Source organism: Bradyrhizobium sp. UFLA05-125 (genome assembly GCF_059803515.1).
This window is the reverse complement of sequence record NZ_JBANBJ010000002.1, coordinates 57178-114210: the sequence shown is the minus strand read 5'-3', so window position 1 is coordinate 114210 and position 57033 is coordinate 57178. Positions and strand designations below refer to the sequence as shown.

Here is a 57033-nt window from a genome sequence, read left to right as displayed (position 1 = left end):
ACGGCATCGGCGAGGAATATGGCTGAGCAGCTCTGCCCCTTACTTTTTCGCGGCTCGTGCGCCCGGAAGGCGGTCGCACTTGCTGCGATTTCAATGGTTTGCCGGGCATCCCGGTGACGCGAGCAGTCTTCTCAGATTGAGCTCAGCATAATGCTGGTCTCGGTATTCAAGATTCCATCGATCGTGCGCACCTTGCCCAACACACGATCGAAGTCGCTGAGCCCGGACGCGCGGATTTCCGCAATCAGATCCCAACCACCATTGGTGGTGTGAAGCGCGTGAAGTTCCGGAAGGCCGCGAAGCCGCTTGATCACCGCGGTCGTAGAGCGGCCCGCGACTTCGATCATCATGATCGCTCGGATCGTGTTTGAGTCGTAGTCCTGCCGGACCCGCAGGGTGAAGCCCAGCACCGCGCCGGATTCCAGAAGTCGGTCGAGCCGGCTCTGCACCGTGGCGCGCGACACGCCGAGAATGGTCGCAAGCTTCGAGATCGGAGCTCGTCCATCCTCCCGGAGGGCAGCGACCAAGCGATGGTCCAGATCATCAAGGATGTGCATTGTGCAAATTGCTGTTCATGATCCTACATAATGCGCAATATAGCATACAAAATTGCTATATATTCCCATTTTCTATGCAAATTGCAAAAATTTACACTGCTCCCAGCAAAAGGAGCAGAAGATGGTCCGATTCGTCGGGGTGGAGAACATGTTGCGGCTGGTGCGCTCAGTCGGCGTCGAGCCGTACCTGGTCGGTCTTTCGTCCTATATCGAAGAGGACTTCCGCCGCTGGACTGCCTTCGAGAAGACGCCGCGCCTGGCCAGCCATTCGCGCGACGGCGTCATCGAGCTGATGCCAACCAGCGACGGCAGTCTCTACGGTGTCAAATATGTCAATGGTCATCCCAAGAACACGCGGGCCGGACTTCAGACGGTGACGGCGTTCGGCTTCCTGTCTGATGTCGATACCGGCTATCCCCGATTGCTTGCCGAAATGACCATCACGACGGCACTACGAACGGCAGCCACCTCGGCGCTCGCCGCCAAATATCTCGCCCGTGCCGACTCCCGAACAATGGCCATTATCGGGCTGGGGGCGCAGTCAGAGTTTCAGGCACTGGCCTTCAAATCGTTGCTCGGCATGCGCCACCTTCGCGTCTACGACATCGAGGCCGCGGCAACGAGAAAGTTCATCGCCAATCTCGCATCTTTCGGCTTCGAAATTGAAGCCGCCCGAAGCGTGCACGACGCGGTCCGTGGCGCGGACATCATCACGACTGTGACCGCCGATAAACTCAGGGCCACCGTCCTCTCCGACAACATGGTTGGCAGCGGAATCCATATCAACGCGGTCGGGGGCGATTGTCCCGGAAAGACGGAACTGCAGCGAGAAATCCTGCTGCGCGGTGACGTCTTCGTCGAGTTTCCCGAGCAAACGCGAATAGAGGGCGAAATCCAGCAGATGGCCTCGGACTTTCCGGTCACCGAGCTATGGCGGGTGATCGCGGGCGACGTGCGCGGACGAAGCTCGCGCGAGCAGATCACCATTTTCGATTCGGTGGGATTTGCGACCGAGGATTTCTCCGCGCTACGCTTCCTGGACGACCTCGTCGACGGAACAGATTTTTATGACGACATCGATCTGCTCGCCGAACCGGTCGATCCACGCGATCTCTTCGGTTTGTTGTGCGAGCGAAGGGCGCCGATATACGCCAGCCTCGGAGTGCAGTAATGATGCAAAAGCCCTCCGCGCAGGCCCCCGCGAGCGTGGTCATGATCCGTCCACATCAATTCAGTCCGAATCCGGCAACGGCGGCTGACAACGCGTTCCAGGCCGGCGATACCGGGCGCGCACATGCAGCAACTGCCGCAGCCGCCTATCACGAGGTCACCAATGCCGCACAGCGGCTGGAATCCTCCGGGATAACTGTCCATCTGTTTGAGGATGAGGGCATCGCGAGCCCGGATTCCGTCTTCCCCAACAACTGGTTCTCAACTCATGCCGGCGGTCACGTTGCGCTCTATCCAATGTTCTCGCCGACCCGGCGCAACGAGCGACGACACGACATCATCGACATGCTCAAGCATCGCTACCGCGTCCAGGATGTGATCGACTATTCCGGCCTCGAGCAGGACGGCGTCTATCTTGAAGGGACCGGTGCCATGGTGCTCGATCACATCGAGCGTGTCGCCTATGCCGCGCGGTCGAACCGCACCAACGAAGTCGCGCTTGAACGCTTCTGCACCCACTTCAATTTTGAGCCGATGATATTCGACGCCGTTGATAAGGCCGGTCGAGCCATCTACCACACGAACGTATTGATGTGCATTGGGACCGACGTTTGCCTGATCGGGCTTGCCACCATTCGCGACACGGCGAGGCGCGCCGAGGTTGCGGAGAGGCTGGCGAACACGGGTCGCGTCGTCCTCGACCTCAGTCACGATCAACTCAACGAATTCGCGGGAAATGCGATCGAGCTCCAGAGCAAGACTGGCAGGATCCTGGCCCTCTCATCACGTGCCCTGAAGGCCCTGCGGAAGGACCAGATCGCCGCCCTTGAACGCCATATCACGCTGCTTCCGATCGACGTGCCGACGATCGAACTCGCCGGCGGCTCCGTGCGCTGCATGCTCGCTGGCATTCACCTCGCGACCCGGTAAGGTCCGAAGGCGTCCCCCCTCTTCACCTCCCCGTCTATGTATTGATCGGTCCGCACGATTTCCCGCAACCGCGGACGGCAACACCGTTGGCAGTCAGTTGAGCTCGCGGCGGAGTTGGTGCACATGGGACATCTCAATACGAACCGGCATATTGCCCGGGTCTCCGCAAGGCGGTATCGAACGGGTTGATCTTCTGTGCCAGTGCCTCGGCCTCGCGCCTGAGCACCTGGACCACAGTCGGCAAACGCTCCGAATTGAGCCGCTCGATTGTGCTGCCAATACTGATCGCGGCAAGCGGCTGTCGCTCGCGATCAAGGATCGCAACAGCAACACCGGCCATGCCCGGCAGAAGCCCGGTGCCGCGCGCGGCGTAACCGCTCTCCCGCACTCGCTCGATCTCATTGCGGAAGAACACCTCGTCGAACAGGCCGAAATTGAGAAGGCGCGGCAGGTTGAAACGTATCACCTCCTCACGCTCCGCCTCAGGCAGGTGAGCGAGGATGGCCATGCTGCCCTGCCCGACCCCAAGGATCACCTTGCCGCCGATATCGCCGGTGAAAGAGCGGATCGGCACCGGTCCTTCGCAGCGATCGAGGCAGACTGCATCATATCCGCTGCGCACCAGAAGAAAGACCGTATCGCCCAAGGCCGCCGACAGCCGCAATAGGGCCGGCCGGCAAACCTCGCGCAGATTGCCGGGGTTTCCGGCCCGGGCGGCAAGCGCAAAAAACTCGATGCTCAATCGATAATGCTTGCTGCGGGCATCCTGCACGACCAAGCCCTCGTCGATCAGCATGCGAAGCAATCTGTGCGCCGAGGCTGGCGTCAGTCCAGCCGTCTCGGCCGCATTCGTCAACCGCATCCCGTCGCTGCCGCACGCGGCCAGCGCACGCAGCAAGGCGACGGCGCGCGGCAGACTTCCGGAAGGACCAACGCTGGACGGATCATCCATCAGACGAAAATACTCTCTCTATTGTCGCCCTCGAATTATACATACCGGAACAGTCCGTCAGACCCTTGCATATATTGGAATATGGCATTGACATACCGCAGATCAAAGACCTGAATGGGTGAGTAGCGCCCTCGCTCTGGCAGTCCTGCTCCATGCGCGAACCGGTCTTGCGTGTCGAAGATCTTCGGACCGAATTCCGCATTCGTGCCGAATGGTATGCGGCCGTCGATGGCGTGTCCTTCGCGCTCGACCGCAACGAGACGCTGGCCCTGGTCGGCGAGTCCGGCTGCGGAAAATCGGTCACGGCCCTCTCTATAATGGGTCTCGTGCCGCAACCGCATGGTCGCGTGCCGGCGGGCCGCATCCTGCTCGACGGTGTCGATCTGCGAACTCTTGATGAGGCAAAGTTCGAGGCTCTGCGCGGCAATCGCATGGCGATGATCTTTCAGGAGCCGATGACGAGCCTCAATCCGGTGATGAGCATCGGGTCGCAGGTTGCCGAGGCGTTGCGCGTCCATCGCAGCCTGCCGCGGGCAGAGGCCGAGGCGAAGGCGCTCGCGGTTCTCGAAGAGGTGAAAATTCCGTCCGCCAAGCAGCGTTTCCACGATTATCCGCATCAGTTCTCGGGCGGCATGCGCCAGCGCGTGATGATCGCAATGGCGCTCGCGTGCGAGCCAACGCTGCTGCTCGCCGACGAACCGACAACCGCGCTTGACGTCACCATACAGGCACAGGTGCTCGGGTTGCTCGCCGATCTGAAGTCGCGGCACGGCATGGCCATGCTGTTCATCACCCATAATCTTGGCGTCGTTGCCCAGATCGCCGATCGCGTTGCGGTCATGTATGCGGGCCAGATTGTCGAAGAGGCGCCCGTGCGCGACATCTTCGCAATGCCCGCCCATCCCTATACGCGCGCGCTGTTCTCGGCGATTCCGCGCATGGATCGCGCGGAGCAGACGCTCGCCGCCATTCCAGGCCGCGTGCCGCCCCTCACCGACATGCCGAAGGGGTGCCGCTTCGCGCCGCGCTGCCCGTTGCGCCGCGAAGGCTGCGAGACGCCGCAAGTTCTGGCCGCCGCTGCCCCACGGCATCTCGCCCGGTGTCACATCGCAACCAACGCCTTTGCCAGGGAGCTTGCCCGTGCTTGAGGCGACCGGTCGTGTTGTGATGGTCTCCGGCGCTTCGCGCGGGATCGGCCGCGCCGTGGTGGAGCGCCTGGTCGCGGGCGGCCATCACGTCTCGGCCGGCGTGCGCGATACGCGCGGACTGGTCGGATCCGACCGGCTCATGCTGCAGCGCTACGACGCGGAGTCGCTGGCCTCGGCGGAAGCATGGGTTGCGGCGACGATCGAGCGCTTCGGGCGTCTCGACGGCCTCATCAACGCTGCTGGAATCAATCCGGACGCCAATCTGACTGATCCAGACGAAACGGCGCTCGACGCCATGATGCTGATCAACGTCAAGGCTCCGATGCGGCTCATGCGCCTCGCGCTGCCGCACCTCGCCAAGAGCGGCGAAGGACGCGTGATCAACGTCGCCTCGATGTCGGGCAAGCGCGTCCGCAATCCCAATGCCGGTTACGCCATGAGCAAGTTTGCGCTCATCGCGCTGACCCACGCCGTACGGCAATACGGCTGGGACCACGGCATCCGCGCGACTGCGATCTGCCCGAGCTTCGTTGCGACCGACATGACCGCGCATGTTACCAAATGGCCGCGCGAGAAAATGAGCGATCCGCGCGACATCGCCGAACTGATCGCGACGGTCCTGCGACTGCCCAATACCGCGACCATCGCCGAGCTGCTGGTCAATTGCCGGCTGGAGGACATGCTATGAGATTGCAACGCCTGGCGGAGACCGATCGGGCCGCGGTGTCATTCATGCTCGACGGCGCGCCTGTGGCCGCGCTCGAGGGTGACACCCTGCTCACGGCCATTCTCGCACAAGAAGGCTACCTGCGCGCCAGCGAATTCGGCGATGGTCTGCGTGCGGGCTTTTGCCTGATGGGGGCGTGCCAGGATTGTTGGGTGAACGTCGAGGGAGGCGGCCGCGTGCGCGCCTGCACTACCCCAATTGCCGAAGGCATGCGCGTATCCCGCAGGATGGTGCAGCCATGAGCATCGTCATCGTCGGCGCCGGTCCGGCCGGCACGCGCGCGGCAGAGGTTCTTGTCGGCGCAGGCCTGTGTCCAATCGTGATCGACGAAGCGCCGGAGAACGGCGGGCGCATCTATCAGCGCCAGCCCGCCGGGTTCCACCGCACCAAGCGTGCCCTCTACGGCTTCGAGGCTGCGAAGGCACAGGCCATACACGACACCTTCGACCAGTTGCGGTCCTCGATCGATTTTCGGCCACGAACACTCGCATGGAATTTGCGTTCCGGCGTGATCGACACGATCTGCGACGGAAAGGCGAGTGCTGTGCCGTTCGTGCAGACGGTCCTTTGCACTGGTGCGATGGATCGGGTGATCCCGCTCCCAGGTTGGACACTGCCGGGGGTATTCACCCTGGGGGGATCGCAGATTTCACTGAAGGCGCAGGGCTGCGCCATCGGCGCGCGCGTTGCCTTTCTCGGGACTGGGCCCCTGCTTTATCTCGTCGCCTATCAATATGCCCGGGCCGGCGCGCAAATTGCGGCCGTGCTCGACACGACACCGTTCGCCACGAAGGCGAGACAGGCGTTCGGGCTGATGCGCGGCGGCGCAACTTTTGCCAAAGGCCTTTACTACAGCGCCTGGTTGCGGGCGCACGACATCCCCGTCATCGAGGGCGCAACACCGCTCGCGATCGAGGGCGACGGTCGGGTCGAATCGGTGAGCTGGCGCGACGCGCACGGCGGCAAGCACGGGGCGCCAGTCGACGCCGTCGGACTCGGCTTTGGGCTGAAGCCGGAGGCGCAGCTTGCCGATCTCGCCGGCGTGCCGTTCGACTTCGATCCCGTGCAGCACAACTGGCAGCCTCGCAAGGACCGGAGCGGGCGAACACCCGTCGAAGGCGTGTTCCTTGCCGGCGACGGCAGCGGCATTCGCGGCGCCGATCTTGCCGAGGCGGCCGGTGCGCGAGCCGCCTGGGCCGTACTGGCGGCACGCGGTATGGCGGTCGATGCGCGCGCAGTCGCACGCCTCGATACGACGCTGGCAGAAGGTGAAACCTTCCGCGCCGCGTTGGAGCGCGCATTTCCATTTCCAGCAAAGCTTGCCGCAGCCATGGCCGACGATACGATCCTTTGCCGCTGCGAAGTGATCACGGCGGGCGAATTGCGCGCAGCCGCGAACGAAGCCCTCGCGACGCTTCCGCCGTCGGAAGTCAATCGGGCCAAGGCCCTCACCCGCGTCGGCATGGGACGCTGCCAGGGGCGCGTCTGCGGCGCGGCCGCGGCCGAGGTGCTGGCGGCCACGATGTCCTGCCCGGTTGAGCAGGTCGGCCGCCTGCGCGGACAGCCGCCCGTGAAGCCGATCCCCATTCTTCCCGCGGAGGCCGCATGAGCGCGACGTCCACCGACGTGTTGATCGTGGGCGGCGGCGGCGCCGGCTGCTCCACGGCCCTGCATCTTGCAAAGCGCGGCGTGCGCTGCATTCTGCTCGAACGCGGCCAGGTCGGCGGGCAAGCCAGCGGCGTCAATTACGGCGGCGTACGCCAGCAGGGCCGGCATCCGGCCGAATTGCCGCTCGCGCGCCGTTCTCGCGAAATCTGGGCACGGCTTCCGGAACTCATCGGCACCGACTGCGAGTTCGAGGTCACTGGTCATCTCAAGCTTGCGCGCAACCAGGCTGAGGAAGCCGAGCTCATCGCCTATCTCGACGTTGCCAAAGCCAACGGACTCCCATTGATCATGATCGGTGGCAACGCCATCCATCAGCAGTATCCTTGGCTCGGCCCCGATGTCGTGGCTGGCTCGTTCGCGCCCGACGACGGCGCCGCCAACCCCCGTCTGTTGAGCCCGGCTCTCGCACGGACCGCGCGCGATGCAGGTGCCGATATCCGTCAATTCACGTCGGTCAGCAAGCTGGCGCACGACGGCGCTCAGTTCATCGTGACGTCGGGCGAGCAAGAATTTCGTGCCCGGTATCTCGTCAACACAGCCGGTTATTGGGGAGGCGCGGTTGCCGCGGCATTCGGCGAGCAGGTTCCGGTTTCGCCGCTCAACCCGAACATGCTCGTGACCGAGCCCCTGCCCTACTTCATTGCACCCAATCTGGGCGTCGTCGGTGGCGACGTCTATCTCCGTCAGATCCGGCGGGGGAACGTGATCTTGGGCGGCGGTCGCGGACACTCCGATCCGGATGTTCCCTCGTCGCGACCATCCCCCGAGGCAAGCTCCGCGGTCATGGCAAAGGCACTGCAGCTCGTGCCGCAGCTCGCCGGCACACAAGTGATCCGCAGCTGGACCGGCATCGACGGCGAAACGCCGGACGATATTCCGGTCATCGGGCCGAGCCGCACGACGCCTGGCCTGTTTCATGCATTCGGATTCTCCGGTCACGGCTTCCAGCTTGGCCCGGCCATCGGAGCCATCATGAGTGAGCTGGTCCTCGACGGACACACGGATGTCCCGCTCGAGCCGTTCCGTATCGATCGTTTCGCAGAGTCCGGATTGTTCAACCACCAGGGACATAGACATGACGCCTCGCATTACGCTTAGCGCGGCACTTGCAGCCGCTATCTTCATTGCAGCGCCCGCTTCGGCGGCGCCGAAGAGCGATCTGAAAGTCGGCATGGCCGCACAGGACGTCGGCCAGCTCGATCCTCATCGTGCAGTCAGCACCATCGACCGCACCGTGGTTGCCTGGATGTACAACGGACTCGTACGCTTCAGGCCGGGAACCATGGACCCGACGCAGATCGAACCAGATCTCGCGGAGAAGTGGGACTCGAGTGCCGACAAGCTCGACTGGACTTTCCACCTTCGCCACGGCGTCAAGTTTCACGGCGACTTTGGCGAACTGACCGCCGATGACGTTGTGTTCAGTCTTAAGAGAGCCGGCGACGCCAAGACCTCGGCCTTCTCCGCCGACTTCGCCGCGTTCAAGACCATCGAAGCAACGGATCCCGATACGGTCCACATCGTCCTGGCGCGGCAGGTGCCGAGCCTGCTCGGGTTGCTCACCAATTACTCCGGCGGCTACATCGTCAGCCGCAAGGCGGTCGAGAAATATGGCGCGGACTTCACGCGCAATCCGGTCGGCACAGGCCCCTTCGCCTTCGTTTCCGACACCCCAAACCAGTCGCTCGAACTCGCGGCCTTCGACGGTTATTTCAGAGGCAAGCCGAAGCTCGAGCACGTGAGCTATCGCTACATTCCCTCCGATTCATCTCGCGACCTTGCCTTCCAGAACGGCGAGATTGACCTCATATATGGCAAACAGGATCAGGCCTGGATCAACCGCATCCGCACATTGCCGAACTCGATCGTCGACATCTTCGAGCCCGGCGAGCTCGCCAATCTCAATCTCAACATCACGGCGAAGCCCCTCGACGACATCCGCGTGCGGCAGGCGATCGCCTACGCCGTCAACCGGCCGGAACTCGTCAAGTGGCAGGGCACTGACACCGCACGGCCCGGCCAGAGTGTGATTCCGGCAGGCTATCTCGGATTCTCGAAGGATGTTGGTCTCGTCAATACCGACGTCGCAAAGGCCAAGGCGCTGCTCAAGGAGGCGGGCTATCCCGATGGCGTGACGATCAAGATCATCCACACGCAATTGCCGCAGATGCTGGGCAGCATGCAGGTCGTGCAGGCGCAGCTGCGCAAGGCCGGCATCAATCTCGACATCCAGGTCGTTGATCACGCCACCTTCCACCAACAGATCCGCAAGGATCTGAGTCCGATCGTCTACTACGCCGCGGCACGCTTCCCGGTGGCGGACATCTACCTCACCCAGTTCTTCCACTCGGCAAGCATCGTCGGAAAGCCGACGGCGGTCACCAATTTCAGCCACTGTGACGTGGCGGACAAGGAGATCGATGCCGCCAAGACCGAGACCGACACGGAGAAGCAGGTCGCACTCTGGGTGGAGGCCCAGAAGAAGATCGTTGCAGCGGTCTGCGCCGTTCCGCTGGCGGAGGCCTTGCAAATCTGGGCGCATCGCACCGACCTCGACTACGGCTACGAGTTGAAGGCGTCGCTGTCGCTCGGTCCGCTCTTGACCGAAGCCACGCACTTCAAGTGAGGTAAACGCGACCAAGCTAAGGGATCGCCCGGTGATTGGTTTCATCGTCCGAAGATTGCTGGCCTCGATACCGACGCTGCTCGCGGTATTGACGCTCGTCTTTCTTCTGGTGCGCGTGGTCCCCGGCGATCCGGCTATCGCCATCCTGGGCGATCGGGCCACCCCGGAAACGCTCGCGGCCTTGCGCGCCGAACTCGGCCTCGATCGCTGGATCGGCACGCAATATTTCGAATTCCTCGGTCACGCCTTGCGCGGCGACCTCGGCACCAGCATGGTCACACATCGCGCGGTCTGGACTGAGATTGCCGATGCTTTGCCGCACACCATCGTATTGACGCTGGCAGCCATGGCGATCGGCTGCCTGATCGGCATTCCCGCCGGCGTCTGGGCTGCCCTCCACCGCAACGACCCGATCGACGTACTCACGCGCCTGCTGTCATTGCTCGGGCTGTCTTTTCCCGTTTTTGTTTCGGGCATTTTTCTCCTGATCGTCTTCGCGCTGCAACTTCACCTGTTTCCAGTGATCGGCAATCCGCGGCCGGGCGACTGGATCGATGGCCTGCACAAGCTCGTCCTGCCCGCGACGACCCTCGGCATCGTCATGGCGGCCTATGTCATCCGCGTGACGCGCAGTTCGATGCTGCAGGTTCTCGGCGAGGATTACATCCGCACCGCGCGCGCGAAAGGCGTGCCACGGCGCGTCATCATCTGGCGCCACGGTTTGTCCAACGCCTTGATCCCGGTAGTCACCGTGGTCGGCCTCTATGTCGGCATCCTCATCGGCAATTCAGTGCTCACCGAAATCGTCTTCAATCGACCCGGCCTCGGCAAGGTGATCGTCAGTGCGCTGACCCAGCGCGACTACACCATGTTGCAGGGCATGATGGTGATCTATTGTTTCCTGATCGTGGTGGTGAACCTGATCACCGACATCAGCTATGGCCTCATCGATCCGAGGGTCAAGCAATGACCGATGTGGCCCTTTCTGCACCGCGTTCGCCCTGGCGTGTGATGGCCGGCCGCCTCTTGAGCGACCCTACGACACTCGCCGGCGTCGTTCTCTGTGCGATCGTCGTCATCGGCGCGCTGCTCGCGCCGTGGCTTGCTCCTCGCGATCCCCTCGAACAGAATATTCTCGATCGCCTGGCGGGACCCGGTTCCGACTATCTGCTCGGCGCCGACCAGTTCGGCCGTGACGTGCTGTCACGGCTGCTTTGGGGGGCCCGGGTATCGCTACTGGTGTCTTTTCTCTCCATCGTCGGCGCCATCGTCGTCGGCGGTGCGATCGGCATGATCAGCGGCTATATCGGCGGCCGTTTCGATCTCGTGACCATGCAGGTGATGGATGTTCTCCTGTCGTTTCCGAGCCTGATCCTCGGCATGATCATGGTGGCGCTGCTTGGGTCGAGCGTCACCAATCTCATCATTGCCATTGCGCTAACCGCGATAGCCCCGTTCGCGCGCATTGCGCGAGCCCCGGTCCTCGTGCTCAAGGAACGTGCCTTCATCGAGGCCGGCCGTGCCCTCGGCTTCTCGCACTTACGCATTCTGCTCGTGCATGTGCTGCCCAACATCGTCACCGATCTGTTGGTCATGGGCACGCTTTGGATGGCGACCGCAGTTCGCACCGAGGCCTCGCTGTCCTTTATCGGGCTCGGCGTCAAGCCGCCGACGCCGACCTGGGGCGGCATGATGCGGGACGGATTTGAGAACATTCTCGATTCGGCATGGCTGTGCATATGGCCGGGACTGGCCATTCTTGTCCTGGTGCTAGGACTGAACCTCGTAGGTGACGGCCTTTGCGACGTGACCGATCCGAAAGCGAACGCCCAATGACCGCGTCGCAAGCCCTGCTCGAGGTTCGCGACCTCGCCAAGCATTTCACGGTGACCAAGGGCTTTCCACGTCCGGTCACAACGAAAGTCCGCGCTGTCGACGGGGTCAGCTTCGCAGTTGCGCGTGGCGAGGCGTTCGGTCTCGTCGGCGAGTCCGGCTGCGGCAAGTCGACTGCGGCGCGCGCCGTGCTGCGCCTGATTCCGCCGGATGCCGGCCGCGTACGCTTCGCCGACATCGATGTGACCAGCGCCCATGGATCCATGCTGCAGCGGCTGCGCCGCCGCATGCAGATCGTGTTCCAGGACCCCTATTCGTCGCTCAATCCGCGACGCACGATCGGCGAGGCTCTGACCGAGCCACTTGGCGTGCACGGTCTTGCCCGCGGTCGCGCCGCGCGCGAACGCGCACTCGCATTGCTGGAGGAGGTTGGCCTGCCGCCGTCCGCCTATGACCGCCACCCCCACGAATTTTCCGGGGGGCAGCGTCAGCGGATCGGAATTGCTCGTGCGTTGTCCGTCGAACCCGAACTGATTGTTGCCGACGAGCCGGTCTCCGCACTCGACGTCTCCGTTCAGGCTCAGGTGCTGCTGCTGCTGAAGGACCTGCAGGCACGGCGCGACCTTACATTCGTGTTCGTCAGTCACGATCTTGGTGTCGTGCGGTGGTTCTGCTCGCGCGTCGCGGTGATGTATCTCGGGCGTATTGTGGAGGACGGTTCGGTGGCGCGCGTATTCGGCGCACCACGTCATCCCTACACCCGTATGCTGCGTGATGCTTCGCCAATCCCCGACCCGGGAATACGAGGCACGCTGCCACGTATCATCGGCGAAATTCCATCCGCCGCCAATCCGCCTGCAGGATGTCACTTTCATCCCCGTTGCCCTCGCGCGTCGGATGTATGCAGGACCGTGTATCCCGAATGGCGAGCTGATGGTGATGGGGGTGTCGCCTGTCATCACCCAGAGACCTGATGGTCGCGGCGGGTGCCTTAGCAAGAGGCTCGCAGCCCGTGCGCACGTTGCGGCGGCTTGCCCGACGCCGCAATCACTCGTCCAGAGCGTCGAGAAACTCCTCGACCTTTCTCAGCGCCCCCTCGCGATCCTTGCTTGTGTAGACAACGCGATCGCCGTCGCGTTGCAACGATCGCGCTCTGGACTTCCGGAGTCGTCCCGGCAGGAAAGTCGCGGCTACCGCCTCCCGTCCGACGTCCAATCTTACGATACCCCGTCGCCTGCAGTCGATCCTGAGCTTTGCAGCGGCAAAGAAATCGCGGGCTGCCGGCGGCAGTTTGCCGAAGCGACGTAGCGTTTCCTCCTCGAGATCCTCCAGTTCGTCCTCACTTCGGCACCTGGCAGCGCGAGCGTATATTTCCAGACGAACCGTCTCTGACTGTATGTAGCCCGGCGGCACCATGTCGACGACCGGAAGGTTTAGGTCAGGCACCCACAGATCGGCAGCCCTGTCGTCGGCCTTCTCCGAGGCCAATTTGAGAAGGTGGCTGTAGAGCACCGGTCCGAACACCTGCAAATGGCCGGACTGCCGCTCCGAAAGCAGGTCCCCTGCCCCTCTCAGGTCGAGATCGCGAGCGCTGATTGCAAAACCCGCTCCAGGTCTGCTGAACTCCTCGAGAACCGCCAACCGCTTCTCGGATCGCTCCGCGTCTGTATCGGTCAGCAAATGCGCAAACGCACGTATCCCGCCGCGCCCAACCCTTCCCCTGAGCTGATGGAGTTGCGCGAGACCAAACCTTTCAGGCCAACAGACCACGATCGTGTTGGCCCGCGGGATATCGAGACCGCTTTCGACAATGTTGGTTGCCAGCAAGACGTCCGCTGCGCCCTCGACGAAGCTCATCATCCGGTCGTCCATTTGGTCGGCGGACAGCTTGCCATGAAGGCAGACTATGCGGAGATCAGGAGCCATCGAATGTACCCGCGCCAGCATCGGATCCAGATCCTGGATACGCGGACAGATCAAGAAGCTTTGCCCATGGCGTCTCTGTTCGCGCAACAGCGCCGCGACAATTGCAGCGTCGGAAAGCGGAGCGATCTTCGTGACGACCGGAAGTCGGTGAACGGGCGGAGAGGCAATAACGCTGAGATCTCTGAAGCCTGCCAAACCTGCCGCGAGCGTCCGCGGGATCGGCGTGGCGCTCATCCAAAGGGTATGGACGCCCTTGGTCAGCGCTGAAAGCTTCGCCTTCTCCGCTGCGCCGAAATGCTGTTCCTCGTCGATAATAACCAAGCCAAGATCAGCGAACTTCACGTCCTTCGAGGTCAGAGCCTGCGTTCCGACCACGATTTTCAATCTTCCGCTCTTGAGATCTTCCTTCGCCGCCCTTGCCTCGGACGTTGACGCGCCGCGAGACAGGCTTCCGACCTCGATATCGAACGGAGCGAAACGCTTGCGGAAGGTCGCGACATGCTGTCTTGCCAAGACGGTCGTCGGCACAGCCATCGCCACCTGCTTCCCGGACAGCACAACGGCAGCCGCCGCCCGCAAAGCCACCTCGGTCTTGCCGAATCCGACGTCACCGCAAATCACTCGGTCCATAGGGTGACCTGAGGCAAGGTCATCCAGGACGTCCCGAATGGCCTTGGACTGGTCTACCGTCGTGAAATAGGGGAAACGCGCAACAAACCTCTCGTAGATCGAACCCGGTGGCACGAGTTTCGCAGCTCGCCGGCGGCGTCGCTGGCTGATGTGTTTTGCAAGCTGCTTGCCGGCAAGCTGAAGCTCTTGCTCCGCCTCGGTGCGCCGCGCCCACCACGTACTTCCGTCGGCCTTGTCCAGAGTCAACTCCCCGAGTTCCGACGCGTAGGGCCAGATCAGGGTCAGGTCGGCTGGCGGAACGAGAGCGGCATCATCTCCTGCGAATGCGAGCCTGATCATCTCACGCGACGATACACCCCCCGTTGCTACCGTCCGCAAGCCCTCGAGCAAAGCCAGACCTCGCTGCAGATGAACCACCACTGAGCCGACCTCCGGCACATCAGCGTGGTCGAAGGCAGCATTCCCGGCCCTGGTCATGGGCTGTGGATGATGGGCCCTGCTGCCGAGCACGTCGGACGCCGTCACGACGACAAGAGGTTTCCGGCCGGATTCGACAAATCCAGTATCGAAGTCGGCCAATAGTGCCGCGGCGCGATTGCATCCGGCCGTAGCCTCGCTCCAGTCGGAAAAGCGCTCTGCTTTGACCCCGCTCATCCGCTCCATGGTGCGCAGATCTTCATCTAGCGCTGCAACAAACATGAGCTGCGAACCAGCGCGTCGCGTCTCATCGACAAACGTTCGCAGAGCTTTCCTTGGCGAGGCGACCTTCGAAAAATCCGGCGTGGAAGTGAAGCGTGCCTTTTGGGGCAGCACGCGCATACGCCTGGTCGCCGCCTTCCAGTCGCGCCGCCCAAGATATTCGCGCTCCCGGTCCGTGCGACCGGCCGCCTCCTCGATCGTGCTCAACCAGCCGTCGGCGTGCGCGGGAACCATGGCATCCGAAATCCACTTGGCTCGCCCGCAGTAATCGAACAGATTGGAGCGTTTGCTGCGCTTATTCCCGTACGCAAGGCGCTCCGACATGGGATCGATGACGAGCTCCTTCGCATCGAATAGAACCTCTTGCTCTACCGGATTGAACGCCGAAATCCGGCGTATCACATGCCCGGAATGCTCCACGCGGAATGGACCAAGTGCCCCGGCGGGAAAAATCTCGAATGTCTTCCCGTGAAACAGCGCGCCGCCGGGGTAGTCCGCCTCGTCATCGAGGTCGTAGCCGAGTGCGTCAAACCGCGACTTGAGGTGATGTTCGGAGAAGCTGGTGCCCACCTTTAGACGCTCAATTAGGCGGGACCAACTCGCCGGCATTGGCAGGCGCTCCATCACAGCCTCTGCCGTGGACACCAGCAGGATCGGCTTCTCGGGCTTGGCAAGGCGCCTCAAGACCGAGCTGCGTCTACCTGCGATCTCGTGCGATGGCTCCAACTGCTCGAACGGCAGCGTATTCAACCGTGGGAAAACAAGCACGTCGCACGAGGGATTGAGTGCATGAATAATGGCACCCAATCGCTCGGCCCTATTCTCGTTCTCAGCGAGAAAGACGAGACCGTTGCGCCCAGACTTCCTCCATTGTGCCAGCAGATGGAGAGCCAGCATGCCAAGCGGCGACGAAGAAGAGATCGCAGTCCGCGGCGCAGGATTTTTTCGCTTCTTTGCGCGGCCGGCGACACGCGCTTTACTTGAACGACCCACGTTGATCCCGTCATTGATTCGCAATCAGCTTGGGCTGATGGCTACGAATTTTCGATCGATCCCATTGAAACGTTCGCCGATTGCCTGGCGCCCGCTCCGGGAGGCACGTTCTGTCACGTGCGCACATTTCCCCGATCGCCCGCCGAACACCGATGTCGACGGCAGGGTCCGAGAGAGCACACGTCGCGGGCAGAGGTTCCCTCAGATTTATCCGACGTTACGAACTGAACCCTGCATGACGATCTTTAGAGGACTCGTTCAGAAGGCCAGCAAGCCGCAGACCTTCCAAAATGCCTTCCAAACGCTGCTCCCGGATCAACGCAGCAAGCATCGAAACGGCGTCCCTCTGATGGACGGTGAAGTGAACGGCAGGCGCCCCCCCAGAAAGGAGATCCAAGAGAGTCGGCCCATCCGCTATGTGATGACGCAAAGTGGAAACAGTGTCCTCTGCAAGGTAGGCAGCCGGATCTCCACTCGATGGCGGATCAAAATCGAAGTCGGATTTCGCGCGTTCATTGATCGATTGTCGTATCAGCCAGCTTTGCTGTTTCGCCGCCATCGACAGCATAAAGACCGCATCGGCGAGCTTCTCCCGCGGCACGCTTCTCAATTGCACAATGCGCGCCTGGATGTCCTTGCCGGAACTATAGTCTCGGTCGTTTCGCTGCTGCACGGACTGGGCATCATGCGCGCGCGATCTTTTCTTCCGCCTTCGAAGCATTGTCGTAGTCTCCGGCGACGATATATCCCGGAGAAACAGTCAAATGGAAGCGCAAAAATGCACACCACGAAATTCGCAATCGTAAAGGCGCAGCTCTACATGCAAGTATCGGCACGGTTTGAGTGAGCGCAGCTCATCCCGAGCCCTGCAGCAGCCTGGCGCGGACATCGGCCTTCAACACCTTGCCAACCTTGGAACGCGGCAGGTCGCTCCAGACCTCGATCTGCTTCGGCGTCTTGACGCTGCCGATGCGGGCTTTGACAAAGGCGGTAACGGCGGCCGCATCGACACTTTGGCCCGGTCTCGGCTGAACCACTGCAACCACGCGCTCGCCCCATTTGGGATCTGGTAAACCGACGACGGCGCAGTCCTGGATAGTCTCGATCGCCCGCAGTGCGTTTTCGACCTCGACGGAATAGACGTTGAAGCCACCGGTGATGATCATGTCCTTGGCGCGATCGACGATATAGAGAAAGTTGTCGATATCGAGGTAGCCGACATCGCCAGTGTGATGCCAGCCATGGACCGAGGCCTCCGCGGTGGCCTCGGGGTTCTTGTAGTATCCGTCCATCACCAGCGACCCCCGCACCACGATCTCGCCGCGCTGCCCGCTTGGCAGGAGATTGCCGTCGCCATCCATGATGCCGACCTGGACGAGCGGGCTCACCCGGCCCGCAGACGGCAGCCGCTCGGTGGCGATCGAACCATCGGCATTGAAATGCTCGCCTGGCGCCATAGTCGAGATCATCATCGGCGCCTCGGTCTGCCCGAACAGCTGCGCCATCGGCCCGATGCGCTGCAGCGCTTCCACCAGCCGTGAGGCCGAGATCGGCGCCGCGCCGTACCAGAAGCACTGCAGGGAGCCGAGCTCGGCGCTGTCGAGCTGCGGATGATCGAGCAGCATGTAAATCACGGTCGGCGGCAAAAAGGTGTGGGTGACGCGATGACTCCCGATCAGCGCAAGGAATTCGCCGATATCGGGGTGATGCATGATGACGATCCGCCCGCCGAGCGTCATCACTGGGAAGCACAACACGCCTGCGGCATGCGTCAGCGGCGCCAGCGCGAGGTAGGTCGGACGCCCCTTGAACGGATAGCTCATCAATGTCAGCGCCGTCATCGCCTCGATGTTCCGACCCGACAGCATCACCCCCTTCGGTTTACCGGTCGTGCCGCCGGTGCCTGGCAACATGACGAGGTCGTCGACTACTTCGCGCTGAAAATATCCGACCTCATCAGACAGCCAGGCATCGAACGATGCGGCGAACGGCAATACAGCGTCGAGGCACACCATCGCCCGCAGCTTCGGCAGATTGGGGCGGATCTTCTCTACCATCCCGGCGAAGCTGGAATGAAACAACAGCAGGCTGCAGTCGAAGTCGTCGAGGATGATCTGGTTCTCCGCCGCCTCGTTGCGCGGATTGACCGGACACCAGACCGCGCCCGCGCGCGAAATGCCGAACACGCACGCAAACGCGATGGGATCGTTGCCCGACAGGATCGCGACCTTGTCGCCGGCAGCGATGCCGGTACGCACAAGGCTGCGCGCGATCCGGTAACTCAACCGCTGCACGTCTGCGTAGCTCAGATCGCGGCCGTCCATGGTCAGGCATGGCGCGTCCGCGCCCAGCGAGGCCCCCTTGTCGAGATAATTGATTAGCCGCATGGCCGCCTCCGCGCGAAGAGAGGCCGGCGCGGTCGATGCCGCGCCGGCCGAACCGTCAATTGTGGATGGTGAGGATCGGGTTCATCACCAGGCCGAAGCTACGCAGCTGGCCGAGCAGTTCGCGGTGACCGAACGCCTGGCAACCCGACGCGAAGCCAACCCTCTTCGGCGGGGTCTGCAGCAGCGAGAACGCCGCATAGGCCTGCAGCATTCCGGTCTGCTTGTAGTTGCAATTGCCGTGGATCACACAATGCGCGCGGCCAAGCGGCCCGGAAGCATAGACGGAATCAATTGAGGTGTTGATACGCGGATTCTCCCGAGGCGGCATTGCCGCCTGGATGGTCGCGGCGATGTCGGCAAGAGCCTTCTCCTGCTGATCAGGCGGCAGCGGTTTGATTTTCTCCTTGACCATCTGGGTGGTCTGAACCACCCCCTCCATGACGGGGCGCGCGAGTACGCCGCCGAGCACACGACAGTTCGAGACGCGCGGATCGTTCTTGAACCAGACCGGATGCGCGGTACCGCCCCACGGCACGGCAATGGCGGTTTCGTGCTGGCCCGGGACCACGACGTCGGCCCGAGCGGTGACGTCCCATTCGACAAACTTGTTTTGTTCGAGATAGTACCAGTTCGCCTTCAGGATCGTGAAGATCGTCTGGGTTGAGGCGTAGGTCGGGAGGCCCTTCCAGAACACCAGGATGTCGAGCGTATCGAGGCCAGGGTGTTCGAGACAAATGTTGGCGGCGATTTCACCGGTCGTATACATCTGCGCGATGTTCGGTGCGAGCAGCAGGTTTCTTGCCGCAAATTTATCGCCCCAGGTCTCCTGACACTTCAGTACCCAGTCCTGTTCACCGGTCGTATCGCTGTAGTGGCAGCCGGCATTGAGGCAGGCCTCGACGACTTCATTGCCGTATTTGATGAACGGGCCGACCATGTTACTCACTACCTTCGCGCCCCTGAACAGCTTCGTCAGCGCTTCGACGCTGTGCTCGACCCCGACGACCTCATAGTCAGCGGTCTCGATGCCAGGGATCTTCTCGACCACGGCCTTGACCTTCGCGGCATCGCGGCCGGCGGCGATGAAGGGAATGTTGTATTCCCGCAGATACTCACAGACCAGCCGCCCGGTGTAGCCGGACACGCCATAGACGACGACGGGGCGCTTCTCACTCATGTCGAATCCTCCTGATGCTTTCGCGTTTTGACTTGGATCGCAGTTCAGCCGGCCGAGACCTGGCCATGCGTCTCCGTTCCGAAGGGCGATTGCACCTCCCCGGCGACGTCGGTCAGGACGAAACGAGCGGCACTACATGCCCATGCCGCCGTCGACCGGCAGCCCGGCTCCCGTGATGAAGCGGGCCTCATTGGAGCAGAGGAATACGGCCGCGTCGGCGATGTCGCCGACCTCGCCGAGCCGGCCGAGCGGCGTCTGCTCGATGACCGAGGCAACGGCAGCGTTGGGATCCGGCGCGAGCCCGACCTTCACGATGTCGCCAGCGAGCTGCATGCCCATATCGGTCGGCACCAGGCCCGGATAAAGGCAATTGACTCTCACGCCGTAGCCAAGCTTGCCGGCCTCCATGGCCGCAACCCGCGTCATGCGGTCCACGGCTGACTTGGTGCCCGAGTACCCGGCGATAGCCGGAAAAGCTATGGTGGCGGCGACAGAAGCGATGTTGACGATCGCGCCACCTGCCCCGGCCGCGCCGCCCGGACGCATCGCGCGGAACGCGTGCTTCATGCCAAGCCCGACCCCGACGATGTTCACATCGCACATGCGACGCAGATCCTCGGCCCGTAGATCGATGACAAGCGACGTGATCTCGATGCCGGCATTGTTGATGAGGATGTCGTAGCCGCCGAGCGTGGAAACGGTGGTTGCTACCGCCCTTTCCCATTGCTGATCATCGGTGACGTCGAGCTTCACAAATCCGGTCTTCGTGCCTGATTTTGCGATCGTCCCGGCCGTGTCCTTGCCGACATCCTCGAGGATATCGGCGATCATGATTGCCGCGCCCGCATTTGCCAGAGCCTGTGCAATCGCCGCGCCGATCCCCCGCGCGCCTCCGGTCACCAGGGCTTTCTTGCCCACAAGTGTCTTCCCACTCATGACGTCTCCTCCGTTGCTCGTTTTGATTGAAGGCGGCGGATCGCCGCGCGGGTCTGGACGACGCTATCTCTGCCGCGCCAGTTCCCGGGGCAGCAGACAATCAATGAGGCGGCTCGCTTCCGCTTCTCCTCCGCTGTTGTCGTCTTCGACGTTCTTTTACGGTTGTCAAAACCGATTTTGACAAGTGTTTAATCGCACCTTGACGATTGTCAAGATAATCCTTGACGATTGTCAAAATTCTTGGTGCAGGTAGAGTCGACCGTGTCTGAAGGAGGCGAGAATCGTCTTCGCTTCCTGCGACGGCAGAGCAAGACGAGGAATGGACGTCGATGGCGCAGCAGGTGGCGAGTGCGAGGAAGCGCGTTTTGGACGCGACCGAGGCGCTCAAGGAGGAGAAGTTCAATGCGCGCCGGCTCGAACTCGCCGAAGCAGCACTAGAGACGCTGGGCGAGCTCGGCTACGCGCGCACCTCCTTGCGCGAAATCGCGCAGAATTCAGCGTTTACGCATGGGGTCTTTCACTACTACTTCCGTGACAAGACGGACCTGATCTGCTGCTGCGTCAGCCACTACAAGGCCAAGTGCGTGACCCGCTACGATCAGGTCACTGCCAGCGCGCAAACTCGCGAAGAGCTCATGGATGGTTTCCTTACCAAGCTCGCCGAAACCCTCCGCAAGGAGGCGCGCATGCACCGACTTTGGTACGATCTGCGCGCCCAGGCGCTGTTCGAGGACGCCTTCCGCAAGGACGTCGTCGAAATCGACAAGAGCCTCGAAAACATGATCTGGCGGATCGCCTCGCGCTACGCGGAGCTCGGCGGCAAGCGCCCGGCGGTGTCTGCCGGTGTGCTCTATGCGCTATTCGACGGCTTGTTTCAAAAAGCGCTGCTCGCTCATTTATCGAACGACGCCGGCGCAATTCCCGAACTGCTGGAAGAGGTTCGGCGGCTGCTGCCAACCATTTGCTGAACGGCTTTGACTTGAGGTGGCCTGCTGACGTTGCCTGCCTCGCTCGAAATGTAGCCGGAAGATCAGGTCCGACTGAAACTTGCTGCCGGATCGTTATGGAAGGTCAGCGGGCCAGGCTCTCCAGCCCGCTGCCGTCACGTACGAACTACTTGGCGATGCAGGTATCGACAGTCTTGGCTGTGCAGACGTCGAGGCCGGTATAGGTCGGATCCTTAGGCGGAGCCTTACCTTCCTTGACGTCCTTCAGCGCAAACATGGTCTTGTAGCCCATCTCGAACGGACGCTGTCCGACCTGTCCGAGCGACAGGCCCTCCTTCATCTGGTCGATCTGAACCGGCAGCGTGTCGGCAACCACCAGAGCCAGGTCCTTGCTGGCGATCTTGCCTTTGAAGGGCGCGACCGCAGCGCGGTTAGCGTCCGGCACGAATTGTGGGAAGCCACCCGTCGGTGTGAATGCATCCAAAGTCGGGTTCTTCGCCATGGTGTCCTGGAATTGCTGCACCGACAGAGGGAAATCGTCATTGGTGTAGAGCGGACACCCGTCGATCTCCTTCCAGCCATTCTGTCCAGTCAACCTTTCCCCGGGCGATTGGGCAGACTCCTTGCCGGCGAGCGTGTCACGGATGCCCTTCATGCGCTCATTGTGGTTGGCTGCCGCGGCGCCGCCGGACTGGATGCAGATCGTGCCGCCTTTCGGCTTGATGGTCTGCACGATCTTGGCGATGTTGACGCCAATCTCGTAGTTATGGGTGCCAATATAGGCAAGGCGCAGGTCCTTGTTCTCGGGCAGCAGGTCCGAGTCCCAGGTCAGCACAGGAATGCCAGCGCTCTTAGCGGCCTGCAGCGCAACCGCCATTGCAGCCGCATTGGACGGTGACACGGCAATGCCGTCCACCTTCTTGGCGACGAGGTCCTGCACGATCTGCACCTGCTCCTCGCCACCGCCATGCTCGCCGGGGCCGATATACATGCATTGGAAGGCCCCCTTGGACTCGGCTTCCGCCTTCTTGCAACCGTCACGCGCCTGGTCGAAGAACGGATTGTTCATGTTCTTGGGAACGAGCGCAAAGGTGAATTTCTGCTGCGCGCAGGCCTGTCCTCCCATGAGCGCAGAAAACGCCACGGCGGCCATCAATAGATGTTTATGCACGTTTCTCCTCCCTCTTTGTTAATTCCAAGTCTCCGACCCAATTGTCATCGGATTTCTAACTGCGCTTCCAGGCAACCCACTCGCGGATCGTAGCAACAAGCGACGTTCCGCTCGTCTGCATGCCGAGAAGCACGGCAATGACGATGAACATGCCAACGAAGGCGCCCTGCCAGTTCGAGTCGATGCCGGCCATCAGAAGCGCGTTGCGGATCACCTCGAGGAAAGCCGACCCTATCACGGCACCGAATGCGGTTCCGTAGCCACCCATCAGGTTGGCACCGCCGATGACGGTGCCGGCGATGACTCGAAGCTCGTAGCCAGTCCCCATCGCGTTGATAGCCGAGCCGCTGTAGCCGAGGAGCAGCAGCGAGGCGATCGAGGCCGTGAAAGACGAAAACACGTACGCCTGGAACTTGATCCAGTCGACTGACACGCCAGTCAGCCGCGCGGCGCTCTCGTTGGAGCCGATCGCATAGAGGTGACGCGCCCACGCGGTAAAGACGAAGACGGCACCGAGGATGAGAGCAAGGATCACCATCACCCAAAAGTGGGAGGAGAATTCTGGCATCCAGTGCGGCGCCCAGCCGGCTGGCGCATGAAGTGGCCATTTCGCTTGGCCGATTGCCCTGACGATCGGCGCGTCCGGACCAAACTTGTACAACATCTGGTTCCCAGAGATCACGACGGCAAGCGAGCGCGCGATCGACAACATACCGAGCGTCACGACAAAGGACGGCATGCCAATATAGGCAACGAAGAAGCCGTTGAAGGCTCCGCAGGCCAGTCCCGCCAAGAGTCCGGCCAAGAAGGCGACGTACCAGGAATATTGCCAGGTCAGCAGCAGCCCGGTGACAATGGCAACGAGCCCCATCACCGAGCCAACGGACAAATCGATCCCCCCCGTGATGATGACCACAGTCATGCCGAGGCTCATGATCGCAAGCGGAGCGAAGTTGCGCGTGATGTTCGTCACGTTGTCGGCTGTGCCGAAGGTCGGCTCCAACCAGGTCATGAAGACCACCAGAGCAAGGAGTGCGGCAGCCACCCAGAATGCCTGACTGGTCATGACGCGATGAAAGGCGCCCTGCTCGCGGATGTTGACGATATCGCTGATTGCGGCGTGTGTTTCTTCTATCACTTTGGCAGAACTAGGCTTCACGGATCGCCCCCGTAATCAGGCCGGTGATCTGCTCCGGCGAGGTCATCGCGGTTTCCTTGTCGGCCACTTTTGAGCCACGCCGGAGCACGATGATGCGATCGCAGACGGTAAACACGTCGGGCATGCGGTGACTGATCAGCATCACCGATACTCCGCGAGATTTCAGCCGGCGGATGAGCTCAAGCACTTCGGCTACCTGTCGCACGGAAATGGCCGCGGTCGGCTCGTCCATCAGGACGAGCTTGGCATTGGACAGCCGAGCCCGGGCTATCGCAACAGCCTGCCGCTGCCCCCCTGACATCTTCTTCACGAGATCCCGCGGCCGCGTTTCCGATTTTAGCTCGTCGAAGAGCTCCCCGGCGCGCCTGATCATCGACTGCTTGTCGAGGATGCGGAACGGCCAGAAGCCCCTTTTGATTTCGCGTCCGAGGAAAACGTTCTCCGTGGCCGTGAGATTGTCGGCCAGCGCGAGCTCCTGATAGACAACTTCGATGCCCTCAGCCCTGGCCTCGATCGGCCTGTGGAAATGGCATGCCTTGCCATCGACGACAATGCCGCCTTCGGTCGGCGGGAAGTTTCCGGCAATCAGTTTCACCATGGTCGATTTGCCGGCGCCGTTGTCGCCCATCAGGCCGACCACCTCGCCTGCATCGACCGAAAAGCTGACGTCGTGCAGTGCCCGAATGGCACCGAAGCTCTTCGAGATGCTTCGCACATCAAGTAAAGCCACGCGTTCCCTCCATCGTGCGGTGGCAGCTCTATCCGGCCGCTTCACCTCCCCGATCTGCGCAATTAATATTGCACAAGCGGCAATCTCGCAACGTCTATTTCATGCGGCGGGCGGCGCCCTTACATCGACATTCATTGCGGCTCGATCAGAAAGGGTGGAAATTGGGAGTGTGAGAGACCACGTCCTGCTTGCTCGGCGCGATGCCATACCCGCGCCCGCACCTTGCCGAGAAAAGCCTCTAACCCCGGGATTGCTCAGAGCGGCGCTTCCGGATGCGGTGACGTATCGTAGGCGCCCCAGATACTTTGATCGAAGTTGATCGTGGCTCCCGTCATCATTCCGGACTCATCGCAGGACAGGAACGCAACGGCGCGCGCAACCTCGATGGGATCGAGCAATCGGCCGAAGGGCTGCCGCCCGGCGACCTCCTCGAGCCACTCCGCAGACCGGCCATGGTAGACCTGCTGCGTGTTGAATTCGCCTTCCGAGGCCATCCAGCCAATATTGAGACCGTTCACGCGGATGCGGTTGCGCAGCAGCGCATGGGCCGTATTTCGCGTCAGCGTGTCGAGCGCGCCTTTCGATGCGCAATAGGCCGCAATGAAGGATTGGCCACCCATCGCAGACATTGAAGAGACGTTCACGATCGTGCCCTGCACTTTATCGCGGCGCATGAGCTTGATCGTGTTCTGCATCAAGAAAAAGGGCGCACGCGTATTGACCGCGAATATCTTGTCAAAAAGTTCGGGGCTTGTATCAATGATGGTGCCGCGGCTTGTGTCACCAGCGGCGTTCACCAGAGCGTCGACGCGCCCGAACACCCTGTCCGCCTCAGCCACGACTTTGGCGCAATCCTCGACCTTTGTGAGGTCAGCGCGGACAAATAGCACTTCTGTGCCAGTGGCTGCGGCGATCTCGTTGGCCTTTGCCCGCCCCTTCGTCTCGTCACGACCGCATGTTACGATGCCCTTGGCGCCGCGCTCGGCGAAGAGTTTGGCGATGGCGGCACCGAGACCCTGGGTACCGCCGGTGACAATCGCGATCTTTCCGTGCATCGAGGTCATGCAAGCTCTCCAACGATAGGTACGGGCGCTCTCAGTCGCTCTCTTTGGCTCTGGGTTGCGAGGCCTTGCGTAGCTTGACCCTATTGCTGCTCGACGCCCGCATCCACGTCCCATTCAATGTCATGCGATACCGCCAACCTCGACCTTCTTGCCGGTCCTGGCAGACTCGATGGCAGCCTCCGCGAGCATGAGCGCGCGGTAACCGTCGTCGAAAGTCGCTTGGGTCGGCCGACCATCGCGAACGGCGGCAATGAATGCCGCGATCTCGGCTTCGTAGGCCTCTGCGTAGCGCTCGATAAAGAAGTTGAGGTAAGGCTCGGCCGCATTAGTCGTGGTCGCGCTGTAGAACTTCAGCTCATGCGCCTTCTTGTTGTCGGAGATGACCATCCCCTCGCTGCCAAACAGCTCGATCCGCTGATCATAGCCAAAGCTTGCGCGTCGAGAATTACTGATATGGCACAGCTTTCCATCAGCAGTGCGCATGACCACCATGATGGAATCGAAGTCGCCAAAATCAGATCCAATGGTGGGATCAACAAGCGCGCTCCCGGTCGCGAAGACCTCGGTCGGCTCATCGTTCAGCATGAAACGCGCCACGTCAAAATCGTGGATCGTCATGTCACGGAAGATACCGCCCGAGACCGCAGTGTAAGCTCGGGGCGGCATCCCGGGATCGCGCGATGTGATAACGACCTGCTCAAGTTTTCCGATCTTGCCGGCGGCGCAGGCGTCGCGCGCAGCGCGGTGCCCCGGATCGAAGCGGCGATTGAAGCCAATCTGGATTGGTACGTTGCAGCCCTCAATGGCCTTGCGGCATGCTCGTACCCGATCGAGACTGAGATCGATCGGCTTCTCACACAAGATCGCCTTGCCGGCTTTTGCCGCAAGCTCGATCAGATCGGCATGGGTCGCAGTCGACGTCGCAATCAGAACCGCATCGGCCTTATCGATCGCATCTTCCGCACTTGTGGCTACCCTGCAGCCATTCGCTCTGGCGACCGCCTCAGCAGCAATTGTGTTCGGATCGAATGCTATCTCCAGGCGTGCCCCGTCCGCCTTCGCAAGATTCCGGGCATGCAAGACACCAATGCGCCCGCACCCGAGCAATGCGAATTTGATCGCCACCATTTCCTCCCGCCGACGGATGTTCGATTTGCTTGCAAGAGTTATTGCAGATATGCAAAACTGTCAATAATTGTTCGCCGATGCTATCGATGATTCCGCTCCGCTGCCAAAGGATGGTGATGCGAGGTGCGTAAGGGGTCTTTAACCCGTCCGTCAAACGGCCAGGCTGTATTGCCGGATACTTGACTTACAGAGATGCCTTGGCACTGCCGGCTCTTGGGGAGGAAGCGTTCCGAACGAGAGCGGAGTTGTCGGCATCCGCACCCGATGAAACCAATTGTGAGAGCACCTTAGATGCAGGACGTGAAGACACCGGAAGACTATGAGGAGTTGATCCGTGTCATCCACGATCGCTACGATGACATGAGCAAATCCTATCAAAAGATAGCCGTTTATCTGACCCAGAACCCGAATGATGTCGCGGTCCTGTCGGTAAACGCCATCGCCGATCGCTGCGGCATCCATGCGTCGAGCTTCGTGCGCTTCGCTCAGTCACTTCGCTATGAAGGTTTCAAGGAGCTTCAGGCGTTATTTCAACGGCGCTTGTCAACAGCCGCCCCGGGCTTCGAGGCGCGTATTAAAGCTCTTGAAATCGAGTTGGGCGCCCGCGCCGATCGTAGCGAAGTTGGTTTCCTGCGCGACCTGGTCGTCCGCGACATTGCTTCCCTTCAGGACATGCTCGCGGACATTTCCCCAAAAGCGCTCTCGGAAGCGGTGAGCCTGCTTGAGAGAGCCGACTCGGTTTTTCTGATCGGGCAACTGCGTTCAGCGCCTGTAGTTGAGTTCCTTCGCTACATATTGACCATGCTGGGCAAACGTTGCGTGTTGCTCGACGCAGGTGGCGGACTTGCTACGCACATCGCGCGTACGATCCGCAAGAAGGACGTACTCGTTGCGGTGTCGTTTCGATTCTATGCAAACGAGGTCGTCAACGTTGTGGAGGAAGCCGGGCGCAATGGCGTTCCCATCATTGCGATGTCGGATAGCACACTGTCGCCCCTGGCCAAGAGCGCCCGTGTTCTGTTCTCTGTTCCAGAGCATGAATACACGTTTTCCCGTTCACTCGCAGCTCCGATGTGCCTTGCGCAGGCGTTGACCGTAGCGCTGGCAGCGAGACTACAGAAAAACGACGTCAATCCGCGGATTCCAACGGTTACCGGTAAGTAGAATGGCTCGAGCTGGCGCTCTCAGTCGCACGAACGGCGCGCAGCGACCTCGGGCTGCCGTAGCTTGAACCGACAGGCAGTAGCGCCTCAGAAGACCAGTCGTCGATCGGTTACAGGAGTAACTCGCACCATGTCGGGCGTTGGATGGCGGACACGTGGACGGGATGTGATGGTTTGCGGTTGTCCGGTCAGGGCGGCCGTCTCAATTGCGACAAGTGCGCGCAAGTCCGCCAACCCTTCCTCGCCATCAGCCTCGGGCGGCGTTCCAGCCTTGATGCAATCTGAAAAATATTCGACCTGCGCGCCAAAATGGTCGATTTGCGGAAACTGGGTTTCGCGGACCTCGCCGTCGCGGCGCAGACGTAGTCTTGTTGCAGTCTCGAACCTGAATCCTGGATCGAGTTCGATATCGCCAGCCGTTCCAACCACGCGGTAACTGTCGACAGCGGCTGCCCCGAAGCTGGCGACGAATTGTGCCAGCCCGCCCGAAGGGAAGCGCAGCAAAGCCGCGACCGACGCTTCCACCTCGCGAAAACGCGGGTCATCGTTCGGTCGGTGCACCATCGCCATGGCTTCAATCGGCTCTTCTGCAAAAACATGTCGAGCCGCATTGACGCAGTAAACCCCGACGTCCTGGAGCGGTCCACCCCAACTCGTAGCTTTCAGTCTGTGGTTCCCTGCCGCTGCCTGGAAACTGAAAACCGATTGAAAGAAGAGCGGTCGGCCGATCGCGTCCTTGCGGATGTGTTCGAGGACGGCGACAGTTCCGGGTTCGTTGTGGAGCCTGTAGGCGGTCATCAGAAACACGCCAGCCTCGCGCGCAGCGGCGATCATGGCGAGCGCATCTTGTTCGTTGGTAGCCAGCGGCTTCTCGACCAAGACGTGCTTGCCGGCGCGTGCTGCCCGAACTGCGTAGTCGGCATGCAAATGGTTGGGCAGAGCAATATACACCGCGTCGACATCAGAGCCCCTCAAAAGGGCATCGTATCCATCATAGTCGACGATCTGGCCAACACCGTGGAAATCCGCCAGTCGCGCGGCCTTGTCCCGATCGCCGGTCACGATCGCCGTAACCCTTGAGTTTGTGGACTGTCCGACTCCCGGCAGAAAGGCTTGTTGCGAGATCCACCCTGCGCCAACAACTGCATACTTGATCATCGTTTCCTCTCCCGGACTCGCGTTGGATCGCATGAGACGCTGTCGATTTCCGTCCGGCCTCGTTCGCTCCGTCAGTCATATAGCGAGGGACGTGGCCCATATCTGAGGGAGGCCAAGCCATTTCCGGCGAGGGCCTCGGCGACTTGCTCCGCAATGGCCGAGGCGACATAGCCGTCCCATGCGCTCGCGCCGACCGAAGTGCCAGCTTTCACGGCGCTGACCCAATCGGCCATCTGCCTGCGGTACGCCTCTTCGAACCTCGGCACCCAATTGTCGGGATACGAATGACCGCCGGCTCTGTCTCTGTTCAATAGCGTCAACGATGCCGGAACCAGCGATATCGTGCCTTGCCGACTGACCAGTTCAGCATGGACGTGATAGCCATAGCTGGCGTTCACGAAAACCTCAGTCGAAACAATCTCGTCTTTGTCGGTCTTCATCGTGACCATGAGGGGCTCGCCGCCGGGCCCTGCCTCCACGCGCGCAGAAACCATCTCCGATCCAAGTAGCCAGCGGCTGACGTCGATTTCGTGAACGAAGGAATTCGTAATGGCCATCGCACCGGTGAACCACTCCGGCGCGCGAACGTTTCGATGCACGTTGTGCAACAACACCGGTCCGCCCAGTTCACCGGTATCTTTGACGCGCTTGATCTCCCGATAGCCAGGGTCAAACCGGCGCATGTATCCGACCTGGATGAGTCTGCGACCCACAGCGACTTCGGCCTGCACCACGTCTAGGGCATCCGCTGCTGAAGACGCCAAGGGCTTTTCGCAGAGAACGGGTTTCCCTGCCTCGATACAGGCGAGTGTTAGCGCCGCATGTGTGACATCGGGAGATGCAATCACTATCGCGTCGATCTTCCCCGACGCGATCAGCGATTGAGGATCCGAAAAGACGGTTGCTCCAGAGGCCACTGCCTGCGCCCGAGCCGCGTCGGCATCAAAAATGCCGGCAAGATGAGCACCGGGGGTCTCGCGTCGGAGTATCCGAGCATGCTCGGCGCCCATTACACCTGTCCCGATGACTCCTATCCCGATGCTCATTTCACCTCCACAACCCGCCAAATGATCCGCCGGGCCAAGGCGAGCCCTAAGCGCTTCGTCGAGTACGGCGACACCCGATCCATGCGGGTCATTGCACGACGTCGTATCCGGCCGACGCCATCAAACGCATCAGTTCCGCGTGGCCTTTCTTGGCCATTTCGAGCGGGGGACTCATCTTCGGATCCTGCTCCGCCTCGACGACGAACCACCCCTCGTAGCCGTAGGATGCGAGGCGGGCGATGATCGCGGCGAAGTCGAGCGAACCGTCGCCCGGCACGGTGAACGCCCCTTTCACCACCGCGTCGAGGAAGCTCTCCCGTTTCCGGTCGAGCTTGTCGATGACGCTGCTGCGGACGTCTTTGGTATGCACATGGCTGATGCGCGAATGATGTTTGTCGATGACACGCAAAACGTTGCCGCCGGCAAACGCCATGTGACCGGCATCGAACAACAGCGGTAGTGTTTCACCAGAATTCGCCATGAGCAGGTCGAGTTCCGCCTCGGTCTCGATCGCCGCAGCCATGTGGTGATGATAGGTGATCGGCATTCCCTGCCCGGCGCACCACTCGGCGAAATCCGTCATCTTGCGTCCATAGGCCTTCATCTCGTCGTCCGAGAGCCTAGGTTTGGTAGCGAGCGGCGCGGAGCGAATGCCCTGGATCGAACGCGCAGTCTCGCCGTAGACGATGCAGGGCGCTTTCGCTGCAATGAAAAAATCCATCTGGGCGCGAATGCGGTCCTTTTCCCGCTCGATGTCACCATCGAGCAGAAGGCCAGAGAACCAGCCGCCGCACACGGAGATGCCAAACCGGGCGAGTATCGGTCCGAGTTCTCCCATATTCATGGGGAAGCGCCGCCCGGTCTCCATTCCCGTAAAGCCGGCGACGCTCGCCTGACGCAAGCACTCCTCAAGACTCACGTCATCAGACAGTTCGGCAAGATCGTCGTTCCACCAGGCAATGGGGGCAATTCCAAGCTTCGCTTTCATGGCTCGTCACACTCCGATGCGCTGCTTCGCGCGGATCTCGTCTTGCTGCTTGCGCGCGCTTCGAACCGTCTCGCGCGAAGATACTTGGGGCACGCCGACGTCCCAGTCGGCATCGCCAGGGACCCACGAATAGGCGTCCGAGGCGATCGAAAGCACGGTGGTGCGGTCGTTGCCTTTGGCCCATTCGAGCGCGGCAACGAGGTCGGCAAGGCTTTCGCAACGTCGCGCAGCCGCCCCCATGGACTCGGCATGCTTGGCAAAATCAACGTGATGAGGATTGTCGCGATTCTGAACGCGACAATCAGTCAACAAATTGTTGAAGCCTGGCACGCCTTTGAATTGCTGCAACCGGTTGATCACGGCGAACCCGCCATTGTCGCAGACCACAACGATCATCTTGTGACCGCTCAAAACCGTCGAGTAGATGTCCGAGTTCATCATCAAGTAGGTGCCGTCACCAACCATCACGATTGGCGTGCCGCCGAGTCCGCCAGGCCCGGAATTGGCCATGGCGTGGCCCCAACCGGCCGCGAGCTCGTAACCCATGCAAGAGAAGCCGAACTCAAGGTCGAAGGTATTCGGCGCCTTGACGCGCCAGCCTTTTGCCACTTCGCCAGGCAGGCCCCCGGCGGCTGAAATCAAGGTATCTCTCTCGCCAGCGGACGCATTGACTGCCTGGACTATCTGCGCGTAGGTCGGCACCGGAGCGTTGCTGGGGGCTTGCAACGACTCGAGCAGCGCGTCCCATTCCCTGAAGAGCATCTGAGCACGGGTCATGTGGGCGGGTTCGACACGCCACGCGCCGAGCGCCGCATCGAGTTCTTCGATCGTCTCCCGCGCGTCGCCTACCACCGCCAGCGCACGGTGCTTCACCGCATCGAATCTGGCCGCGTTGATCGCGATGAAACGCGCGTCCGGGCGGAAGGCGGTCCATGATCCTGTCGTGAAATCCTGTAGGCGCGTACCCACCGCAAGGATAACGTCGGCTTCGGCTGCGAGCGCATTCGCTGACGTTGAGCCGATAATTCCAATCGGCCCTGCATGCGCCGGGTGATTGTGGGTCACGGCGCCCTTGCCGGCGACCGTCTCCACGATAGGAATTCCGTGCTTGACCGCAAAATCCGCGACGACATTTCCTGCCAGCGAGTAGCGCACGCCGCCGCCAGAAATGATGATCGGCTTCTTCGCGGTCTTGAGCAGCGCGGCTGCTTCTGCGAGTTTCTGACGATCGGGGCGCGGACGCGAAATGGTCCAGGTTCGAGACTCGAAAAAGACCTCAGGGTAGTCGAAGGCTACCTCCTGCGTGTCCTGTGGTAGCGCGAGAAAGGCCGGGCCGCAGTCAGCCGGATCGAGCATGGCGGCTACTGCCTGCGGCAGCGAAGAAATGATCTGCGCGGGATGAGTGATCCGATCCCAGTAGCGCGTCACCGGCTTGAAAGCGTCGTTCACGGTGACGGTCGGATCCCCAAAATGTTCGACCTGCTGAAGAACTGGATCCGGGAGACGGTTGGTGAACGTATCGCCAGCAATGAGAAGGAGAGGCAAGCGATTTGCGTGAGCTGTTCCTGCCGCCGTCACCATGTTCAGGGCGCCGGGGCCAATCGACGACGTCGCTACCATGATTTGCCGCCGAAGCTTGGCCTTGGCGAAGCCGATAGCCGCCAACGCCATCGACTGCTCGTTCTGTCCGCGCCAGGTCGGCAGACGATCCTGCACCGCCTCAAGGGCCTCGGACAGGCAGGTCACGTTCCCATGACCAAAAATGCCGAAGATGCCGGCGAACAAGGGCACGCGAACTCCGTCGATTTCGGTGAACTGTTGAGTCAGCCATCGCACCAGGGCCTGGGCCATGGTGAGTCGGATTGTGGCGCCGGTCATGTTGTCTCCTCCCTCGCCGGTTTGTAACGAACATAACCTCCTGCATTGAATATTGACAATAGCATTTTTCCGCAACAATTATTGCCGACGACGTCTCCCCATTCAGAACGTGCTCGATTTTTTCGCAGGTGGCCTCAACACCGACCTCATCGCGAACAGGGAAATCCGACATGACCAAACCGAAGCTTCGCATCGGCCTCATCGGTAGCGGATTCATGGGTAAGACCCACGCTTTCGGTTACTCCATCGCCGCGCGTGTGTTCGACCTTCCTTTCGAGCTGGAACTGCATACGATCGCGGATATTAGCGAGGAGGCAGCCGCGAAAGCAGCCTCGGCGCTGGGCTTCGCGCGCGCGACCTCCGACTGGCACTCGCTCGTGGCGGATCCAGCTATCGACGTCGTGAACATCACCACGCCAAACGCGCTCCACAAGGAAATGGCGTTGGCCGCGATTGCTGCTGGCAAACATGTGTATTGCGAAAAGCCGCTGGCGCCGCTTGCGACAGACTCCCGCGAAATGGCCGAGGCCGCCGAAGCGGCCGGAATAAAGACGCAAGTCGGTTTCAATTATCTTTGCAACCCCATGCTGGGCCTCGCACGCGATATGATCGCTGCGGGAGAACTCGGCGAGATACGCGGCTACCGCGGGGTCCACGCCGAAGACTACATGGCCGACAATGCCGGTGCGTTCACCTTCCGGCATGACCCGGCGGGCGGCGGAGCACTGGCGGACATTGGCAGCCACGCACTAGCCACCGCCGAATTCCTGTTGGGTCCTGCCGCCGGACCGATCATCCGCGTCATGGGTGATTGCGTCACGATGATCAAGGAACGTCCAGATGGCAAAGGCGGCCGGAGGCGCGTCGAAGTCGATGATATTGGCAGAGCTTTCCTTCGTTTCGCGAGCGGCGCCTCCGGCTCGATCGAGGCGAATTGGATTGCGACAGGACGGAAGATGCAGCACGACTTCGAGGTCTGTGGAAGCAAAGGCGCCCTCGCCTTCAGCCAGGAACGATTCAACGAGTTGCATTTCTTTTCGACCGACGACGACCGTGGCCGTCAGGGATTCCGCCGGATCGAGGCAGGTCCTGATCATCGGCCATACGGCCTGTTCTGCGTTGCGCCGGGCCACCAGCTTGGCTTCAACGACCTGAAGGCGATCGAAGCCGCGGGCTACCTGGACGCAATTGCCGGACGTCGATCGGAGCCATTCAACTTCCGCGCTGGCCTGCGCATTCAAACGCTGGTCGAGACCATCCACGCATCAAGTCGCGCCGGAGCGTGGAAGGACGTTCCCTGAGCATTCGCCTTTGACAATCGAATCGCAATGAGATCCCGGAGCGACATCAAGCCGCGACCGGGGTGCGCCCGCGCTCGAAGACGAAGTCACGGTACCCCGCCTGCGCGACGGCGGCGCAGTACTCCCGGTACTTTGGAAATCCGCCCGTGAAGAGCGTGAGCCCGAGCGGCTTGTCTTTCACGTTGGCGCCAAGGTACCAAGTCTTCGCCTTGTTGAGCAGCGAGCGCTGCGCGATCCTGACGACGAGCTCCATCCATCCATCCTCCGCGACTTTGGTCGGCTCGACGGTGGCGAGGCCGTGATCGGCCATGTGCGTGATCAGGTTCGCAATCCAGTCGACGTCGTTCTCACTGATCCTGACGATGTTGGCCAGCGCAGCCGGGCCGTTCGGCCCCGTGGTCATGAACAGGTTCGGGAAACCGTCCATCATCAGGCCGAGATAGGACCTCGCACCGTGCTTCCATTTATCGTTGACCTTGCCGCCGCCGCGGCCGACGACGTCGAAGGCCGTCAGCGCTCCGGTGAGCCCATCATAGCCGGTCGCGAGAATCAGCATGTCGAGCTCGGTTTCGCCCGTCGCGGTCAGCACGCCCTTCTCTGTGATCTCGAGAATCGGTTCGGCGACGCAATCCATCAAGTGGACATTGGGCAGATTGAACGTCTCGTAGTATTCGGTGTCGAGGCATGGCCGGCGGGCGAAGATGGGATAGCCGCGCGGCTTGAGCTTTTCTGCCGTGACGGGATCCTTGACGACCTCGCCGACCTTACCACGCACAAACTCGGCGACATGCTCGTTGGCCTCTTCGTTACTCAGCAGATCTGTGAAAGTCCCGAGCATTGCGAGACCGCCGGCCTTCCAGGCGTCTTCCATCAGCTCCCGACGTCGCACCGGCGTCACGCTGAAAAATGCGCGGGTGGTCCAAGGGCGCACGCCGCCGTTTGGACTGTTGCGGGCAGCGTCACGAAGGCCCGCGTAATTGCGCTTGACCTCGGCGACGTAATCCGGCTCCAGCTTCTGGTTGCGCATGGGCATGCTGAAACTTGGCGTGCGCTGGAAGACGAAGAGCTCGCCGGCCTTCCGGCCAACTTCCTGGACGATCTGGATGCCGCTCGATCCCGTGCCGATCACGCCGACACGCTTGCCGGCGAAGCTCACCGGATGGTGCGGCCACTTGCCGGCACGCAGCAGCTCGCCCTTGTAGCGCGCGATGCCCGGGATCTGCGGATCCATGGGGACCGACAGCGGTCCGGTGGCCATCACACAGTAGGTTGCCTCGACCGTTTCGCCACGATCAGTCGTGATCTTCCAGAGCTTGCGCGTCTCGTCCCAGACGGCGCTGGTGACGCGCGTGTTGAATTGATAGTGCTTGCGTAGATCGAGCCGGTCGGCCACGAAGTTGAAATAGGTGAGAAGTTCCGGCTGAGCCGCGAACTCCTCTGACCACGTCCATTCCTGCTCGATCTCGGGGGAGAACGAATAGCTGTAGTCAACGCTCGGAAGATCGACCCGCGCGCCCGGGTAGCGATTCCAATACCACACGCCCCCGACGTCGCCGCCGGCCTCGAATGCCGCGAGCTTGAGGCCCATTTCCCGGAATTTGTACACGGCGTACAAGCCGCCGAAACCGGCGCCCACGACGACGATGTCCAGGCGTTGTGCACCCATCTCAGAGCTGCTCATCTCGGGCATTTCCTCGCTTGCATCATTGACCTTAGCTGGAGCGGCGATTGACGATCTGCCGCGTGGGAAGCCACCTGCACTCGACCGTCGCCTTGCCTGAAAACCATCTCATGAGTTCTGCAGCACAACTACCGCTTTGACGGCGTGTCGGTTCAGTTTCACATCTATGAAAGAGAAGGAGCGCGTCATGAGACCTGTACGGGGGTGTCGAAGGTCCGGCCGCCGAGATGCATCGGCCATCACCGCACGCTGGCCTGTCATCAATTGCTCGTGGTGCTCGCATCACCAGCGTCGCCGAACGCGGTCCAGCCGCCGTCGACATAGAGGATCGACCCGTTGATGTAGGACGCCTCTGCTGACGCCAGGAAATAAGCTGCGTTCGCGACTTCTGCCGGTTCGCCGAAGCGGCCGATCGGAACGCGGCGCCGGATCCGCGCACTGTCAATGCGGCCCGACGCCCGCAATGCGGCCACGCCCGGCGTGTTGATATAGCCCGGCGCAATGGTGGCCGTACGCAGCCCGGCAGGACCAAGTTCGGCCGCCATACATCGCGTCAGAATGTCGATGGCCGCCTTCGAGGCGCCGTAGGCGTGGCGCGGCGCGAACGGCAGGAACGTATTGATCGAGCCGAGATTGAGAATGACGCCGCCGCCACTCATCAGCCTGATCGCCTCGCGGGCGCAGAGAAATGCGCCAACGACATTCACCTCCAGCACCCTGTCGATATCCGCCGCAGACTGATCGAGCGCCGGCACGAAACCATCTGCCACCGCCGCATCATTGACCAGCACGTCGATGCGACCAAAGCGCCGCCTGATCGCAGCAAACATCGCCAGCACGTCCTGCTCCGACGAGACATCGAGGGCGAAAGCCATGTGTCTCGTGCCGAGCGCGCACACCAGGTTTTCGGCGCGATCACCATCCTTGTCCGCGACGACCACGGTGTCGCCGCCGGAGGCAAATCGCCGAGCGATCGCCTCGCCGATACCGTTGGCTCCGCCGGTCACCACCACGATGCGCTCGCGCGACGACGGCTCGGGCTTCACCAGTTCGACGTCCGGTGTCCCGGTGACCGCTGGATGCGCATCGCCCGGCTGATTGAAGGATTGCCAGCCGCCATCGACGGCCAGAACCGCGCCCGTCACATAGCCTGCCTCCGACGAAGCGAGAAAGCGCGCCACAGCCGCGATCTCGTCCGGCCGTGCCATGCGCCCGAGCGGAATGCGCCGCCGAACCAGATCGAGACTCGTCTTGCCTGAGCGCTCAAGCTCCGCGACCATGGGAGTGCGGACATAGCCTGGCGCAATCGCCACGACGCGAATGCCATGCTTTGCCCATTCGCAGGCAAGCGATCGAGTTGCCGAGATCAATCCTGCCTTGGACGCCGCATAGGCGTTGCGCTTCGGATTGCCGAGCACGCCCGCCAGCGACGCAACGTTCACGATGACACCGCCGAGCCCCATCATTCGCCTCGCCACCTCGCCCGCAAGCACGAAGGGGCCGCGCAGGTTGACGCTCAACGCCTTGCGAAACGAGGCAACGTCAGTGTCGACAGTCGCTGCCATGGTTGGTCCAAGTGCCGCGTTATTGACGAGGACGTCGACCCGTCCAAATCGCTGTTCGATCGCGGCGACGAGACCCACGACCTCGTCTTCGGAAGCCACATCGCAGTGGAATGCCGCATGTCCGCCGCCGAGCGAAGCCGTGACGTCGACCACGTCGGTGTACGGCAAATCGACGGCCGCAATGATGTCGCCGTCCCGGTGGAAGGCCTCGAGCAGCGCCCGGCCGACACCGCCAGCCGCTCCGGTGATGACGACGACGCGCTTTGGCTTTTCCATCTAATCCCCCTTTGCCGCGATGGCGTCGTCCTACGTACGGCGCGCCTCGGCCAGAATTTCATGGATGGGATCGTTCGGGTGCGGCGCGCCAATCGGCAGGCGCTGGCCAAAACGCACCTCCTCGCTCTCGGTGTGCACCGCCTGCTCCTCGACCCAATCAAACGCCACGATGCGCCGCGCCACGCGCCACTCGCCGCCGCGCTTCTCGAAAAGATCGCAATAGCGCCCGGCTATGAGAAACTGCCGCACGATCCCGTCATTGCCTGGACCACGCTGCAGGGCAAGAAAATAGGTCTCGACCGCGGCACGCGCCGGGCCGACGATCTCAATCAAGATGTTGCCTACCTGATGGACGTTGCGCGCGCCGCTCTTGAACACCTCGCGAGCCCAGAGAAAGAAGCCCTCGACCGGTCCGGAATAGACGCCGTGCCGATCGGTCGCGTCGGGCCAATACGAGCTGCGCAGCGTGGCTTCGTCGGCCCGGTCGATGCCCCGGCAATAGCGGTAGATGCAATCGCGGATCGCCTCACGGTCCAGAAACTCGGTCAGCTTTAATTCGTCGGCCATATGCCCACCTTCTTAGCAACCAGCCGTCAATCGCGGGACGCGGCGTTGCATGGCACCATCAATGCGTCCAGCGGTATGACGCCCTCGCCGCGCGGCATCACCAGAACCGGGTTGAGGTCGATGCTTTCAATCACGTCGGCATTGGTTGCCGCGAATTGCGAAAGCCGCGACAGCATCGCTGCCAGCGCATCGACGTCGGCCGGCGGCGCGCCGCGCACGCCATCCAGCACGGCAAAGCCTCGAATCTCGCGGATCATCCGCTGCGCCTCAGCGACGTCGAACGGCGCAACGCGGAAGGTCACGTCCTTGAGCACCTCGACGAAGACGCCGCCGAGTCCGAACATCACCACGGGACCGAACGACGGATCCCGCACCACGCCGACAATGGTTTCTACGCCTCCCCTGATCATCGGTGAGACGATGACGCCATCGATCCGCGCGTCGGGCCGCCTGTCACGGGCACGGGATAGGATGGTACGGGCGGCATCGCGGGCCTGCGCCTCGTCGCGCGGACCGACGATCACTCCACCGATCTCGGTCTTGTGCGCGATGTCCGGCGAGGAGATCTTCACCACCACCGGAAAGCCGATCGCCGCGGCGGCTGCCCCGGCATCCTCATCCGGTCGCACCAGCGCTTCCTTCGGAAAGGCAACCCCCGCCGCCTGCAACAGCGATTTCGCTTCGTGCTCGCTGAGCGCCCCATCCGGCAGCGTGATACGCGACGCGGCGGTCGGTGCCGTGCGCACCTGCTTCGCCGCGTCGAAGCTGCGGCGAAACCACACCAGCGCCGCCAACGCGTTCACCAGCGCCGAGCCATCCTCGAAGATCAGGAAGCCCTCGCCCTCATAGGCGCGGACGATCTCCGGTGGCGCGGACATCGACAGCGCAAGGATCCGACCTTGATGTCCGGCCGTCGCACTCCGCAGCGCCTGGCGCAGCGAGGCCGAAAAGGTCGGGCTCGCCGGTCCACTGCCGAAAATGCCGGCAAAAAGGTGATAGCTCCCCTTCTCCAGCATCGCGGCAATGTAGCTCGTCATCAGCGGGAGATCGGTGAGCGCCTGCGCCGTGGCGTCGACCGGATTGCGCGGCGATGCGTAGGGCAGCATCGCCTTCAGCTCGCCCTGTGCCGCCTCGGGCATTGGCGCGACGTCGAGCCCGCATGCCGATGCGTCGTCGGCCATCTGAATGCCGAAGCCGCCGGACAGCGTGAAGATGCCGAACCTGTTGCCGGCGGGATAAAGCCCCCGCGCGCAGGCATAGCTCACGTCGAGATGCTCGGCGGTGGTTCGCGCGCGATAGGCACCATATTGCCGCAACACTGCATCGAACACGGCATCCGATCCCGCCAGCGCCGCGGTGTGCGAGCTCACCGCCTGGGCGCCGACATCGGAGCGACCGACCTTCAGGAACACGATGGCCCTTTCTTTCGCCCGTGCAACCTCCAGTGCCTCGATGAACGTATCGCGATCGCGAATGCCTTCCGCATAGGCCATCACGACCTTGACGTCGGGCTGGTCGATGACCCAACGCAGCGCTTCCGCGACGTCGATATCGCACTCGTTCCCGGTGGTGATCCATTGCCCGATGCCGAGGCCGCGCTGGCGCGCCAGGTGGGCAATGTGGGAGCCGTAAGCTCCGCTTTGCGAGACGACGGCGACCGGACCTGGCTCGACGAATGCAGCATCGAGGATCGCCGAGAATGTTCCGTAGTAGCCGATGCCGGCGTTGAACAGTCCGAGGCAATTCGGGCCGAGCACGCGCATGCCGCTCTCGCGGGCAATGCCGGCGATCTGGTCCTGCGCGAGACGTCCCTGCTCGCTTGCCTCGGCAAAGCCGGCTGAGAACACCACGGTCGCCTTGACCTTGCGATCCGCGCAGTCTCTCAGCGCCTGCACCACGCCCTGCGCCGGCACTGCGAGGATCGCGACGTCCGGCACCTCCGGAAGCGTTGCCACCGAGTCGTAGGATCTGATGCCCTGGACGGTGTCCCGCTTAGGATTGACCGGATAGACCGCGCCCTGGAAACCGCCCTCGCGCAGATAGCGCAGGGGGCGTCCGCCAATGCGCGCAACATCATCAGATGCGCCGATCAGGGCGATGGATCGCGGCTTGAAGAGAGGATCGAGCGAGGCTGGATGATGGCGTATCAAGGCATATTCTCAACTGGCAGGAATTGACGGAAGTCCGAATTGCGCCTCGGGCAAGCCGGTCACGCCGAGGCCGTCGATCGCGAACAGAAAGCCTCCGTCCGGGTGTCGCGAGACGGCGCGTCCCGATCCTGAATCCTTGATCGACGTCACATAGAGCGTCGACAGATCGGATCCGCCGAAGGCCACCGACGAGGGCAAGTCGGTCGGCGCGTCGATGAGACGATCAAGCCCCCCTTGCGGGGTGAAGCGCGCAATCTTGCCCACCTGCACGAGCGCAACCCAGAGGCAGCCATCGCAATCGACCGTCGCCCCGTCAGGTCCCGACTGATATGGCCCGGTGTCGATGACGATCCGCGGCTCCGGATCGAACGCATCGCCGGGCTCGTACCGATAGGCGCGGATCGCCCGATCGAGGCTGTCGGCGAAGTACATGGTGCGGCCGTCGGGGCTGAGGCAGAGCGCATTCGAAATGCGAATGTCGCCGGCGAGCACTGTGTGCGCACCGGTGGCGTCGATGCGAAAGAGCTGCCCCAGCGGCTCGGCGTGGACGCCCATGGTACCGCAGAGAAACCGTCCCCAACGATCGACTTTGCCGTCATTGAAACGCACGCGCGGATCGCGTGGTTCGGGCTGGAATAGCGCCGTCAGCTCGCTTGAGCCGAGATCGAGCCGGTAGATGCCGTCCGCGAGCGCGACAATCAACCCATCGCCTTTGGCCAGCCCAACCGAGCCGACCATGGACGGCACGTCCCAGTGCCGCGCGATCCCGCGCTCGGGTTCATAGCCGTGGATTCGGCGCGAGACGCCATCGACCCAATAGAGCCGCTGTCGCGTGACATCCCAGACCGGGCTTTCGCCAAGCTGTGCAGCTGTCGTCGATATCCTGCTCACTTGCAGCGCCATCAAGGAACTTCCGGCTAAGTCTCGTCTCGTGTCATCTCGCGAAGTTGGGGGGTGCGAGAGGGTGACGGGCCGGTCAAGCCGGCCCGTCACTGCGCTTATTGCGTCTTCAGGAGATCGCAGGCGCTCTCCGCCGCCGGCCGCCAGGCGTCATCGGCTGGAATTGTGTCGGTGATCTCGTAGTAGTCATAAGGATACTTCGACTCGGCCGACGTCTTGATGCGGGCACCATAAAGCGGCCGCATCACCTGTCCGTCGGCACGAATGCCGACGTTCTTCATCTCGAAATCATTGATGGGTGTGATCTTCATTTGTCGCATCACCGCCTCGCCGTCGTCGGTCTGCGTCGCGGCGATCGCCTTGAGATAGTGCGTGACGGCGCTGTAAGTGCTTGCCTGCGCCTCGTTCGGGACCCGGCCATTGAACGCCGCCTGGTAGCGCTTAGCGAAGGCGCGCGTCTCGTCGGTCATGTCCCAGTAGAAGGGCGTCGTCAGGCGCACGTTCTGCAGCGGCTGCAGGCCGATGCTATGTGTCTGATTGATCATCAATCCCAGCGGGGCAAGCTGCTGCTTCTGTGTGAGCCCGAATTCCTGAGCCTGCTTCATGGCATTGGCGAAGTCCGAACCCGAATTTGCCAGCGCGATGACCTTCGCTCCGCTCGATTGGGCCGTCAGCAGGAACGAGGAGAAGTCCGAAGAATTGAGCGGATGCAGGACGGAACCGACGACTTTGCCGCCGTCGGCCTTGATGAAGTTCGTGGTGTCAGCCTGCCAGGCCTTGCCGAAGGAGTAGTCGACGGTGACAAAGAACCAGGTATCCAGCCCCCGTGCCAGCAGCGATTTCACCGTCGCCTTCGGCAGCGCATAGGTGTCCATCGTCCATTGCGTCGTCATCGGCGAACATTTTTCGTTGGTGAAAACCGAGGCCGCCGTTCCCGCCAGGAGATAGGGCTTCTTCCGGTTCCTCATGACGTCCTGCACGCCGAGCGCGATCGAGGACGCCGAGCATCCGACGATCGCATCCACGCCTTCATTGTCCAGCCAGCGCAGCGCAATGGAAACGCCGATGTCCGGCTTGTTCTGGTCGTCGGCCACGACGAGCTCGACCTTCTTGCCGTTGACGGCACCACCGAAGTCGCTGATCGCAAGTCGCGCGGCGACAACCGAACCCGGCCCGCAATTGTCTGAATAGGGACCGGTCTGGTCGTTCATGACGCCAATCTTGACGACGTCCCCGGAAATCCCCTGCGCCACGACCGGTGCAGCGCCAGATGATATTGCACCCAACAGGATCGCCACAGCGGCGACATAGGCAACCGACACTCTCATGTGCTTCCTCCTCCCTCTGCCCGCGGAGTTTTCTTGTTGTGGCGGGCGCCCAATGAACGGTTGATGCGCGCTCAAGAGAACGCGTAGGTAATTCCTCCATCGACGAACAACATGTCGCCGGTGATGAAGCTCGCCTCGTCGCTCGCAAGAAATACTGCCGCATTCGCCACGTCGCGTGTCTCGCCGAGGCGTCCGATCGGCACACGCGCGCGCCGTCGCTCCCACGCCTCCTCGCTAACGACGAGATTGGCGCCATCGGTCGGCGTCGGCCCAGGCGCGATCGCATTCACGCGGATTCCGCGCGGACCGAACTCGGCCGCAGCGGAGCGCGTTGCGCCCGCCACCGCGGCCTTCACCGCGCTGTACATCACGCCATTCACCATCGCGAGCACAGCCGACGGTGACCCGATATTCACGATGGCTCCGCCGCCGGCCGCAGTCATTGGTGCAAGAACCGCCTGATAGCCCCAGATCACGCCCTTCAGGCCGACATCGATCATCCGGCCGACCATCTCCTCAGTCTGCTGCTCCAGCGGTCCGTAACGATTCCACATCGCGTTGTTGACCAGGATGGTCGGCGGACCAAACGCCTCGACAAGACGATCGACCGCAGCAAATACATGGGCCCGCACGCCAGCATTGCCCACGATCGCAATAGCCTTGCCGCCATCTGCGACGATTGCGCGTGCCGCAGCTTCAGCCACGTCCACCTTCAGGTCGAGCACTCCGACCGCCGCGCCCTCGCGCGCGAACGCTTCCGCAATGGCGCGGCCGATGCCTCGCCCCCCGCCCGTGACGAGCGCCACGCGCCCCTGCAACCTGCCGCTTCCCACGACGTCCTCCACCTCGGCCAATGTTTCGCCCTCTTGGCCTTGACTGGAGGCACCTTGTCATGCGCAGTTGGGGCAAACAAAATATAATTCATTTGTGAAGCCGACTTTCACATCCGTGAATTTCTAGCGGCGATGGGGACGCGAAACATGCAAGCGCCGGCAACGAAATCCGCGGCGATGCCGGGTGGACCATCCACCGTGAAGTCAGCGCTGCGGGCACTCGAGATTCTACAATTCTTCATGAACGTTCGACAGCCGCGCGCGATGTCCGAGATCGGGCTCGCGCTCGGCTATCCGCCGTCGAGCACGACCGTTCTGCTCAAGACACTCGTCAGCATGGGATATCTGAATTACGACCGACGCATGCGCGTCTACTTCCCGACGCCCAAGGTGACATCGCTGGGCGATTGGATTCCGCGAGCTCTGTTCGGCAACAGCCGAACGCTCGAAGCCATGCACGATGTCCACGCGGCCACCGGCGAAACAGTTTCGATCGGAACAACGAACGACGTCTACCTGCAATACGTCAAGATCGTGCAATCGATCCACCCGCTTCGCTTTCACGTCGACGAGGGGACGCTGCGCCCACTGACTCAATCGGCACTGGGCTGGCTCTTGATGTCCACGATGTCGGACGGGAAGGTCGACAACATCATTCGCCGTGCGAACATCGCCACGCCCAACGCATCGGATCGCGTGAAGCTGCTCGACATGATGACTCGCATTCGACAGATCCGCGGCAAGGGATATTGCTCTGCCGAAGACATTCCCATTCAGGGCGGCGCGACGATCTGCGTCCTGCTGCCCGTGACGATCCAGAATCAGCCCATGGTCATCGGCCTCGGCGGCGCTGCCGAGCGGATCCGTCAGAACTTCAATCGCTACCTCGCCGTCCTGCAGCGGGCGGCAAAGTCGGTCAAGGTGGACGATTCCCTCGACCAGCAGATCGACATCGCCTTCTGACGCAGCACTAACCGGGAAGACGCAGCACCGCCTTGGCGAGGATGTTACGTTGTATCTCGTTGGAGCCGCCGAAAATCGCGGGCGAACGCGAATCGAGAAACAGGTTCATTGCGTCGATCTCGACATCCCCAGCGGTGAGATCGTCAGCAAGCCGCGCCTCTTCACCCGCGACCGTGAGCATTTCCTCGGTGATCCGCTGGTAGAGCTCGGTCGTGAAGATCTTGAGAGCAGAGACATCGGCGCCGAGCTCTCCGCCAGCGCGCAGAACCTTCGCATAGCGCTCGAAGGCGGATCCGAGGTCGTAGAGATCGAGCCTCAGGCGGGCGAAGCGCGACATGAACGCAGGATCTTCGAACGCGCCGCGGGCTTCCGCGAGCCGTCGCAGACGCTCGAGCGCGTATTCAGGGCGCGTCGGCGCCCCCAGGAAGATGCGTTCGTGGCCAAGCACTGACTTCGCGACGGTCCAGCCTTCATTGACCTTGCCAACCAGGTTCTTCAGCGGCACACGCACATTGTCGAAGAAGACCTCGCAAAAGTCGGCCTCGCCACGCAGATTTGCAATTGGCCGGACGCGAACACCGGGCGACGACAGGTCGAGCAACAGGACGGTGATACCCTTCTGGCGCACCTTGGCGTCACGTTCGGTACGAACGAGGACGAAGATCCAATTTGCGCAATGGGCTAGCGTCGTCCATATCTTCTGTCCGTTGACCACGAACTCATCGCCATCCAGCACCGCCGACGTCTGCAGGCTCGCGAGATCGGATCCCGCATTGGGCTCCGAATAACCCTGACACCAGACGTGCTCGCCGGACAATATCCGCGGCAGATAGTGGGCCTTCTGTTCTTCGGAGCCGTACTCGATGAGGAGTGGACCGACAAGCCCGATGCCATGATCCGGAATGCGCGGACAGCCAAGGCGTCCCCATTCCTCGACATAGATCATGTGCTTGGCCGCTGAGAGGCCCATGCCGCCGTACTGCCGCGGCCAGGTGGGAGCCAGCCAGCCCTTGGCGGCCAGCGCATGATACCACTCGGCGACTTCGTTGAAGAGCGGACGCTGCTTGCGCATGTAGCGCAGATGGACCGGGCAGTTCTGGTCAACCCACGCGCGAAAGATCGACCTGAACTCTTCGTCGGGAATGTCGTTCCAGTCGGACGCCATCAAAGCACGTCCTTGAAGATCGGGGTGCGCTTCTCCATGAACGCCCGCATCGCTTCCTTGGAATCGTCGTGCTGTGTCATCTCCACCGTGAGGTTCTGCTCGAAGCGATAGCCGTCCTTGAGGCCCATCGTTTCGACCGTATTGATCGCGCGTTTGGCGAGCTTGAGCGCCATCGGGCTCTTCTTTGCGATCTCGGCGGCCATCTTGAGGGCAGCGGGCATCAGCTCTTCCCGAGGCAGGCAGTCCTCGATGATGCCGCGGCGATAGAGCTCGGCCGCCGGCACCCGGTAGCCGGTCAGCACCATGCGGCGCGCCAGCGTATGCGGAATGATCCGCATCGTATGCCGCACCCCGCCCATCAACCCGACATCGATCTCGGGCAGACCGAACACCGCGTTCTCGGAGGCCAGGATGATGTCCGAGCAGAGCGCGAGGCCGAGGCCAGCTCCCAGCGCCGGACCGTTCACCGCGGCGATCACCGGCTTGTTGGATTCGATGATGCAGAAGCCGACCTCGCGCGCCCGCCGCAGATGGCGATAGGTGTCGCCCGGCACCGCGCCGACCTTGCCCCGCGATTTGATGTCGGCGCCAGCCGAGAAGGTCTTTCCGGCACCGGTCAAGACGATCACACGCACTGTCGGGGTCTCGTTCAGTTCGTCGAAGACAGCAATGAACTCTTCGACGAACTCCTTGGATTGCGCGTTCACCGGCGGCGCATCCATCGTCACGACCGCAATGTGATCCTTGATCTCGGTCTTGATCAGATTGTTATCCATTAGGTCCTCCCGCGGCGATGGCCGCTTTCGCGTTCGACAAACTCCAGGCGCAGCTGTTCCGGCTGTCCCAGCATGGCATTGAGATTGATGGTGCGCTTCAGATAGAGACCGATGTCACATTCGTCGGTGTACCCCATGGCGCCATGAAGATGCACCGCGCGACGGCAGATCGAGAATGCGGCTTCGCCCGCCCGTGCCTTGGCCGCCAATACGGCAAGCTCCGCCGTATCGTCATCGTCCGCCTGCAGCGCATCGACCGCGTTGATCACGGCTGCGGCGGCGAATTCCGCCTCGATCCACATGTCGACCAGACGGTGCTGGATGGCTTGGAAGCTGCCGATCGGCTTGCCGAACTGCACGCGGTCGCTCGTATAGGCGATCGTGAGTTCGAGTGCTTTCGATGCGAGCCCGGTCAGCTCGGCCGCGAGCGCCAGCCGCGTATGCCGGATCGCCTGGCGGAGCAGATCCTCGGATCGGTTCGCGCGCGACAGCACGCGATCCGCCGCGACCGCACAATCGGAAAACGAGATGGTCGCAAGCGCACTGCCATCAACCCCGGCCCGTTCCGATATCGTCACCCCGTCTGCATCGGCGGCGACGCTCAGAAGCATGACACCGTCGACGTCCTGGGCGACCACAAGGAAATCCGTCGCGGCACGCGCCGCATCGACGAAGCGTGTTTCGCCCGACAGAGCGATGCTGCCATTGACGCTGCGCGCGACAACCGAGTCCGCGCCGGATGTCCATGCCGGCACCGCGACAATCTCGCCGCTGGCTATTCCGGCCGCCAAACGGTTGCGCTCTGCCCCCGGCGAAGCGCCGGCAAGCAACGTCGCGGTAAAGACCGAGGCCGTGCCGGTTGGTTCGGCGATCAGGGCACGCCCCAGCGCCTCGCTGAGGACAGCCTGCTCGCGCGGCCCGAGACCCGCACCGCCGCATTCTTCGGGCAACAACAGCCCGATCCAGCCAGCTTCCGCCATCGCGGACCAGATCAGCGGATCCATGGTCCCGCCGCGGGCGCGTTTGTCGCGCATGGCCTTGGCACCTGGAAAGCGCGCGGCAAAGCCGGTGACGCTGTCACGAAGCATCAGAAGTGTACCGTCGGGATCGTCCAGCATCAGTTCGGGCATGGTCTCTGATTCTCGGTGACGCCAGCGCCGACGTTAGGTCGGCAATGCATGGTCTTTGAACAATTCGCGCAGCTTGGTCTTCTGCAGCTTCCCGGTCGCGGTGTGCGGCAACTCGTTGACGAAGACGACATCGTCTGGCAACCACCACTTGGCGACACGGCCCGACATGTAGTCCAGGATGTCCTCGGGTGCAGGGTCTGTGTCCGGTTTGCGGACCACGACCAGAAGCGGCCGCTCCTGCCATTTCGGATGCGGCAGTCCGATGACCGCAGCCTCCTGCACGGCCGGATGGGCGACCGCGACATTTTCGAGGTCGATCGACGAGATCCACTCGCCGCCGGACTTGATCACATCTTTCGAGCGATCCGTGATCTGGATGTAACCGTCGGCGTCGATGGTTGCGACGTCTCCCGTCGCAAACCAGCCTTCCGCATCCAGAACCGCCCCGCCCTCTCCCTTGAAATAGCCCGACGCGACCCAGGGCCCGCGCACCATCAGGTTTCCGGCGCTTGCGCCGTCATGCGGCAGCGGCGTTCCGTCTTCGCCCACAATCCTAATCTCGACGCCGTAGATCGCGCGCCCCTGCTTGCACTGCATAGACACTTGGTCGGCCGCCGGCAGATCGCGATGAACCGGCAGAAGATTGCCAATAGAGCCAAGCGGGCTTGTTTCGCTCATGCCCCAAGCGTGGATGACGAACGCGTCGAAGACATTGCGGAACTTCTCGATGACGCTGCGCGGCGCGGCGGATCCCCCGACGACCACGCGCTCGAGCTTGATTGCGGAAAGATCGAGCCTTGGGTTTTCCTCGACGTACTTGAAGAAGCCGAGCCACACGGTCGGCACGCCAAGCGAGAAATTGCAGCCTTCTTGCACGGCGAGATCGAAGATGCTCTTGCCATCCAGGCTTGGACCGGGCAGCACGACCTTGGCTCCGCACATTGCTGCCGCGTAGGGAATCCCCCATGCGTTCACGTGAAACAAGGGCACGACGAGAAGAACGCTGTCACTGCTCGCCAGCTTAAGACCATCGTTCGCGCAGGCGACAAACGAATGCAGGATGGTCGAACGGTGGCTGTAGAGCACCCCCTTGGGGTTGCCGGTCGTGCCGGATGTGTAGCAGAGCGACGACGCCGTTCGCTCGTCGAACGCCGGCCAGGTCAGGATGTCGTCCTCCGCCTCAACGAGCGCATCGTAACAGAGGCAGCCGGGAAGCTGAGCTGGAAGGTGCGCATTGTCCGTCATCGCTACCAGTTTGTCGACAGTGACGAGATTCGGCCGCAGCTTCTGAACGAGATCGGCGAAGGTGATGTCGAACAGCAGCACCCGATTTTCGGCGTGGTTGATGATATAGTCGATCTGCTCGGGAAACAGGCGCGGATTGACGGTGTGCAGCACCGCGCCGATGCCGGATACAGCGAAATAGAGCTCCATGTGACGATGGGTGTTCCAGGCGAGCGTCGCGACGCGATCGCCCGGCTTGACGCCGAGCTTGATCAGCGCCTTTGCGAGCTTTGCTGCGCGCGACCGCAATCCGGCATAATTGCTGCGATGGATCGTCCCCTCGCAGGTCTTGCTGACGATCTCTGTCCTGGGGTGGAAACGCGCCGCATGCTCGATCAGACTCGAGATCAGTAAAGGTCGATCCTGCATCAATCCGAGCACTGAGCCGCCTCCTCCGTAATCCCAGCTGCGGGCGGCCATTGTTGATCTTGCCGTCCTCTCCCAGACATTTCTTGGTGGCGGTGCAAACTGTCAAACGAAACGATCCGCGCGAAGGCGAATTTCACATCCTTGAAAATGCGCGAGCGACGATCGCTTCGTCTTCGCTCGGAGTGCTCCCTGCACCATCATGGCGCAAGCCAAATTGTGAGAGTAAGGCTACAGCGCGATGGGGTCGCTTCGGGACGCTCGCAAGCGCCGCCGCCCCTGGACACGCTCCTGCTTGTGCCGCGAACGGCCCCTGCGCGATGCCAAGCCACCTACCAACTTCTGACCACACGGCCACTCGCGATCAAGATTCGTCCCGCGAAAAGATCAGAGGTCTTCGAGCCGACGCCATGAATATTGCACGCGGCGGTCTTCTCTGCCGAACGCAAAATAGAAACCGCCGCCGCCGGGCTGGTCATAAGCACGATCAATCGCGACGCCAAAACAGTGGCAATACAGCAGAGTGCCGACGCCACCGTGGCCGACAAAAAGCACGTCGCCCGGTTTATTCCGGGCCAAGACGTGCTCGACCTCGTGAACGATGCGCCGCTGTGCGTCAACCGCCCGCTCCCAGCCTCGAACGCTAATCCGGGGCTGCGCAAAAAACTGATTGGCAACCGCCTCAAATTCATCAGGCATCAGGAAGCCAGTAGCGGATCGGTCATTCTCGTGCATTGCCTCCCGCACCTCGACCTCGACGTTCAGCTTTGCGGCGATGATCTCGGCGGTCTCGATTGCCTTCCGCTCACCACTGGAGATGATCTGCGTGGTGCGTGAGAGCTCTCTCGTACCCGCCACTGCCTCCATGCGAGCCCTCCCGACCTCACTCAGGCCCCAGGATGGAACGGGAATCGCCGGATCAATGTTCACCTGGGGATGGGTGAGATAGCGTACGAGGCTCGTCATGAGCTACGCATCGTTCTGCGTCGAGACCCGCAGCCCCGCGGCATTGAAGACGTGCACGTCCCGAGCTGCGGCATTGAGCATAGCCCGTTCGCCGGGCATCGGGGTCTGCCTGCCGCGCACCTCGGCAACGAACAGCCTGTCGTCAGCACGGCGAACATAGGCAAAGGAGGCTTCGCCGAGCCGTTCGACCAGTTCAACGACGCCTTCTACAGCGAAGGGACCGCCTTCCCCTCGGCCAAGGTGCTCCGGACGGACACCGACCGTCAGCGTGTCGCCAACCTTCAATGAGGTTACTGGCAGATCGAAGCTACGAAAGCCGGGTCCCGCGACGCGTACGCATCCGCCATCGACACTGGCAACCTTCGCCTCGAAAAAATTCATCGCAGGCGAGCCGATGAACCCGGCAACGAACAGATTTGCAGGCGTATAGTAGAGATCGAGCGGCCTGCCGACCTGCTCAATGCAGCCCTTGTTCATCACGACGATGCGGTCGGCGAGCGTCATCGCTTCGACCTGGTCGTGCGTGACGTAGACGATGGTCGACTTCAGCATTCGATGCAGATTCGCGATCTCGACCCGTGTCGAGACGCGCAAGGCCGCGTCGAGATTGGAGAGCGGCTCGTCAAACAGGAAAACGGCGGGCTCGCGCACGATCGCACGACCGATCGCAACGCGCTGACGCTGTCCGCCGGAGAGATCGCGCGGATAGCGCTCGAGCAATTCGTCGAGCCGCAGCATGCGGGCCGCCTCTGCCACGCGCCGTTCGCGCTCAGGCGGCTGCACCCCGGTGAATTTCAACCCGAACGTCATGTTCTTGCGCACGTTCATGTGCGGATAGAGCGCGTAGGACTGGAACACCATTGCGATGCCGCGCTCGGCGGGTGCGAGCGTGTTGACGAGCTTGCCGGCGATATGGATGTCGCCGCCCGACGCGCCGTCGAGCCCGGCAATCATCCGCAGAAGCGTCGACTTTCCGCACCCCGATGGGCCGACGAGAACGACGAATTCGCCATCCTGGATGTCCAGGTTAACGTCGTTGAGCACGGTCGTCGCGCCATAACGTTTATTGAGGTGCTCGATGCGCAGATTGGCCATTCTGACAACCTATTTGACCGCGCCGGAGGTGAGACCTGCGATGAGTTGGCGCGAGAGAATCACGTAGATCACGACGACCGGCAGGATCGCCATAGACAGTGCGGCGAGCACGGAATTCCAGTCGGTGATGTATTGGCCAAGAAACTGCTGCACGCCGAGCGTGACCGTATGCGTCGAATCGCTCGACGTCAGGATCAGCGGAAACCACAGGTCGTTCCAGATCGGCACGATAGTGAAAACGGCGACGGTCGCGATCGCCGGCCGCAGCAGCGGCGCGACCACCTCGAAAAAGATGCGGGTTTCCGGCACGCCGTCGCAGCGCGCAGCGTCGCGCAGGTCCTTTGGGATCTGCTGGATGAACTCGCTCAATATGAAGATCGACAACGGCAGGCCTTGCGCGACGTAGACGAGAATCAGGGCCGTCAACGTGTCGTTGAGGCCGGCCGACCGCATCATGTTGAGAATCGCGACGGAGCCAAGCCGGATCGGCACCATGATTCCGATCGACAGAAACAGCGCGAGCGCCGTCGAACCGCGAAAGCGGTACTCGGTCAGCGCCCAGGCCGCCATCGCGCCAAACAGCAGCACGAGCGCCATGCTGACGAGGGTCACGATCAGCGAGTTCGAATAGTAGGTCAGGATATGGGAGGAGCGAAAGACTTTCTCATAGCCAATGAGGCTGAAGGTTGTAGCATCCGGCGGCGCGAGCGGGCTACCGAAGATGGCGCTACGAACCTTGAACGAATTCATAACGACAAGCAGGATCGGGCCTACCGCCAGCAGGCTGTACGCGATCAGGACGAGATGGACGCTGAAGCTCCTTGCGCGCTGCTCCGCTGTCATGCCGGCTCCTCAGAAAGCGTAACGGCGGATGCGCCGCTGCACGAGGAAGAGATAGAGACAAAGGCCAAGGAGGATGATGAAGAACATCACCGTCGCGACCGCGGCGCCCATCGTCGGATTGCCGAGCTGGAGCTGGTTGCCGAAGAAAGTGCGGTAGAAGAACGTGCCGAGAATGTCGGTCGCGAAATTCGGCCCCGCAAGCGCGCCCTTGACTGAATAGATCAGATCGAAAGCGTTGAAGTTGGCGACGAAGGTCAAGACCGAGACCAGGCTGATCGTCGGCAGGACCAGCGGAAGCTTGATGTGGAAGAAGATACGGAAATGTCCGAGCCCGTCGACGCGTGCTGCGTCGATCAGCTCTTCGGGGATGTTGAGCAGCGCAGCATAGATCAACATCATCGGGATGCCGACGAATTGCCAGACGGAAATGAGGGACAGTGTTACGAGCGCGCTCGATTCGAGCCCCAGCCAGGGAGCAAACAGTGAGCCCAACCCCACGGCCTTCAAAGCGCCAGCAGCTACGCCCCAGAGCGGGGATAGGATCAAGTTCCAGGAGAAGCCAACGATGACGACCGAAAGCATCGTCGGCAGAAACATGACGGTGCGATAGAAACCCTTGAGCCTCAACCCCGGCAGGCTCAGCAATCCTGCGAGCGCGATACCGATCGGATTCTGCACGCACATATGCACGGCAAAGAATATCAGATTATTGCTAAAGGCATTCCAGAACGGCTTCGACCACAGCGCGTCGCCGAGCAGCGTCCCGAAATTGGCAAGCCCGACGAAATACCGGGCTCCAGACGGATCGCTTGTGTAGGTGGAGAGCGCCATCGTCGCAACGAGCGGATAGATCGAGAACAGGCTGTAGATCGCAACCGCAGGTCCGAGAAAGAACAGCAGGAGGCCCGCGAGTCTTGCGCGAGGCATCTGAGCGGTAATGTTCGAGACGGATTCTGGCATGGCGAAAAGAGATCAAACCCAGCGTGCGTTATCGTCCCTCTCCGCGCTTGAGGCTCGCGCCATGTGTTAGCGGAGTGTGCATAACCAAACGACGGAAGGTCCCTCTCCCCGCGCACGCGGGGAGAGGGACTGGTGTCACTTAGCGGGCTTGTACCACTTGTCGAGGCCGTCCTGCAGTTGCTTGCCGGCGGCATCAGGCGTCAGCTTGCCGTTGACGACCTGCGCCGATACGTTCCAAAGCTCGTTTTCCAGATTCGGCGTACCGCGCGACAGGATCTGATACGAGTTGCGGATCGTCGACTTGCAGGTCTGGCGCCATCCGACCATCGTCGCCGCGACGTCGTCCTCGACCTTCACCGGAGTCTTGGCGAGGGGGAAGAAGCCGGGAAGCGCGTTGGCGTAGATCGTTGCGAATTCCGGCGTCGTCAGCCATTCCAGGAACTTCTTCGCGTCCTCCTTGTTCGTCGACGCTGCGTTGACGCCCATCGCGATGTCGGTGTGATCGGAGATGTAGCAATCCGTCGTGCCGGCCGGCTGCGGCGGCGGAAATGCACCCATCGCGAATTTCGCCTGACCGCGGAACGTCGAGATATCCCACGAGCCAGCCGCATAGATAGCGCCCTTGCCGAGCGAGAACAGGTTCTGGCTGTCGGCGTAGGTCTGCGCCTGGAAGCCCGATCCCAGATACGGCGCCCAGCTGGCGATCTCCTTGAATGCCGCGACATATTGCGGGTCGGTGAGCTTCTCCTTGCCTGCAATCAGATTGGCGCGACCGATCTCGCCTTTCCAATAGTCGGGGCCGATGTTCTGGAATCCCATGGTTGCGGCCTCCCACTGGTCAGCCGTTCCCATCACCAGCGGGACGTATGTCCCGTCCTTCTTCAGTTTCTCAAGTACCGCGTGAAATTCCTCGAGCGTCTTCGGCTCGGACACGCCGACCTTGGCGAAAGCTTCCTTGTTGTAGATGAACCCGGCGATGACGGAGGCGATCGGAACACAGAAGGTCGTTTTGCCGTCGTCGGTTTGCCATGCGGCTTTCGCGACATCGGAGAAATTGTCCATGCCCTTGAGGCCGTCGACGCTGTCGAGCTGATGCTTCTGGTAGAGCGCGAGCGAGGCGTCGAACGGACGGCACGTAATGAGGTCGCCGGCGGTGCCACCATCGAGCCGCGCGTTGAGGGCGGCGTTGTATTCCTTGGGCGCCGAAGGCGCGAATTCGATCTTGATGTCGGGATAATGCTTGTTGAAGGCGGGAATGATCTTCGAGTTCCAGATGTCGGCGTCGTCGTTGCGCCAGCTCTCGATCTTCAACGAGCCTGCCTGGGCCGACGCAAGCCCCGCAAGCAACGCCAACGCGGCAACCTCAGCTCCCATTGCAGCCTTGAATGTCCGTCTCATGTTACGCTCCCTTGTTCGGGCCTTCGCCCTTGATTTCGTTGGCTCTTGCGCGTGCGCGGCGCAACGCGTCGTCTATCCGGCCTTCCGCAGCAGCGAGCGACGTAACGGCTTCGCTCATGCTGACGATACCGCAGGCAATCAGGATTGCCGGCTTGACCTCGCCGCCGGCCTCGCGCAGCGCCGCCTCCGCTTCCGCATTGCTGACGCCGGCAATTGTTGCGACGATTCCGCGCGCCCGCTCGCGCAATTTCGCATTGTCGGCCTTCAGATTGACCATCAGGCCCTGATGGATGTGACCAAGCTCGAATCCCATCAATGACGAGAGCATGCCGAGCGCGGCCTTTTGCGCAGCTCCGGCCGCGAGCCGTGTCGAGCCGCGCAGCGCCTCCTCCCCGCTTTCGAGCAGGATCGACGCGTCGGCGCCGACGAGCAAGGGCGAGCCTGGACGATGCGCGATGCCGATCACGAATGCGCCGCGACGGCGCGCCTCGGCGGCGGCCGCGACAGTGAACGGCGTCGAGCCGCTCGCAGATACGACGATCACGGCATCACGAGAGAGGTCACCAAGCCCGGTCATAGCCCGCTCACCGGCTGCGGCATCGTCCTCCGCGGCCCCATCGATGCGGAACGGATCAGCGGTCCCGCCGGGCAGGACGATTGCGATGCGGCTCTCCTCAAGGCCGAACGTGCCCGGAAGCTCGGCCGCATCTTCGGCCGCCGCAAGACCAGAGGAGCCTGCACCCGCATAGACCAGACGCCCGCCTGCCCGCCAGATCGCGGCGAGGCGAAGCGCGGCAGCGCGAATGTCGGCGGAGACAGCCGCGACCGAGGCGACTGCGCGGCGATAGGATGCGAGCATCGCCTCTGCGAACACGGCATCGTCGACCACCGCGCCGGTGTCGCGCCATCCCTCCCCGTCCACCTCCAAGTTCGGCAGCCCCGACATCGTGAATACCAATGGTAGATACCTCTTGTATTTGTTTTAGCCACGTGACATACCACTTGTCTAGAGGCGTTAAGAAATTTTTTAGGAGGCTCCTTGGCGAAGGCGCAGTTCTTCCTCGGTTTGGATGGTGGCGCGACCCGCTGCCGCGCGAGGCTGCGGGATTCGTTGGGCCGCGAACTGGGGCATGGTCTCGGGCCGGCTTCGAATATCTATCTCGATTTCGACGAGGCCACGCGGGTCGTCCGTGAAACGATCGATGCCGCGATCACCCCCGGCACGCCAAGGCAGGAGATCGCTGTCGGCCTTAGCCTTGCCGGGCTTTCTGATGACAAGGAAGCAGAGCGCGTCTCCGCTGCCCTGCCCGGCTTTGCGCGCATCGTCGCTGTCAATGATGCTGTCGCGGCCTGCGTCGGCGCCAATGGGCTCGGCGACGGCGGACTGATCATCGCGGGTACGGGCTCGGCGGGCATAGCTCGCGTGGGAGGTCGAACGACTATCATCGGCGGACGCGGTTTCTGGCTCGGCGATGACGGATCGGCCGCACGCCTCGGCGAGTCGGCGTTGCGCGCGACGCTGCGCGCGATCGACGGCCTTGAGCCCATGAGCGGCCTGGCGCAAGCGCTCGGTCGCCATTTCGATAACGATCCGTTACGGATGAGCCGCTGGGCAGCGGACGCAAGGCCCCGAGACTACGGCGCCTTCGCACCCGAGATCCTTGACGTCGCCAGGTCCGGAGATCTGCGCGCGCGCGAAATTGTCGGCGAATCCGCCAGCGCGATAGCGGCGCTTGCGAATGCGCTGAATGCGCACGGCGCCGAGCGCATTGCGCTCGCCGGCGGCTTCGGTGAGCCCTTGCGCCCCTTTTTGCCGCCTGATGTGGCCAAGCGCCTCGCCCCGCCGCGGCGCGACGCAGTCGATGGCGCAATCCTGCTCGCCGGCGGAACGCTCGCGGAGGACGCGGCATGTCCATGACCGTCGAAACCGCGCCGGGCCAGAAGCTCTATCGTGCCGTGGTCGACGCGCTTCGGCGCGAGATCGAGACGGGTCGCTTCGCGGAAACGCAATTGCTGCCGGCGGAGCGCGTATTGTGCGAGCTGCTCGACGTATCGCGCACCACGCTGCGCAAGGCGATCGCCGATCTGATCGCTGAAGGAGTGCTGTTTCACCGCCATGGCGCCGGGACCTTTATCCATCGCGCAACGCCGCGCGTCGAACAGCCTTCCTCGCGCCTGACGAGCTTCACGGAAGACATGCGGCTGCGTGGATTGGAGGCGAGTTCGCGCGAGCTCGAACGCGGCGTGTTCCTACCAACGCCGGAAGAGGCAATGATGCTTGGCGTGCGGCCGAACGAACGCGTGTTCCGGCTCGGCCGCCTGCGCCTGGCCGACGATTCGCCCATGGCGATCGAGCGCGCTGCCGTGCCGATACGTTTTCTTCCTGAACAGGATTCGGTCGGCGGTTCGCTTTACGAGGCGCTCTCCGCGCGCGGCTTCAGGCCCACCCGGGGCCTGCAGCGCTTGCGTGCAACCCTCGTCGATAGTGCGGATGCGGAACTGCTCGGCGTCGCACCGGACAGCCCCGCGCTCTATATCCAGCGTATCGCTTATCTCGCCGACGGATCTTGCGTCGAATTCACGAAATCCTGGTACCGAGCCGACGCCTATGATTTCGTCTCCGAACTCACGCTATCGCCACCGGCCCGAAAGGCGCATCGATGACGACCCACATGCTTGAGGAGATCGGCGAGAC

52 protein-coding genes (2 of these 52 cut by a window edge) are annotated in these 57033 nt (G+C 62.0%); 19 read left to right on the top strand and 33 right to left on the bottom strand.

From position 1 onward, the window contains the following. Positions 1 to 26: the 3' portion of a hypothetical protein gene (locus SO156_RS03935; protein ID WP_458142999.1), read on the top strand. 232 nt of this gene lie to the left of the window's left edge; only the last 26 of its 258 coding nucleotides appear in the window; its start codon lies beyond the left edge, outside the window; it ends in the stop codon at positions 24 to 26. Between the two features lie 105 nt (positions 27 to 131). Here the strand turns inward: SO156_RS03935 and SO156_RS03930 are convergent, their stop codons facing one another. Further along, the gene (locus tag SO156_RS03930) at positions 132 to 557 is read right to left on the bottom strand and encodes an Lrp/AsnC family transcriptional regulator (protein ID WP_458142998.1); all 426 of its coding nucleotides are present in this window, start codon (positions 555 to 557) and stop codon (positions 132 to 134) included. A gap of 121 nt (positions 558 to 678) precedes the next feature. Here SO156_RS03930 and ocd point away from each other — a divergent pair, with 121 nt between their 5' ends. Both ocd and ctlX read left to right on the top strand, forming a co-directional pair. Then, positions 679 to 1728 carry an ornithine cyclodeaminase gene (gene ocd / locus SO156_RS03925; protein WP_498533909.1) on the top strand — a complete coding sequence of 350 codons (1050 nt, stop codon included), beginning with the start codon at positions 679 to 681 and terminating at the stop codon, positions 1726 to 1728. 2 nt (positions 1729 to 1730) lie between these two features. Further along, on the top strand, positions 1731 to 2657 hold the full coding sequence (ctlX, locus tag SO156_RS03920) for a citrulline utilization hydrolase CtlX (protein WP_498534047.1): 927 nt from the start codon (positions 1731 to 1733) through the stop codon (positions 2655 to 2657). 133 nt (positions 2658 to 2790) lie between these two features. Here ctlX and SO156_RS03915 read toward each other — a convergent pair whose 3' ends face one another. Then, positions 2791 to 3609, bottom strand: a complete 819-nt coding sequence (locus SO156_RS03915) for an IclR family transcriptional regulator (protein WP_458142994.1) — start codon at positions 3607 to 3609, stop codon at positions 2791 to 2793. A gap of 152 nt (positions 3610 to 3761) precedes the next feature. Here SO156_RS03915 and SO156_RS03910 point away from each other — a divergent pair, with 152 nt between their 5' ends. The 9 genes from SO156_RS03910 to SO156_RS03870 are packed head-to-tail and all read left to right on the top strand — an operon-like array spanning position 3762 to position 12585. After that, on the top strand, positions 3762 to 4757 hold the full coding sequence (locus SO156_RS03910) for an ABC transporter ATP-binding protein (protein ID WP_498533908.1): 996 nt from the start codon (positions 3762 to 3764) through the stop codon (positions 4755 to 4757). After that, the gene (locus SO156_RS03905) at positions 4750 to 5445 is read left to right on the top strand and encodes an SDR family NAD(P)-dependent oxidoreductase (protein ID WP_458142991.1); all 696 of its coding nucleotides are present in this window, start codon (positions 4750 to 4752) and stop codon (positions 5443 to 5445) included. Before SO156_RS03910 ends, SO156_RS03905 begins: the two co-directional genes overlap by 8 nt. Then, complete coding sequence (locus tag SO156_RS03900) at positions 5442 to 5726, top strand: (2Fe-2S)-binding protein (RefSeq protein WP_458142989.1); 285 nt, start codon at positions 5442 to 5444, stop codon at positions 5724 to 5726. The genes SO156_RS03905 and SO156_RS03900 overlap by 4 nt, the downstream gene beginning before the upstream one ends. Continuing rightward, positions 5723 to 7093, top strand: coding sequence for an FAD/NAD(P)-dependent oxidoreductase (locus tag SO156_RS03895; protein WP_498533907.1), 1371 nt, complete (start codon positions 5723 to 5725; stop codon positions 7091 to 7093). Before SO156_RS03900 ends, SO156_RS03895 begins: the two co-directional genes overlap by 4 nt. Next, positions 7090 to 8250 carry an NAD(P)/FAD-dependent oxidoreductase gene (locus tag SO156_RS03890; protein ID WP_458142986.1) on the top strand — a complete coding sequence of 387 codons (1161 nt, stop codon included), beginning with the start codon at positions 7090 to 7092 and terminating at the stop codon, positions 8248 to 8250. Before SO156_RS03895 ends, SO156_RS03890 begins: the two co-directional genes overlap by 4 nt. Further along, positions 8228 to 9778: an ABC transporter substrate-binding protein gene (locus SO156_RS03885; RefSeq protein WP_458142985.1), complete on the top strand. Its 1551-nt coding sequence runs from the start codon at positions 8228 to 8230 to the stop codon at positions 9776 to 9778. Before SO156_RS03890 ends, SO156_RS03885 begins: the two co-directional genes overlap by 23 nt. A gap of 31 nt (positions 9779 to 9809) precedes the next feature. Further along, entirely contained in the window at positions 9810 to 10748 is a 939-nt protein-coding gene (locus SO156_RS03880; RefSeq protein WP_498533906.1) for an ABC transporter permease, read from the top strand. Beyond that, positions 10745 to 11614 (top strand): ABC transporter permease, encoded by an 870-nt coding sequence (locus SO156_RS03875; protein WP_458142983.1) that lies wholly within the window; start codon positions 10745 to 10747, stop codon positions 11612 to 11614. The genes SO156_RS03880 and SO156_RS03875 overlap by 4 nt, the downstream gene beginning before the upstream one ends. After that, positions 11611 to 12585, top strand: coding sequence for an ABC transporter ATP-binding protein (locus tag SO156_RS03870; protein ID WP_458142981.1), 975 nt, complete (start codon positions 11611 to 11613; stop codon positions 12583 to 12585). Before SO156_RS03875 ends, SO156_RS03870 begins: the two co-directional genes overlap by 4 nt. A 73-nt stretch (positions 12586 to 12658) precedes the next feature. On the opposite strand, the gene SO156_RS03865 is transcribed toward SO156_RS03870, so the two are convergent. The 5 genes from SO156_RS03865 to SO156_RS03845 form a co-directional block, all read right to left on the bottom strand. Beyond that, positions 12659 to 15763, bottom strand: a complete 3105-nt coding sequence (locus SO156_RS03865) for a DEAD/DEAH box helicase (RefSeq protein WP_498534046.1) — start codon at positions 15761 to 15763, stop codon at positions 12659 to 12661. A gap of 313 nt (positions 15764 to 16076) precedes the next feature. Next, on the bottom strand, positions 16077 to 16532 hold the full coding sequence (locus tag SO156_RS03860; RefSeq protein WP_498533905.1) for a hypothetical protein: 456 nt from the start codon (positions 16530 to 16532) through the stop codon (positions 16077 to 16079). A 181-nt stretch (positions 16533 to 16713) separates the two neighbouring features. After that, complete coding sequence (locus SO156_RS03855; RefSeq protein WP_498533904.1) at positions 16714 to 18246, bottom strand: AMP-binding protein; 1533 nt, start codon at positions 18244 to 18246, stop codon at positions 16714 to 16716. A gap of 55 nt (positions 18247 to 18301) precedes the next feature. Beyond that, positions 18302 to 19423 (bottom strand): DUF5938 domain-containing protein, encoded by a 1122-nt coding sequence (locus SO156_RS03850; protein WP_498533903.1) that lies wholly within the window; start codon positions 19421 to 19423, stop codon positions 18302 to 18304. Between the two features lie 132 nt (positions 19424 to 19555). Next, positions 19556 to 20359, bottom strand: coding sequence for an SDR family NAD(P)-dependent oxidoreductase (locus tag SO156_RS03845; protein ID WP_498533902.1), 804 nt, complete (start codon positions 20357 to 20359; stop codon positions 19556 to 19558). A 329-nt stretch (positions 20360 to 20688) separates the two neighbouring features. Here SO156_RS03845 and SO156_RS03840 point away from each other — a divergent pair, with 329 nt between their 5' ends. Further along, a complete protein-coding gene (locus tag SO156_RS03840) occupies positions 20689 to 21327 on the top strand; it encodes a TetR/AcrR family transcriptional regulator (RefSeq protein WP_498533901.1) in 639 nt (212 codons plus the stop codon). Between the two features lie 145 nt (positions 21328 to 21472). Here the strand turns inward: SO156_RS03840 and SO156_RS03835 are convergent, their stop codons facing one another. The 5 genes from SO156_RS03835 to iolG all read right to left on the bottom strand — a co-directional run bounded on the left by SO156_RS03835 (position 21473) and on the right by iolG (position 26558). Then, complete coding sequence (locus SO156_RS03835; protein ID WP_458142971.1) at positions 21473 to 22477, bottom strand: substrate-binding domain-containing protein; 1005 nt, start codon at positions 22475 to 22477, stop codon at positions 21473 to 21475. A 55-nt stretch (positions 22478 to 22532) separates the two neighbouring features. Further along, entirely contained in the window at positions 22533 to 23636 is a 1104-nt protein-coding gene (locus tag SO156_RS03830; protein ID WP_498533900.1) for an ABC transporter permease, read from the bottom strand. Further along, positions 23626 to 24366, bottom strand: a complete 741-nt coding sequence (locus tag SO156_RS03825; protein ID WP_458142968.1) for an ATP-binding cassette domain-containing protein — start codon at positions 24364 to 24366, stop codon at positions 23626 to 23628. Before SO156_RS03825 ends, SO156_RS03830 begins: the two co-directional genes overlap by 11 nt. A 254-nt stretch (positions 24367 to 24620) precedes the next feature. Beyond that, positions 24621 to 25430, bottom strand: a complete 810-nt coding sequence (locus SO156_RS03820) for an SDR family oxidoreductase (RefSeq protein WP_458142966.1) — start codon at positions 25428 to 25430, stop codon at positions 24621 to 24623. Positions 25431 to 25550: 120 nt separating this feature from the next. Continuing rightward, complete coding sequence (gene iolG / locus SO156_RS03815) at positions 25551 to 26558, bottom strand: inositol 2-dehydrogenase (protein WP_458142964.1); 1008 nt, start codon at positions 26556 to 26558, stop codon at positions 25551 to 25553. Positions 26559 to 26849: 291 nt separating this feature from the next. On the opposite strand from iolG, the gene SO156_RS03810 reads away from it, so the two are divergent. Beyond that, entirely contained in the window at positions 26850 to 27722 is an 873-nt protein-coding gene (locus SO156_RS03810) for a MurR/RpiR family transcriptional regulator (protein WP_458142963.1), read from the top strand. Between the two features lie 86 nt (positions 27723 to 27808). Here the strand turns inward: SO156_RS03810 and SO156_RS03805 are convergent, their stop codons facing one another. The 4 genes from SO156_RS03805 to iolD all read right to left on the bottom strand — a co-directional run bounded on the left by SO156_RS03805 (position 27809) and on the right by iolD (position 32791). Then, the gene (locus tag SO156_RS03805; RefSeq protein WP_458142961.1) at positions 27809 to 28879 is read right to left on the bottom strand and encodes a Gfo/Idh/MocA family protein; all 1071 of its coding nucleotides are present in this window, start codon (positions 28877 to 28879) and stop codon (positions 27809 to 27811) included. 71 nt (positions 28880 to 28950) lie between these two features. Next, the gene (locus SO156_RS03800) at positions 28951 to 29925 is read right to left on the bottom strand and encodes a Gfo/Idh/MocA family protein (RefSeq protein WP_498533899.1); all 975 of its coding nucleotides are present in this window, start codon (positions 29923 to 29925) and stop codon (positions 28951 to 28953) included. Positions 29926 to 30013: 88 nt separating this feature from the next. Further along, the gene (gene iolE / locus SO156_RS03795) at positions 30014 to 30913 is read right to left on the bottom strand and encodes a myo-inosose-2 dehydratase (protein ID WP_498533898.1); all 900 of its coding nucleotides are present in this window, start codon (positions 30911 to 30913) and stop codon (positions 30014 to 30016) included. A gap of 6 nt (positions 30914 to 30919) precedes the next feature. Next, positions 30920 to 32791, bottom strand: coding sequence for a 3D-(3,5/4)-trihydroxycyclohexane-1,2-dione acylhydrolase (decyclizing) (iolD, locus tag SO156_RS03790; RefSeq protein ID WP_498534045.1), 1872 nt, complete (start codon positions 32789 to 32791; stop codon positions 30920 to 30922). A 170-nt stretch (positions 32792 to 32961) separates the two neighbouring features. On the opposite strand from iolD, the gene SO156_RS03785 reads away from it, so the two are divergent. Further along, on the top strand, positions 32962 to 34092 hold the full coding sequence (locus SO156_RS03785; protein WP_498533897.1) for a Gfo/Idh/MocA family protein: 1131 nt from the start codon (positions 32962 to 32964) through the stop codon (positions 34090 to 34092). Positions 34093 to 34138: 46 nt separating this feature from the next. Here SO156_RS03785 and SO156_RS03780 read toward each other — a convergent pair whose 3' ends face one another. From SO156_RS03780 to SO156_RS03750, 7 genes are all read right to left on the bottom strand, one after another. Then, positions 34139 to 35773: a flavin-containing monooxygenase gene (locus tag SO156_RS03780; RefSeq protein ID WP_498533896.1), complete on the bottom strand. Its 1635-nt coding sequence runs from the start codon at positions 35771 to 35773 to the stop codon at positions 34139 to 34141. Between the two features lie 260 nt (positions 35774 to 36033). Continuing rightward, positions 36034 to 37614: a glucose 1-dehydrogenase gene (locus tag SO156_RS03775; RefSeq protein ID WP_498533895.1), complete on the bottom strand. Its 1581-nt coding sequence runs from the start codon at positions 37612 to 37614 to the stop codon at positions 36034 to 36036. Between the two features lie 30 nt (positions 37615 to 37644). Further along, on the bottom strand, positions 37645 to 38181 hold the full coding sequence (locus SO156_RS03770) for a nuclear transport factor 2 family protein (RefSeq protein ID WP_498533894.1): 537 nt from the start codon (positions 38179 to 38181) through the stop codon (positions 37645 to 37647). A 26-nt stretch (positions 38182 to 38207) separates the two neighbouring features. Further along, the gene (locus tag SO156_RS03765) at positions 38208 to 40331 is read right to left on the bottom strand and encodes an acetate--CoA ligase family protein (protein WP_498533893.1); all 2124 of its coding nucleotides are present in this window, start codon (positions 40329 to 40331) and stop codon (positions 38208 to 38210) included. A gap of 9 nt (positions 40332 to 40340) precedes the next feature. Continuing rightward, positions 40341 to 41234 carry an SMP-30/gluconolactonase/LRE family protein gene (locus tag SO156_RS03760; RefSeq protein ID WP_498533892.1) on the bottom strand — a complete coding sequence of 298 codons (894 nt, stop codon included), beginning with the start codon at positions 41232 to 41234 and terminating at the stop codon, positions 40341 to 40343. Positions 41235 to 41329: 95 nt separating this feature from the next. After that, on the bottom strand, positions 41330 to 42559 hold the full coding sequence (locus SO156_RS03755) for an ABC transporter substrate-binding protein (RefSeq protein WP_458142944.1): 1230 nt from the start codon (positions 42557 to 42559) through the stop codon (positions 41330 to 41332). A gap of 71 nt (positions 42560 to 42630) precedes the next feature. Continuing rightward, positions 42631 to 43404 carry an SDR family NAD(P)-dependent oxidoreductase gene (locus SO156_RS03750; RefSeq protein WP_498534044.1) on the bottom strand — a complete coding sequence of 258 codons (774 nt, stop codon included), beginning with the start codon at positions 43402 to 43404 and terminating at the stop codon, positions 42631 to 42633. Between the two features lie 135 nt (positions 43405 to 43539). On the opposite strand from SO156_RS03750, the gene SO156_RS03745 reads away from it, so the two are divergent. Further along, on the top strand, positions 43540 to 44355 hold the full coding sequence (locus tag SO156_RS03745) for an IclR family transcriptional regulator (protein ID WP_498533891.1): 816 nt from the start codon (positions 43540 to 43542) through the stop codon (positions 44353 to 44355). Between the two features lie 7 nt (positions 44356 to 44362). On the opposite strand, the gene SO156_RS03740 is transcribed toward SO156_RS03745, so the two are convergent. The 10 genes from SO156_RS03740 to SO156_RS03695 all read right to left on the bottom strand — a co-directional run bounded on the left by SO156_RS03740 (position 44363) and on the right by SO156_RS03695 (position 55284). Then, the gene (locus SO156_RS03740; protein WP_498533890.1) at positions 44363 to 45520 is read right to left on the bottom strand and encodes an acyl-CoA dehydrogenase family protein; all 1158 of its coding nucleotides are present in this window, start codon (positions 45518 to 45520) and stop codon (positions 44363 to 44365) included. Then, a complete protein-coding gene (locus tag SO156_RS03735; RefSeq protein WP_458142938.1) occupies positions 45520 to 46296 on the bottom strand; it encodes an enoyl-CoA hydratase/isomerase family protein in 777 nt (258 codons plus the stop codon). The genes SO156_RS03740 and SO156_RS03735 overlap by 1 nt, the downstream gene beginning before the upstream one ends. After that, positions 46296 to 47426 carry an acyl-CoA dehydrogenase family protein gene (locus SO156_RS03730; RefSeq protein WP_498533889.1) on the bottom strand — a complete coding sequence of 377 codons (1131 nt, stop codon included), beginning with the start codon at positions 47424 to 47426 and terminating at the stop codon, positions 46296 to 46298. Before SO156_RS03730 ends, SO156_RS03735 begins: the two co-directional genes overlap by 1 nt. 33 nt (positions 47427 to 47459) lie before the next feature. After that, on the bottom strand, positions 47460 to 49130 hold the full coding sequence (locus SO156_RS03725) for a 3-(methylthio)propionyl-CoA ligase (protein ID WP_498533888.1): 1671 nt from the start codon (positions 49128 to 49130) through the stop codon (positions 47460 to 47462). A 333-nt stretch (positions 49131 to 49463) separates the two neighbouring features. Further along, positions 49464 to 50042 carry a histidine phosphatase family protein gene (locus SO156_RS03720; RefSeq protein ID WP_498533887.1) on the bottom strand — a complete coding sequence of 193 codons (579 nt, stop codon included), beginning with the start codon at positions 50040 to 50042 and terminating at the stop codon, positions 49464 to 49466. Positions 50043 to 50045: 3 nt separating this feature from the next. Further along, the gene (locus tag SO156_RS03715; RefSeq protein ID WP_498533886.1) at positions 50046 to 51137 is read right to left on the bottom strand and encodes an ABC transporter ATP-binding protein; all 1092 of its coding nucleotides are present in this window, start codon (positions 51135 to 51137) and stop codon (positions 50046 to 50048) included. A gap of 9 nt (positions 51138 to 51146) precedes the next feature. Next, entirely contained in the window at positions 51147 to 51980 is an 834-nt protein-coding gene (locus tag SO156_RS03710; RefSeq protein ID WP_498533885.1) for a carbohydrate ABC transporter permease, read from the bottom strand. A gap of 9 nt (positions 51981 to 51989) precedes the next feature. After that, positions 51990 to 52907, bottom strand: coding sequence for a carbohydrate ABC transporter permease (locus SO156_RS03705; RefSeq protein ID WP_458142928.1), 918 nt, complete (start codon positions 52905 to 52907; stop codon positions 51990 to 51992). 168 nt (positions 52908 to 53075) lie between these two features. Then, positions 53076 to 54338: an ABC transporter substrate-binding protein gene (locus SO156_RS03700; RefSeq protein ID WP_498533884.1), complete on the bottom strand. Its 1263-nt coding sequence runs from the start codon at positions 54336 to 54338 to the stop codon at positions 53076 to 53078. Between the two features lies 1 nt (position 54339). Beyond that, a complete protein-coding gene (locus tag SO156_RS03695; protein ID WP_498533883.1) occupies positions 54340 to 55284 on the bottom strand; it encodes an N-acetylmuramic acid 6-phosphate etherase in 945 nt (314 codons plus the stop codon). 93 nt (positions 55285 to 55377) lie between these two features. Here SO156_RS03695 and SO156_RS03690 point away from each other — a divergent pair, with 93 nt between their 5' ends. The 3 genes in view from SO156_RS03690 to SO156_RS03680 are tightly spaced (each overlapping or abutting the next) and all read left to right on the top strand, a layout consistent with a single transcriptional unit that may run on beyond the window. Then, on the top strand, positions 55378 to 56256 hold the full coding sequence (locus tag SO156_RS03690) for a glucosamine kinase nucleotide-binding domain-containing protein (RefSeq protein WP_458142924.1): 879 nt from the start codon (positions 55378 to 55380) through the stop codon (positions 56254 to 56256). Continuing rightward, the gene (locus tag SO156_RS03685) at positions 56247 to 57002 is read left to right on the top strand and encodes a GntR family transcriptional regulator (RefSeq protein WP_458142922.1); all 756 of its coding nucleotides are present in this window, start codon (positions 56247 to 56249) and stop codon (positions 57000 to 57002) included. The genes SO156_RS03690 and SO156_RS03685 overlap by 10 nt, the downstream gene beginning before the upstream one ends. Next, a protein-coding gene (locus tag SO156_RS03680) for an SIS domain-containing protein (protein WP_458142921.1) crosses the window boundary here: on the top strand, positions 56999 to 57033 show its 5' portion. 991 nt of this gene lie beyond the right edge of the window; only the first 35 of its 1026 coding nucleotides appear in the window; its start codon is at positions 56999 to 57001; its stop codon lies off the right edge, out of view. Before SO156_RS03685 ends, SO156_RS03680 begins: the two co-directional genes overlap by 4 nt.

What these genes read in the sequence shown, in the direction of transcription:
- SO156_RS03700 (WP_498533884.1), bottom strand. Translation starts at nt 54,338, where the DNA reads ATGAGACGGACATTCAAGGCTGCAATGGGAGCTGAGGTTGCCGCGTTG.
- SO156_RS03845 (WP_498533902.1), bottom strand. Translation starts at nt 20,359, where the DNA reads ATGAGTGGGAAGACACTTGTGGGCAAGAAAGCCCTGGTGACCGGAGGC.
- ctlX (WP_498534047.1), top strand. Translation starts at nt 1,731, where the DNA reads ATGCAAAAGCCCTCCGCGCAGGCCCCCGCGAGCGTGGTCATGATCCGT.
- SO156_RS03885 (WP_458142985.1), top strand. Translation starts at nt 8,228, where the DNA reads ATGACGCCTCGCATTACGCTTAGCGCGGCACTTGCAGCCGCTATCTTC.
- SO156_RS03865 (WP_498534046.1), bottom strand. Translation starts at nt 15,763, where the DNA reads ATGCTGGCTCTCCATCTGCTGGCACAATGGAGGAAGTCTGGGCGCAAC.
- SO156_RS03890 (WP_458142986.1), top strand. Translation starts at nt 7,090, where the DNA reads ATGAGCGCGACGTCCACCGACGTGTTGATCGTGGGCGGCGGCGGCGCC.
- SO156_RS03710 (WP_498533885.1), bottom strand. Translation starts at nt 51,980, where the DNA reads ATGACAGCGGAGCAGCGCGCAAGGAGCTTCAGCGTCCATCTCGTCCTG.
- SO156_RS03740 (WP_498533890.1), bottom strand. Translation starts at nt 45,520, where the DNA reads ATGGCGTCCGACTGGAACGACATTCCCGACGAAGAGTTCAGGTCGATC.
- SO156_RS03705 (WP_458142928.1), bottom strand. Translation starts at nt 52,907, where the DNA reads ATGCCTCGCGCAAGACTCGCGGGCCTCCTGCTGTTCTTTCTCGGACCT.
- SO156_RS03760 (WP_498533892.1), bottom strand. Translation starts at nt 41,234, where the DNA reads ATGGCGCTGCAAGTGAGCAGGATATCGACGACAGCTGCACAGCTTGGC.
- SO156_RS03770 (WP_498533894.1), bottom strand. Translation starts at nt 38,181, where the DNA reads ATGGCCGACGAATTAAAGCTGACCGAGTTTCTGGACCGTGAGGCGATC.
- SO156_RS03785 (WP_498533897.1), top strand. Translation starts at nt 32,962, where the DNA reads ATGACCAAACCGAAGCTTCGCATCGGCCTCATCGGTAGCGGATTCATG.
- iolD (WP_498534045.1), bottom strand. Translation starts at nt 32,791, where the DNA reads ATGACCGGCGCCACAATCCGACTCACCATGGCCCAGGCCCTGGTGCGA.
- SO156_RS03780 (WP_498533896.1), bottom strand. Translation starts at nt 35,773, where the DNA reads ATGAGCAGCTCTGAGATGGGTGCACAACGCCTGGACATCGTCGTCGTG.
- SO156_RS03800 (WP_498533899.1), bottom strand. Translation starts at nt 29,925, where the DNA reads ATGAGCATCGGGATAGGAGTCATCGGGACAGGTGTAATGGGCGCCGAG.
- SO156_RS03850 (WP_498533903.1), bottom strand. Translation starts at nt 19,423, where the DNA reads ATGAGTGAGAAGCGCCCCGTCGTCGTCTATGGCGTGTCCGGCTACACC.
- SO156_RS03810 (WP_458142963.1), top strand. Translation starts at nt 26,850, where the DNA reads ATGCAGGACGTGAAGACACCGGAAGACTATGAGGAGTTGATCCGTGTC.
- SO156_RS03720 (WP_498533887.1), bottom strand. Translation starts at nt 50,042, where the DNA reads ATGACGAGCCTCGTACGCTATCTCACCCATCCCCAGGTGAACATTGAT.
- SO156_RS03755 (WP_458142944.1), bottom strand. Translation starts at nt 42,559, where the DNA reads ATGAGAGTGTCGGTTGCCTATGTCGCCGCTGTGGCGATCCTGTTGGGT.
- SO156_RS03735 (WP_458142938.1), bottom strand. Translation starts at nt 46,296, where the DNA reads ATGGATAACAATCTGATCAAGACCGAGATCAAGGATCACATTGCGGTC.
- SO156_RS03855 (WP_498533904.1), bottom strand. Translation starts at nt 18,246, where the DNA reads ATGCGGCTAATCAATTATCTCGACAAGGGGGCCTCGCTGGGCGCGGAC.
- SO156_RS03730 (WP_498533889.1), bottom strand. Translation starts at nt 47,426, where the DNA reads ATGCCCGAACTGATGCTGGACGATCCCGACGGTACACTTCTGATGCTT.
- iolE (WP_498533898.1), bottom strand. Translation starts at nt 30,913, where the DNA reads ATGAAAGCGAAGCTTGGAATTGCCCCCATTGCCTGGTGGAACGACGAT.
- SO156_RS03805 (WP_458142961.1), bottom strand. Translation starts at nt 28,879, where the DNA reads ATGATCAAGTATGCAGTTGTTGGCGCAGGGTGGATCTCGCAACAAGCC.
- SO156_RS03930 (WP_458142998.1), bottom strand. Translation starts at nt 557, where the DNA reads ATGCACATCCTTGATGATCTGGACCATCGCTTGGTCGCTGCCCTCCGG.
- SO156_RS03715 (WP_498533886.1), bottom strand. Translation starts at nt 51,137, where the DNA reads ATGGCCAATCTGCGCATCGAGCACCTCAATAAACGTTATGGCGCGACG.
- SO156_RS03840 (WP_498533901.1), top strand. Translation starts at nt 20,689, where the DNA reads ATGGCGCAGCAGGTGGCGAGTGCGAGGAAGCGCGTTTTGGACGCGACC.
- SO156_RS03695 (WP_498533883.1), bottom strand. Translation starts at nt 55,284, where the DNA reads ATGTCGGGGCTGCCGAACTTGGAGGTGGACGGGGAGGGATGGCGCGAC.
- SO156_RS03915 (WP_458142994.1), bottom strand. Translation starts at nt 3,609, where the DNA reads ATGGATGATCCGTCCAGCGTTGGTCCTTCCGGAAGTCTGCCGCGCGCC.
- SO156_RS03900 (WP_458142989.1), top strand. Translation starts at nt 5,442, where the DNA reads ATGAGATTGCAACGCCTGGCGGAGACCGATCGGGCCGCGGTGTCATTC.
- SO156_RS03775 (WP_498533895.1), bottom strand. Translation starts at nt 37,614, where the DNA reads ATGGAAAAGCCAAAGCGCGTCGTCGTCATCACCGGAGCGGCTGGCGGT.
- SO156_RS03725 (WP_498533888.1), bottom strand. Translation starts at nt 49,130, where the DNA reads ATGGCCGCCCGCAGCTGGGATTACGGAGGAGGCGGCTCAGTGCTCGGA.
- SO156_RS03820 (WP_458142966.1), bottom strand. Translation starts at nt 25,430, where the DNA reads ATGACCTCGATGCACGGAAAGATCGCGATTGTCACCGGCGGTACCCAG.
- SO156_RS03895 (WP_498533907.1), top strand. Translation starts at nt 5,723, where the DNA reads ATGAGCATCGTCATCGTCGGCGCCGGTCCGGCCGGCACGCGCGCGGCA.
- SO156_RS03910 (WP_498533908.1), top strand. Translation starts at nt 3,762, where the DNA reads ATGCGCGAACCGGTCTTGCGTGTCGAAGATCTTCGGACCGAATTCCGC.
- SO156_RS03875 (WP_458142983.1), top strand. Translation starts at nt 10,745, where the DNA reads ATGACCGATGTGGCCCTTTCTGCACCGCGTTCGCCCTGGCGTGTGATG.
- iolG (WP_458142964.1), bottom strand. Translation starts at nt 26,558, where the DNA reads ATGGTGGCGATCAAATTCGCATTGCTCGGGTGCGGGCGCATTGGTGTC.
- ocd (WP_498533909.1), top strand. Translation starts at nt 679, where the DNA reads ATGGTCCGATTCGTCGGGGTGGAGAACATGTTGCGGCTGGTGCGCTCA.
- SO156_RS03870 (WP_458142981.1), top strand. Translation starts at nt 11,611, where the DNA reads ATGACCGCGTCGCAAGCCCTGCTCGAGGTTCGCGACCTCGCCAAGCAT.
- SO156_RS03745 (WP_498533891.1), top strand. Translation starts at nt 43,540, where the DNA reads ATGCAAGCGCCGGCAACGAAATCCGCGGCGATGCCGGGTGGACCATCC.
- SO156_RS03685 (WP_458142922.1), top strand. Translation starts at nt 56,247, where the DNA reads ATGTCCATGACCGTCGAAACCGCGCCGGGCCAGAAGCTCTATCGTGCC.